Genomic DNA, 45,535 nt, shown 5'->3' with positions numbered 1-45,535 from the left:
TTTCAATTTATTTAATCAAGAATCATAAAATCCTAATTTAGACTTTAGCAATTTTGACAGTATTTTAAACTCTTTTGAAGATGATATATTATAAATAAAATTTTATTTGATGCTAAAAAAACAACTTTAAAAACTCAAGATGCAATTAATGCTTATGCACAAAAATTAAGTACTTTAAAAAATAAAGTTCATAAAGTTTTAAATTTATATAATGAAAAAAATGACGCTTTAATTAATGAAGCTAATAAAAATGATTTAAAAGCTTTATTATCTACTTTATTTACTTCTGATAATAAACTTGATTTTTCTTTAAATAATGAACCTGATACACTTATTTCAAAATTAGATCAAATTAAAAATAATCTTTCAGCATTTAGTCCAAGACATAGTGAAAGAGATCCAGAATTAACTAAAAAAATAGATGCTTTAAGTTCTTTAATTGATTCATTAGATAGTTTATTTAAGAAATTTAGGAGCCTTAAAACAAACTGTTTTAGCAATATAAACTCTTTAGCTTTAGCTGATCAAGCTACTTTAGATATTAATAATTAAAACTAAATTACAAGCTATAACTGAAAAAATTAAAAGCCTACAAGCTAAAAATTAGATTCAGTAAAACAACAAAAATTAGATGAGATTTTAATAACTTTTATGATTTAAATAAAATTCTATATTCTAATCAAACTTTAAGTTTATTTAATGATGTATTAACTCAAAAACAAAATGCTTTAAATCAATTTGAGCAAACTTATATAATAGCTCCACATGAAAGAGATTAGCAGCATTTAGCACTAGAGTAAATCAAGAACTAACTTTAAAATTAAATGATAATTTAGAAAGATATGGCTTAACAAATAAATTAACTCCTTTGTCATTTACAGATAATAATTTTGATTTATATACTTCTTTAATAAAACCTAGAGGAACAGAAGTTACAAGAACTTCATATTCAGTAGATATTCATGAACCTCAAAAATTAAAAGTTTCATATACTGTTAGAGCTTTAGATAATCCAAGTTTTAGTACAACAGTTAAAAAGAATTAACATTTACAAAAGATGTTAATGCTTTATTAAATGCGCTTGACTCAGTTTCAATTGAAAATCTATTTACAGTTGATTATGATTATTTAAATACTTTATCTTATGATCAAGCAAATGACTATTCTTTATTTAATGATTATGTATCAAAAAATAATGATTATATAAATGGATATTTTAAATATCAAATTCATAAAGATGGATTTTTAGTAAAAGATGGAACTGCAACAAAATTAAAAGTTGATTATTTATTTAATAACGGCATTTTAAAAACAGTTGATGTTCCTATGCCTAAATTACATTTTATTGCAAATAGTGATGTGGCTGTAAGATTAGATTTTAAAGATGATTTTAAAACAACAGAGTATTACACTAATCCTACTAAGTTTGGATTTCGTTTAGATAATTATTTTGCACAACAAATGACTCTATATGCAACTGGCATTAGCAAGTTTGTAGTTAATCCTACAGCTAGACGTCTATCGAGTGAAAGCCAATATCAGTTAAATGAACAAGAAAGAATAGCAGGATTTAAAAGTATAATTTCCAATATAACAAAAAATATTACTGAAGAACAACTAATCCCATATTCAGATGATTTATTAATAGATGTTGATACTAACGAAAACATTATTAAATTTAAAATTAATAAGGATGGTACTACTAAAAACGCATATTTACAAGTTAAAAATTTAGGAGATGCCGCTACTGCTACAAATAGAGAAGATGAAAAAAGAATTTTAAGATTATTAGGATATACTGAATTTAAAACTGTTGACGAAGCAAATAAAAAATATAGCGATCATGTTTTAGAAAAAGTAGAAGTAAAAAATAAACTTGAAACTCATTCTCAATTAGTAGCATGAGACGCTGCTAGAGTAAAGAGCGATCTTGAAAGATTGTATACATTTCCTTCTTTTGGTCAATATCAAGTTTACATAAAATCTGTTAAAAATGTAGATACAAAAAATGGGGCAGTAGATTTAGTTCTTTGATATAAACATAATGGACAAGAAGTAGAAATACCAAGAGGTTTAACAGAAGATTCTATGAGAAAAGTTCATTTAAAATACTTTAAGCCTTTAATGTTCGAAGATATTAACCCAAGAAATAATAGCGTATTTAGTTCTCAAGATTTTACTGGAAATGGATATCAAAATATAGATTCTAGCGATATTACGAAAATTCAAAATATTAACTCAACGAACTTTACATATAGAAGAACAAAAGCATACATTAATTCTAAAATCAAAAACTAGGCTATGCTTTAGTAGATCCTGAAGATATTGTTCAACAAAAAGCCTATACTAAATTAAATTATTTAATTGGTTTTAAAGGACAAGTCGCTAGAAGTGAAGATGAAATAAAGATGCAGAAAATGCAAGTAAATTTGATAATTTACCAGATTCAAAAGAGGCGACGCCAAAAAATACAGTTGTTCAAAATTCTACAATTACAATTTCAACTGATGAAATCAAGCATAATGGAGATTTAACAAATCAAACTAATTTAAATGAATTATCAAATAAGTATTTTATTTACTTTATTGATGTTAGAGCTTCAAAAGGTAAGAATAACAAAAACGCTAAAACAATGACATTTAAATTAGGTTTTATTGATAAAAATGATGTCAATAAAAGATACTTATTGAATAAAGATATAACCTTAGATAATCTACAAAATGACTATAAAAATAATTTATATCCAGAAGTTATTTTAAATAATATAACTTTTGAAAACTTAAATTTAGTTAGCCTTAGCCAAATAACTGCTGAAAATTTAAAAAGTCAAATAGGACAAAGTTTGTTACAATCTGCAAATATTAAATATAAAGAAACTGGCAAGTCAAATCCTCAAGAAATTGAATATAATAACTTTACTTTAAACTTAAACACTATAAAAATAGCTGATGTTAAATAAAAGACGCAAGACAAGGCAAAGCATACATTAGATTGAAATATCAGCCAGCAAATAATGGACCTGCAATTCTAGGTAATAGATGATATTTAATTGAGGGTTTAAAAGCTTCAAGTTCTACTGAAACAGCAAGCGAAAATAATTTAACATGAAAAAACAATGCATTGCATGAAATATATTCAAGCAGCTCAGTAAAAAGACAAAGAGAAATTGAAGCTTATTATAAAGATTTATATTGAAGCTATGATGAAACAACAAATCTGCTTCATGAACTTTAAAACGTAAATATATTGAAAAAACACTATTAGATTCAACAATACATCAGCTGAGTTAGATATGAGTTTATTTGGTAATGTATTATTCCAAGATGAAAGACGTTTCTTACGTTTTGGGGATCCTTTTAAATTCACTTTTAATGTAAAAGAATTGCAAAATCACGCTATTACTAAAGAATTTTCAACTAATGCTTTAGATTATGTTAATGGTTTGACAAGAAAAAATGCTCCAGGAATTAAATTAATTTTAAAAGCAGAATTAAATGGCGAAGGAATTGTCTTTAGTTTAAAACCAGAAAAAGTTGAATATAAAATTTTATTTCACACCCTGAAGATGAAGTTATTAGATCCTTAGATTTAACTGGTCCAAGAGGCGGAGAATTTAAATCTGATAAAGCATTTTTATTAAGAAAAGCAGCTGCTAAAATAACTATTAGATACGAAAACAATAAACAAAAAGAAGATTTTGGTTTTGAAACTAATAAATTTGATTATAAAAAACTAAGCTATACTCAAGAAATATGCCAATTTTATTCAGTAATGATTATTCAAAATTATGAACTGAATATTCACCAAATCAAAATGTTTCATATAAATTCCACGAAGGTTATTTATTAAGTAATGAATATTTAAACTTTGATCAAAATAATACTCCATTATTTAAAAACTTAAGAGAAAGAACAATGGCTTATAATTATGGTTCAGCTACTGTAATTGGAAAAGCTTCAAATTCTGAAGATAATACAAAATTCTTTTTATTAACTAATAACCACGTTGAAAAATATGAAAATATTCAAGCATTAAAAGAAAACAGTCATCAAGTTGCTTGAAGATATTAACTCGTTATGGTAAATACTTTAGCAACAATATAAATGCGGGTCATAGTTATTGAGGTGGTTTATATACTGTTGGTGTATATCCAAAAGTTGTTTGAACTGGAAAAGATCAATTAAATAATCAAGGTTTAAATCCTGTTAGAACAGATTTAACTATTATTGAAGTTGACATTAAAGACATAATTAAACAAGCTAAAAGCGATGGACGATATGAAACCGCTTTATGATTTGAAAATTGAAAAAATATTACAGATTTCAATTTAAATTATGTTGGTGATAAAGTAAATGATATTGATAATATACCTTATGCATATCATGGCGGAAATAACGGTTTTCCTTTGCAAAACAAGCAGGATATATTATAATAGAGCTAAAATTTCTTCAGCTGGAATTAGATTAGATTATCAAAATGGATATGTTCCTGCATTCTTTAATCAAGGTAACTCAGGAAGTGGTGTTTTTGGTGAAGAAGGATTGAATACTGTAGTTAACTCAGGAACTCCTTTAAAAGTTTTAAACTCTTGAAATTATGCTTCAAAAGTCACAACTTTATGGGAATAAATAATCAAAATGAAGACCCACTTTCATTAAAAAAACACAATTCATTTGCTTCAATTTTATATAATCTAAATATAAAAGATCCACATAATTATGACATTCCATGATTTTTAAAGAAATAGGTTTATAACCTATTTTTTTATACTTTTAAAAAAACTTTTAGTTTATTTATAAACTTTATAAAAGTTTTTAACTTTTTTAGTGTAAAATAGTATATGCATTGGAACAGCAAAATAATATTTTTAAATTGTTTTTTATTTTGTTATAAATTTGATAGTAGGTAAGCTGTATTCTGAAATCATTAGAATAAAAAACTTTAAAAAGAATTATTTTCCTTTGCTTTTTAGAAAGGAAATATTATGTCAAGATTTACAGGCTCAATGTTTAAAAGATCAAGAAGATATGGAACTTCTTTATTAGAAAATAACAAAGAATTTTCTAAAGGTAAAAAACGTACAACAGCACCTGGACAACACGGTGCTAAAAGAGCTAAACCATCAGATTACCAATTACACATGTACGAAAAACAAAAAGTTAGATACATGTACGGTTTAAATGAACGTCAATTCAAAACCCTATTCTTAGCAGCATCTAAAAAACACGGTGTTACTGGGGTTAACTTATTACAAATGGTTGAATCAAGATTAGACAACTTAGTATTCAGAGCTGGTTGAGCAAGAACAAGAGCTCAAGCAAGACAATTCGTAAACCACGGTCACTTCACAGTTGACGGTCACAAAGTAAACATTCCTTCAATGTTAATTAAACCTGGATCAGTTATTGAAATGAAAGCTTCACTTCAAAATAATGCTGAAATGAAAGCTGCAATGGAAGTTATGACTGTTTCTCCATGATTAACAAAAGAAAACTTTAAATTAACATTTACAAGAGTTCCTGAAAGAAATGAATTTGCACACGAAATAAACGAAGCTTTAATCGTTGAATACTACAACCGTTTAGTTTAATTAAAACAAGTTACATCGCAAGATGTGGCTTTTTATTTTGAAAAAAAAAAAAAATACACACTTTTTTGCAAATTTGAGAATTAACTAGGTTAAATAATAAAAATAATTATTTTATTTAAAGTAAATTAAAAAATATGTTTTAATTTTATAGTAATAAAAAAGAAGATGAATATGAGTAAAAAAAGACTTATTAATTGAAGATATAAATTATTTAAAAAATATATTAGAAAAAATAAATTATGTTTAATTTCGATCGAAATGGATCGTATTTTCTATCCTCATATTCACTACTATTTTTGAACTCCATATGTTTTAGAAGACAGCAAATTCATTTTTAGAAAACTAACTAAAGAAAAGCAAATGCAAAAATATATAAACTATAATCTTGATTTAACAGCTGAACAAAAACAAGATTTAATAGACATAATGAATATGGAAAAAGAAGAAGCTCTTTTGAAGAAAAAAATAGCGATAATAACGAAAATAAAAATAATAATGTAAGTATAAGCCCAACTCAAACAATTACAAGTGAAATAAAAGTCAAAAAAGAAAAAGCAAAAATAGAAGATAAAAAACCAGTTGAAGATTTAAATTCTATTTTATTTTCAGAACCTGAAATTCCAAATAAAGAATAAAAAAAGTAAAGAGATTAAACTCTTTACTTTTAATTTAAAACGGTTTTTTGTTCAATTTTTTCAAGTGCTGATTCAACCATTACAGCCATTTTAGAACTTAGATATTCAGCTATAGGATTTTGTCTATCTAAAAAGATTTGATTAGCTTTAGGTAAAAGCTTGCTGTAGTTTTCATATGCTTCAACTATAATTAAATCTTTTGGGGCCATTTCAATATCTTTAGTCATCTCAGTGATTTCTTTATCAACAAAACTTGGATTTGCAAAAATATAATATGGTTGAACAAATAACTGAAAGCCTTTTGGTGCATTTTCCATTTCAGCTATCAAAATAAAAACAATGTCTTCGGATTTGCGATTTAAAAATAAAACTAAATTATTTAAAGCTTCTTTTAAAACATTGCTATTTACAAAATTATTATCTGGATTTCTATCATCTCAAATATTTATAGTTTCTAAAGAAAAAGTTAAGGTATTTGGAATTATAAATATTTCTTTTAGATCACCATATAAATTTTTAAAAGTTTCTAAATCATATTGACTTGGATTTGTAATTTGATTTAATATTAACTGTGAATTTAAAATAGGTTTTTCTGAAAGTTTTATATAAACAGTAAACTCAATTGTTTTAAATAATATATAACCTTTAAAATCATCTTGATTTAAAGGAATTAAAGATTTTGAATAATACATTTTTTCTCCTATTTTAATTATATATAAAAGCAACTAAATTTACTAGTTATTAAGATAATAAAAAAAAGACCACAGAACACAATACTTCTCGACGTGGCTGCTATATTTCTATCCTGACCAGATTACAAGGTTATCATTCCCGTGGCATAATTATTATACAACAAAAATAAAAACAATTATAATATTAATATGGTAAAAGAAGAAAACAAAATATTATTGTTTAGTTATGGAACAATACAAGATGAATTATTTTATAAAAATTTATTTAATGAAAATACAAAAAAATTTAAAGCTTCTTTAAATGGATATGCTAAATGTGTAGACGATACATTATATTTTTTATTAAAAAAAGATAAAGCATCTCAAGTTAAAGGAACAGTTTTTGAAATAACAAAAGAAGAGCTATTTTTAGTAGATAGATGAGAGTTATTCCCTGAATATCAACGTTTTTTTGTTAATGTTTTAAATGAAGAAACAAATGAAATTGTTGAGAATGTTTATGTATATACTAAATTAGAAGTTGGTCGTGTTTTTTTAGCACCAGAAGATATGCCTTTTTCTAAAAATCCTTCAGCAACTGAAGAAAATTTAAAAGCTTTTATTGAAATTGAAAAAGCAACAAGTCATTTTCCTATTTCAGATTTTTTATTTTTATATAAAATTACAAAAGAAGAACATGACAGCATGCAAAATATAACTCATCCATATTTTTCAATGATAATAGAAGATCATAAATCAAAACAAATTATTCATGAACCTTGCGCAATGTTTAGCTTAGCTGAAAAAAATGAATATTATGCAGTAGTATGTCAATTTGGAAGAAAAAACAATTTAAATAGTTTGTTTTATTATAGAACGTTTCATAACTTAATTAAAGATTTTAATCCATCAATTAATTTTAAAAGTCATTATGACAATTTTGATATTCCATTTATAAAAACAAAAAAACCTGATTATTGTTTACAAATGACTCAAAAACCTGAGCTAAAAGAAGATTTAGTAGGTTGAGCTGAAGATCGTGCTTTTCAATATGCTGTACGTGATTTTAATATAGATCCTTTTAAACGTTATAATATTTTATTACAAGGCTTTTTTGAAGGTAAACCTAAAAATGATAAATAAAGAAGCAAAACAAAATAATAAACTTGCTATTAAATTAGCTAAAAAAGAATTAGATGACAAAAAATTAGTTCAAAAACAATCAGAATTAAAAGAAAAAATTCAAGAAATTAAACAAAGATATATAGCAGTTTCAAAATCTACAGAATTAGAATATAAAGAAGCTGTTTATCAAGCTTTAGGTCCTGTTTTAGAAAAATTAGGAATTAAAATTAAAAGCTTTGATAATAATATTTCTGGAAGTATCGCTTTATTACCTGAAGAACTACAAAAAGAAGTTGAAATATTATCAAAAGATGTTTTAACAGTAGAAGAAGCTAAAGTTAAAGATGTTCTAGAAGTAGCAAAAAGAGTTGACATTACTAAAAACTTAGCAAAACGTCCAACTCAATTATCAGGTGGTCAACAACAACGTGTTGCTATTGCACGTGCTATTGTTAAAAAACCTAAAATTCTATTATTAGATGAACCTTTATCTAACTTAGATGCTAAATTACGTATTTCAACAAGAAAATGAATACGTTCAATTCAACAAGAATTAGGTATCACAACAGTTTTCGTTACTCACGATCAAGAAGAAGCTATGTCAATTAGTGACAAGATTGTATGTATGTCAACTGCTCAAGTTCAACAAATTGGTTCACCAATGGAATTATATTTAAAACCTAAAAATGAATTTGTTGCCAGATTCTTAGGTATGCCTGAAATGACAATCGTTGAAACAGATGTCAAATCTGGAAACGTTTTATACGAAGGCAAAAAAGTTGCTAAAGCTCCTGCTAACTATGCAAAATCAAGAATTGATTTAGGATTTAGAGGAGAAAACTTAATAGAAGATCAAAATGGTGTAATTGAAGGCAAAATTAAAGTTGTTGAATATCTTGGAAAAGAAATTCAAGCTCAAATTTATATTGAAAAATTAGACAAAATTGCTAACGTATTTTTAGGTGCTAAAGACCGTTATGAAGTTGGCGAACTTGTTAAATTAAATATTAAACATGAGTCATTGTTCCACTTATTTGATGTAAATACTAAGGAACATGTATAAAAAATGCGTACTTATTTTTGAAAAAAATACAGGGTTAAAAATCCTGGTTTAGCATTAAGCGTTTTAAACACAAAGGTACCTTTCTGAAAACCTTTTATGCTTATGTTGCCTTCTTTAATTACAATGGGTTTATTTACAATTTTCCCATTTATAATAGTAATTATTACAGCACTTAAAACACAAGTTGGTTTTACGACTGCTGACACAGCAATTGGATTAGGAAACTTTAAGTTTATTTTTTCAACAAACAAAGCTGTATTTGATGTAGCTGTTAGAACATCATTACTATACTCAATATTATCATTGCCTATTAGTTTAATGATTTCTCTTTTAATATCAGCTGCTATTTCTCAAGTTATTAAAACCTGAGCTAGAAGCTTTTGACAAACTGTGTTTTTCTTACCATATGTAACATCAGGTATTGCTGTTTCTCTAGCATTTGCCTACATCTTTAAATCAGATGGTGGTTTGATTAACATAATATTACAAAAACTAAATTTAATTCAAAAGCCTATCCAATTTTTAGACAGTTCTAATAATCAATTTGCACCTTTCATGGTTATTTTAGTTAGAGGTATTTGAGGAAGTTTAGCTTTCCAAATTCTTATCTTAACAACAGCCATGTTATCAGTAAACCCAGACTTATACAAATCAGCCTCAATTGATGGTGCTTCAAGTACAAAACAATTTTTCAAAATTACATTACCATCAATTAATAAAACAATCTCATTCTTATTCACAATGGGTATTATCGGTGGAATTAAAACTTTCCCATTAGCATTGTTTGATAACAGTTCTCAAAATGCAATTACATTTAACGGGGCTTCATTAATGCTTTATGTTTACCACTGAACAGTTTCAGCACAATATGGTCGTGCAGCAGCGGCATCTATTGTTCTATTCTTAATCGGACTAATCATTTCATTTGGTTTAAGAAGATTAGTATTCTTAACATTTAAACTATCAAATAATTTAGGAGAAAGACGTGTCTTTAGAAAAATTGAAAGCGCGACATTGAAAGGAACAACAGTTTTTAAAAGCTAAGCAAGAAGTAATGAGCAAGCCATACTCTTCAACAAGTGCGGCTGCAAAATTAGCTGGTTGAGCATTTAAAATATTTGTTTTAGTATTTTTCGCATTAATAATTATTTTTCCATTCTATTTCATGATTAGTCAATCATTAACAAACCGTGAGCTAACTATTTTAGCTTCAAACACTCCTGCTGTATTATTCCCAAGAGCTACTGCAACTGATCCTACAGTATTTCACTTTGATAACTATAGAGCTGCCTTAGTTAGTGGATATCTACAATCTGTAGTATTTACAATTGGTGTAACCTCATTATCAATTCTAGTCAGATTATTTTTCTCTTTAACATTAGGTTACGCTTTATCATTAAATAATTGAAAAGGAAAAGCTGGATTCTTTGCTTTCTTCTTATCATTAATGATCCTTCCAGAAATTGCTTTATTGGTAGGTCAATATATCGTTGTTGTTCGTATGGGATGACAACAAAAAGAATGGTTATGATTTGCTTTAATAGCACCATTCACCGCTTCAATTTTCTTTGCATATATGTATAAAAATGCATTTGAAGCAATTCCAAATTCAGTTAAAGAATCATCAATGTTAGATGGAGCAAATGGATTTAAATATTTTGTTAAAATTGCTTTACCAATGGTAAGTTCAACAACATGAACAGTTGCAATTCTAACTGCTTTTGCTTCATGAAACTCATATACATGACCAGCATTATTGATGTCTGGTTCTGCTAAAGAAGTATGAAAACCAATGAACTTGTGAGTATTTGACACAGGCAAAGATTTAAATGAAGAAGTACCTAGAGTTTACGGTTCTATACGTATGGCTGGTACAATTCTAGCAATTCTACCTATGTTCATTATTTACTTTGTATTAAGAAAAAGAATTATGAATGCTATTTCAAGAAATGGAAATGCAACAAAAGGATAGAATATGGATCACAATTTATCAATTTCAGTTATAAAACTACGTAAACAACAAAAAAAGAAAATGATTCTTAGATCTATAGGCTTAATATTCATTTTCTTAGCAATTATCATTGGTATAGTATTCGTAGCATTGTGTTTATTCGGGCTAATAAATGTGCCTATTCAAATCCACAGAATCGGTGGACTATAAAACATTTAATATATTCTGTGTTAGTGAAAATTTCTTGCCTTTAGGCAGGAAATTTTTTGATATAATTTTAACATATGGTAGAACATAAATTTAAACTTAAAAAAGCAGCTTTGGCAGCATTGTTTATGTTTGGTTTTATTCCTTTTGTATTTACATCATGTGAAATTTTCAATAAAAAAGTATTGCTTAAATTTCAAATACCATATGCAGTAAACTCTTCTACATTTAAAAGAGTTTCGACGGTTATTGATAAATTTAACCGTGAAAACAAAAAAACTAAAATTGAACTTATTCCTGCACAAAGTCGTAGAGAATTATATAATCATATTACATTGGGCATTGAAGCTAAAAATAAAGATTTACCTAACTTAGTAATTCATTATCCTAGCCTAGCATATTACGCAGCTTCACAAAATAAAGCTTTAGATTTTTCTTCAGCTTTAACATTATCTTCATTATCATCTGATTTTTTAAAACAATATAATCGTTTTAATTCAGATAAAATAACCAATTTACCATTAGCCATAAGTTCTGAAGCGTTAGTTATAAATAAACCTTTATTAGGCTACTTTCTTTTAGAGCTTGAAAAATATGCAACTAAAAATGGTATCAGTTTAAACTTGGAACGTGTTCCAATTTTTAAACTTGCAAAAGATTACTTTACAAATCTAAAAACATTGACAAAAGTTGAAGATCTTGAACTTTGAAAACTTAAATTTAATTTTAATAAAACTTTAATTTTAGATAATAAAAATCTTTTTGAAGATCTTGACTTAAATAGCTATGAAAACTTGTTCCGTTTTACTTCGGTAATTCACGCTTCAACTGAAAAAGGAAATGTAGATTATCTATATTCACAGTCAGTTGTTAACACAACTTATTCAATTATGTTTAATGATGCAAATCAAGATTATAATCATTATTTTTTAAAATATAATTCTTCACAAACATTAGATATAAGAAATATTTTAGAAAATCCAGATAGACAAAACGAACTGAAAAAAATTTACTTTTTATATAAAACGATGTTTGAAGATAAAGAATTAAATATAGCCTTTGGAAATGAAAACACAAGTGAAATAAACTCTAAGTTTTTTTCACTTGTGTCTAATAGAATATATGACACAATTAAAAGAAGGCTGCCTAATTTAGACGATTTTCTTTTCTTAAATGCACCTATTAAAAATGCAAATAGCAAAGAAAATGGATCTTATTTTTTACAAGGTCTTAACTTAATTGGAATAAAAAAATCAACAAAAGAAAACCAAGCTTTATTAGATTTTGTTAAATGAATGTATAATAAAGATAACTTTTCTAAATATACAATTAATAATAAACAATATTTTTTAACACCTGTAGAATATTTAAATCTATCTTTAGGTTATTATTACCCTTCTGATAATTTTGATTCTATAATAGAAAATTCACAAGAAAATGTAACTTTAAAAAATATTAAAAACTTATTTGATTCACAAAATGTGAAATTCTTAGAACCAGTAGATTTTGAAAGTGAAAGATTTAGAAGAGGTTTATTGTTATCTATTCAAACTTTAAAAAGAGGTATTGATTTAGGAAACCCAATAGATTTTGAAACATTTATTAACACAATAAAAAGAGGTATATAATGCTTGATTTTGAAGATTATAAAAGATATTATCATTTAGATGCTAAAAAACTAAGTTATTTAAAAAATCTAGAAAGCTTAGAAATAAAAAAATTTATGCAATCTTTTAATTACATAAATAATAAATTTTTAGCCCCTATTGCTTTTGATAATCACTCATTTAATGAACTTAGTGTCCTTTTTTTAAGCCAGGCAATTGCTAAAGAAGCATTTTTAAAAAATTATAAAACTATTCTAATAGCAACAGATAAAAGCCATCCATTTTTATTAAAAGCAATAAAAATAATTGAAAACGTTTTAGCAGCTAATGATATAAAAGTTATTAATTATTCAGAATATGAAGCAGTTAATGAATCTTTTTTAATTTACACTGTTAAAAAAATTAAAAACTTTGATTTAGCTATTTATTTAAATCAATATTCATTTGAAGGCATTTTTGCTTTAAATATTTTTAATTCAAAAGGAAAAAATATAGAAAACGAATTTATAAAAAATGTTTTAAATAATTTAGAAAATTTAAACTATGGGGATATAAAAGAATTTCAAAATGATAATGACAAAATAGATTTTGAAAAATTAATAAATGAATATACTGATGATTGTTTAGAAAATACTTTTTTAAAAAAGGCAAATAAACAACTTTCAATAGGCTTTGTATCTTCACAATACAACATGAGTTTTATTAAAAAAATCATTGGAAGAAGTGATATTGAATATCAAATTTTCAATAAAAAAATAAAAGAAGATAAGCCTGAAAAAATCACTTTTTCATTGATTTTTACTAAAAAATTAGCAAAAATCAATTATTTTGTTAAATTTTCATTTGATTCTAAGAGATTTTTTATTTACTATAAACTTAAAAAAAATCGCTTTAATATTACATATAAATTAATAGATATAAATGACTTGATTTTATTATACATTTTATTTTCAAATCATATTTCTTCAATTAATTATGAAAATAAAAAATTAAATAGTGTTATAGGAACACTAGCAACTAAAAAAGAGGCTATATATAATATTTCAACAAAATTCAATTTATTATATAAAAATGAATTTTATGAAAATTTAGATTTAAGTAATTTAAACAATTATTTATATTATGATGAAAACTTTAATATAAGTTTTTATGAAGAAAAGTTTGCTGACTTTGATTTATTTTCAAACTTAATAAAAATAATTGATATGTTTAATTACTATCAAACTCAATCAATGGACTTTAATAGATTGTATGAACAAAACATTTCAGTTTATACAAAAAACTTAATTAATTATGCTTCTTTTGATTGCACATTAGATAATTTAAGTAACTTTTTAACTAAATTATCAGCTCAAAAAGATATTGCCGCTTTACCTTTTAGTGCGCTTGAAAATCTTGAAAATTATCAAAGTGAAAAAGAACAATATATAGCTAAATATTACTTTCAAGAAAATGAAAATTTAGTAATAAAATATAGCTATGATCTTCAAAAAGTAATAATAATATGTCAAGAAAGTTTTGAAACACAAGGTAATTTATTTAGAACATTTAAACACTATTTTAAATATTTTTTAAAAAACTTTTCAAGAGATTTTACTCTTAATGAAAAAATAAATCAATTTGAAAAATAACTATTGAAAAATAGTATTAAATCTTTAAGATTTAATATACAATAGTTATTTTTTTTAATATAATTTTTAAAAATATAAGGAGTCTATATGAAAAAGTCTAAAAAATTATTATTAAAATCATCTACATTATTTTTAATGACAGCTACTGGTTTTTTAACTCTAGCTTGCAATAAAAACCAACCAAAACCCGAACTTAAAAAAGTAAATTTAGGTTCTTCTTTTTCAGCTATTGAAGAATTTAAAGCAGAAGATACTTATCCTGAAATAACTGCTTTATTTTCAAATTCATTAGTTGATAATTACTTAAATTCTTCTACTTCAAATGCTGATGCTGAAAAGAAAATAATTAATATTAAAACAACCTATTTATTAGCTAAAAAAATAAAAGAAAGTCATAATTCTTTACTTTCAATTAGTTCAGATAGTGAAATAGCTTCATCTCCACTTAAAAAGAATATTGATTCAATCATTGCTGATTATAATGCAAAATTTGCTGATAATAAATTAAATATTGATGCAATAGTAAACAATCAACATATTTCAGATCAATCAGCTTTTGATTTTATTTTTGATTCTTTAAGTAAATTAAACAAAGCAATAGATGATTTAAAAATAGAACTTGCAAAAGCTTCAAAAAATACTGAAGATGCTTTTAATAGTTTAAAAAGTCAAATTTTTGATCAAATCTCTTTACCAATAAATCAAAAAATAAATGAAGCATTTAAGAACAATTTAAAAGGCTTATTTGTTAGAACCTTAAATTCTTATGCTGATCCTAATGCTGAAAATGTTTTAACTTCACTTCAAGCTTTAGCTAACAAATATAATGATTATTTATTAATAGTTAAAGAATTTTTAACTTTTAAAGAACTATATATGATGCTTTTTCAAGGTAAAGATTTTAATAGCTTTAGTTTAGCTATTAAAAACAAATACAATGATTTAAAAGCAAGATTTTTAGATGATGAAAAAATTAAAGATTGAAATTTAGATAATATAGATGAAATAAGAACTAAATTAGATGAATATAAATCTATTTTCAATTTATTTAATCAAGAATCATTAAATCCTAATTTAGACTTTAGCAATTTTGACAGTATTTTAAACTCTTTTGAAGATGATATATTTATAAATAAAATTTTATTTGATGCTAAAAAAACAACTTTAAAAACTCAAGATGCAATTAATGCTTATGCACAAAAATTAAGTACTTTAAAAAATAAAGTTCATAAAGTTTTAAATTTATATAATGAAAAAAATGACGCTTTAATTAATGAAGCTAATAAAAATGATTTAAAAGCTTTATTATCTACTTTATTTACTTCTGATAATAAACTTGATTTTTCTTTAAATAATGAACCTGATACACTTATTTCAAAATTAGATCAAATTAAAAATAATCTTTCAGCATTTAGTCCAAGACATAGTGAAAGAGATCCAGAATTAACTAAAAAAATAGATGCTTTAAGTTCTTTAATTGATTCATTAGATAGTTATTTAAGAAATTTAGGAGCCTTAAAACAAACTGTTTTAGCAAATATAAACTCTTTAGCTTTAGCTGATCAAGCTACTTTAGATATTAATAATTTAAAAACTAAATTACAAGCTATAACTGAAAAAATTAAAAGCCTACAAGCTAAAAAATTAGATTCAGATAAACAACAAAAATTAGATGAGATTTTAAATAACTTTTATGATTTAAATAAAATTCTATATTCTAATCAAACTTTAAGTTTATTTAATGATGTATTAACTCAAAAACAAAATGCTTTAAATCAATTTGAGCAAACTTATATAATAGCTCCACATGAAAGAGATTTAGCAGCATTTAGCACTAGAGTAAATCAAGAACTAACTTTAAAATTAAATGATAATTTAGAAAGATATGGCTTAACAAATAAATTAACTCCTTTGTCATTTACAGATAATAATTTTGATTTATATACTTCTTTAATAAAACCTAGAGGAACAGAAGTTACAAGAACTTCATATTCAGTAGATATTCATGAACCTCAAAAATTAAAAGTTTCATATACTGTTAGAGCTTTAGATAATCCAAGTTTTAGTACAACAGTTAAAAAAGAATTAACATTTACAAAAGATGTTAATGCTTTATTAAATGCGCTTGACTCAGTTTCAATTGAAAATCTATTTACAGTTGATTATGATTATTTAAATACTTTATCTTATGATCAAGCAAATGACTATTCTTTATTTAATGATTATGTATCAAAAAATAATGATTATATAAATGGATATTTTAAATATCAAATTCATAAAGATGGATTTTTAGTAAAAGATGGAACTGCAACAAAATTAAAAGTTGATTATTTATTTAATAACGGCATTTTAAAAACAGTTGATGTTCCTATGCCTAAATTACATTTTATTGCAAATAGTGATGTGGCTGTAAGATTAGATTTTAAAGATGATTTTAAAACAACAGAGTATTACACTAATCCTACTAAGTTTGGATTTCGTTTAGATAATTATTTTGCACAACAAATGACTCTATATGCAACTGGCATTAGCAAGTTTGTAGTTAATCCTACAGCTAGACGTCTATCGAGTGAAAGCCAATATCAGTTAAATGAACAAGAAAGAATAGCAGGATTTAAAAGTATAATTTCCAATATAACAAAAAATATTACTGAAGAACAACTAATCCCATATTCAGATGATTTATTAATAGATGTTGATACTAACGAAAACATTATTAAATTTAAAATTAATAAGGATGGTACTACTAAAAACGCATATTTACAAGTTAAAAATTTAGGAGATGCCGCTACTGCTACAAATAGAGAAGATGAAAAAAGAATTTTAAGATTATTAGGATATACTGAATTTAAAACTGTTGACGAAGCAAATAAAAAATATAGCGATCATGTTTTAGAAAAAGAAGAAGTAAAAAATAAACTTGAAACTCATTCTCAATTAGTAGCATGAGACGCTGCTAGAGTAAAGAGCGATCTTGAAAGATTGTATACATTTCCTTCTTTTGGTCAATATCAAGTTTACATAAAATCTGTTAAAAATGTAGATACAAAAAATGGGGCAGTAGATTTAGTTCTTTGATATAAACATAATGGACAAGAAGTAGAAATACCAAGAGGTTTAACAGAAGATTCTATGAGAAAAGTTCATTTAAAATACTTTAAGCCTTTAATGTTCGAAGATATTAACCCAAGAAATAATAGCGTATTTAGTTCTCAAGATTTTACTGGAAATGGATATCAAAATATAGATTCTAGCGATATTACGAAAATTCAAAATATTAACTCAACGAACTTTACATATAGAAGAACAAAAGCATACATTAATTCTAAAAATCAAAAACTAGGCTATGCTTTAGTAGATCCTGAAGATATTGTTCAACAAAAAGCCTATACTAAATTAAATTATTTAATTGGTTTTAAAGGACAAGTCGCTAGAAGTGAAGATGAAAATAAAGATGCAGAAAATGCAAGTAAATTTGATAATTTACCAGATTCAAAAGAGGCGACGCCAAAAAATACAGTTGTTCAAAATTCTACAATTACAATTTCAACTGATGAAATCAAGTATAATGGAGATTTAACAAATCAAACTAATTTAAATGAATTATCAAATAAGTATTTTATTTACTTTATTGATGTTAGAGCTTCAAAAGGTAAGAATAACAAAAACGCTAAAACAATGACATTTAAATTAGGTTTTATTGATAAAAATGATGTCAATAAAAGATACTTATTGAATAAAGATATAACCTTAGATAATCTACAAAATGACTATAAAAATAATTTATATCCAGAAGTTATTTTAAATAATATAACTTTTGAAAACTTAAATTTAGTTAGCCTTAGCCAAATAACTGCTGAAAATTTAAAAAGTCAAATAGGACAAAGTTTGTTACAATCTGCAAATATTAAATATAAAGAAACTGGCAAGTCAAATCCTCAAGAAATTGAATATAATAACTTTACTTTAAACTTAAACACTATAAAAATAGCTGATGTTAAAATAAAAGACGCAAGACAAGGCAAAGCATACATTAGATTGAAATATCAGCCAGCAAATAATGGACCTGCAATTCTAGGTAATAGATGATATTTAATTGAGGGTTTAAAAGCTTCAAGTTCTACTGAAACAGCAAGCGAAAATAATTTAACATGAAAAAACAATGCATTGCATGAAATATATTCAAGCAGCTCAGTAAAAAGACAAAGAGAAATTGAAGCTTATTATAAAGATTTATATTGAAGCTATGATGAAACAACAAATACTGCTTCATGAACTTTAAAACGTAAATATATTGAAAAAACACTATTAGATTCAACAAATACATCAGCTGAGTTAGATATGAGTTTATTTGGTAATGTATTATTCCAAGATGAAAGACGTTTCTTACGTTTTGGGGATCCTTTTAAATTCACTTTTAATGTAAAAGAATTGCAAAATCACGCTATTACTAAAGAATTTTCAACTAATGCTTTAGATTATGTTAATGGTTTGACAAGAAAAAATGCTCCAGCAATTAAATTAATTTTAAAAGCAGAATTAAATGGCGAAGGAATTGTCTTTAGTTTAAAACCAGAAAAAGTTGAATATAAAATTTTTATTTCACACCCTGAAGATGAAGTTATTAGATCCTTAGATTTAACTGGTCCAAGAGGCGGAGAATTTAAATCTGATAAAGCATTTTTATTAAGAAAAGCAGCTGCTAAAATAACTATTAGATACGAAAACAATAAACAAAAAGAAGATTTTGGTTTTGAAACTAATAAATTTGATTATAAAAAACTAAGCTATACTCAAGAAAATATGCCAATTTTATTCAGTAATGATTATTCAAAATTATGAACTGAATATTCACCAAATCAAAATGTTTCATATAAATTCCACGAAGGTTATTTATTAAGTAATGAATATTTAAACTTTGATCAAAATAATACTCCATTATTTAAAAACTTAAGAGAAAGAACAATGGCTTATAATTATGGTTCAGCTACTGTAATTGGAAAAGCTTCAAATTCTGAAGATAATACAAAATTCTTTTTATTAACTAATAACCACGTTGAAAAATATGAAAATATTAAAGCATTAAAAGAAAACAGTCATCAAGTTGCTTGAAGATATTTAACTCGTTATGGTAAATACTTTAGCAACAATATAAATGCGGGTCATAGTTATTGAGGTGGTTTATATACTGTTGGTGTATATCCAAAAGTTGTTTGAACTGGAAAAGATCAATTAAATAATCAAGGTTTAAATCCTGTTAGAACAGATTTAACTATTATTGAAGTTGACATTAAAGACATAATTAAACAAGCTAAAAGCGATGGACGATATGAAACCGCTTTATGATTTGAAAATTGAAAAAATATTACAGATTTCAATTTAAATTATGTTGGTGATAAAGTAAATGATATTGATAATATACCTTATGCATATCATGGCGGAAATAACGGTTTTCCTTTTGCAAAACAAGCAGGATATATTATAAATAGAGCTAAAATTTCTTCAGCTGGAATTAGATTAGATTATCAAAATGGATATGTTCCTGCATTCTTTAATCAAGGTAACTCAGGAAGTGGTGTTTTTGGTGAAGAAGGATTGAATACTGTAGTTAACTCAGGAACTCCTTTAAAAGTTTTAAACTCTTGAAATTATGCTTCAAAAGGTCACAACTTTATGGGAATAAATAATCAAAATGAAGACCCACTTTCATTAAAAAACACAAATTCATTTGCTTCAATTTTATATAATCTAAATATAAAAGATCCACATAATTATGACATTCCATGATTTTTAAAGAAATAGGTTTATAACCTATTTTTTTATACTTTTAAAAAAACTTTTAGTTTATTTATAAACTTTATAAAAGTTTTTAACTTTTTTAGTGTAAAATAGTATATGCATTGGAACAGCAAAATAATATTTTTAAATTGTTTTTTATTTTGTTATAAATTTGATAGTAGGTAAGCTGTATTCTGAAATCATTAGAATAAAAAACTTTAAAAAGAATTATTTTCCTTTGCTTTTTAGAAAGGAAATATTATGTCAAGATTTACAGGCTCAATGTTTAAAAGATCAAGAAGATATGGAACTTCTTTATTAGAAAATAACAAAGAATTTTCTAAAGGTAAAAAACGTACAACAGCACCTGGACAACACGGTGCTAAAAGAGCTAAACCATCAGATTACCAATTACACATGTACGAAAAACAAAAAGTTAGATACATGTACGGTTTAAATGAACGTCAATTCAAAACCCTATTCTTAGCAGCATCTAAAAAACACGGTGTTACTGGGGTTAACTTATTACAAATGGTTGAATCAAGATTAGACAACTTAGTATTCAGAGCTGGTTGAGCAAGAACAAGAGCTCAAGCAAGACAATTCGTAAACCACGGTCACTTCACAGTTGACGGTCACAAAGCAAACATTCCTTCAATGTTAATTAAACCTGGATCAGTTATTGAAATGAAAGCTTCACTTCAAAATAATGCTGAAATGAAAGCTGCAATGGAAGTTATGACTGTTTCTCCATGATTAACAAAAGAAAACTTTAAATTAACATTTACAAGAGTTCCTGAAAGAAATGAATTTGCACACGAAATAAACGAAGCTTTAATCGTTGAATACTACAACCGTTTAGTTTAATTAAAACAAGTTACATCGCAAGATGTGGCTTTTTATTTTGAAAAAAAAAAAAAATACACACTTTTTTGCAAATTTGAGAATTAACTAGGTTAAATAATAAAAATAATTATTTTTATTTAAAGTAAATTAAAAAATATGTTTTAATTTTATAGTAATAAAAAAGAAGATGAATATGAGTAAAAAAAGACTTATTAATTGAAGATATAAATTATTTAAAAAATATATTAGAAAAAATAAATTATGTTTAATTTCGATCGAAATGGATCGTATTTTCTATCCTCATATTCACTACTATTTTTGAACTCCATATGTTTTAGAAGACAGCAAATTCATTTTTAGAAAACTAACTAAAGAAAAGCAAATGCAAAAATATATAAACTATAATCTTGATTTAACAGCTGAACAAAAACAAGATTTAATAGACATAATGAATATGGAAAAAGAAGAAGCTCTTTTTGAAGAAAAAAATAGCGATAATAACGAAAATAAAAATAATAATGTAAGTATAAGCCCAACTCAAACAATTACAAGTGAAATAAAAGTCAAAAAAGAAAAAGCAAAAATAGAAGATAAAAAACCAGTTGAAGATTTAAATTCTATTTTATTTTCAGAACCTGAAATTCCAAATAAAGAATAAAAAAAGTAAAGAGATTAAACTCTTTACTTTTAATTTAAAACGGTTTTTTGTTCAATTTTTTCAAGTGCTGATTCAACCATTACAGCCATTTTAGAACTTAGATATTCAGCTATAGGATTTTGTCTATCTAAAAAGATTTGATTAGCTTTAGGTAAAAGCTTGCTGTAGTTTTCATATGCTTCAACTATAATTAAATCTTTTGGGGCCATTTCAATATCTTTAGTCATCTCAGTGATTTCTTTATCAACAAAACTTGGATTTGCAAAAATATAATATGGTTGAACAAATAACTGAAAGCCTTTTGGTGCATTTTCCATTTCAGCTATCAAAATAAAAACAATGTCTTCGGATTTGCGATTTAAAAATAAAACTAAATTATTTAAAGCTTCTTTTAAAACATTGCTATTTACAAAATTATTATCTGGATTTCTATCATCTCAAATATTTATAGTTTCTAAAGAAAAAGTTAAGGTATTTGGAATTATAAATATTTCTTTTAGATCACCATATAAATTTTTAAAAGTTTCTAAATCATATTGACTTGGATTTGTAATTTGATTTAATATTAACTGTGAATTTAAAATAGGTTTTTCTGAAAGTTTTATATAAACAGTAAACTCAATTGTTTTAAATAATATATAACCTTTAAAATCATCTTGATTTAAAGGAATTAAAGATTTTGAATAATACATTTTTTCTCCTATTTTAATTATATATAAAAGCAACTAAATTTACTAGTTATTAAGATAATAAAAAAAAGACCACAGAACACAATACTTCTCGACGTGGCTGCTATATTTCTATCCTGACCAGATTACAAGGTTATCATTCCCGTGGCATAATTATTATACAACAAAAATAAAAACAATTATAATATTAATATGGTAAAAGAAGAAAACAAAATATTATTGTTTAGTTATGGAACAATACAAGATGAATTATTTTATAAAAATTTATTTAATGAAAATACAAAAAAATTTAAAGCTTCTTTAAATGGATATGCTAAATGTGTAGACGATACATTATATTTTTTATTAAAAAAAGATAAAGCATCTCAAGTTAAAGGAACAGTTTTTGAAATAACAAAAGAAGAGCTATTTTTAGTAGATAGATGAGAGTTATTCCCTGAATATCAACGTTTTTTTGTTAATGTTTTAAATGAAGAAACAAATGAAATTGTTGAGAATGTTTATGTATATACTAAATTAGAAGTTGGTCGTGTTTTTTTAGCACCAGAAGATATGCCTTTTTCTAAAATCCTTCAGCAACTGAAGAAAATTTAAAAGCTTTTATTGAAATTGAAAAAGCAACAAGTCATTTTCCTATTTCAGATTTTTTATTTTTATATAAAATTACAAAAGAAGAACATGACAGCATGCAAAATATAACTCATCCATATTTTTCAATGATAATAGAAGATCATAAATCAAAACAAATTATTCATGAACCTTGCGCAATGTTTAGCTTAGCTGAAAAAAATGAATATTATGCAGTAGTATGTCAATTTGGAAGAAAAAACAATTTAAATAGTTTGTTTTATTATAGAACGTTTCATAACTTAATTAAAGATTTTAATCCATCAATTAATTTTAAAAGTCATTATGACAATTTTGATATTCCATTTATAAAAACAAAAAAACCTGATTATTGTTTACAAATGACTCAAAAACCTGAACTAAAAGAAGATTTAGTAGGTTGAGCTGAAGATCGTGCTTTTCAATATGCTGTACGTGATTTTAATATAGATCCTTTTAAACGTTATAATATTTTATTACAAGGCTTTTTTGAAGGTAAACCTAAAAATGATAAATAAAGAAGCAATAAAAAACGTTTCAGATAAACCTGGCGTTTATTTATGAAAAGATAAAAATAATCAAATTATATATATTGGTAAAGCTAAATCATTAGCTAAAAGAATGGCTCAATATTTTGATAAAAATATGCTGAACTCTTATAAAACACCTAAGATGCTAGAAAAAATAGCATCTTTTGATACTATCGTTTTAGATAGTGATAGAGAAGCTTTTATTTTAGAAAGACAGCTTATTGCTAAATATCGTCCTTTTTATAATGTTTTGTTTCCTTCTCAAAATACTTTTCCATATATAAGAGTTAAATTAGTTAATAATGAATTAAAAATTGAAATTAAAAATAATTATAAAAAACAAAAAAATGCAATCTATTATGGTCCTTTACCTAATAATAAAAACTTTAAACCTTTATTAACTTATTTACATCATTTGCTTTTAGCAAAAGATGGTTTAATTATTCAAAAGCAAACAAAAGAGTTTGCTTTTGAAGCATTTAATAAAGCTAAAGAAATAATGAAATTCGGTCTTAGTTTTAAAAAAGAATTAGAAAAGAAAATTGAAGAAGCTAATAATGATTTAAGATTTGAATATTCAAAGTTTTATAATGATATTTTAGAGTTATTAAATTACAACCAACAAGATCAAAATATTTTTATTAAATTAACTAAATCAATTGATGTTTTTTCTTTTTTAGAAAAAGATAATTTAATGGTTATATGTATTATGTCATATCGCTTTGGCGCTTTAGTTTCACAAAGCGATTATGTTTTTGAAATAAAATTATCAAAACAAGATTTTATAAACGAGTTTTTAAATGAATTTTATTTAAATAATGATTTAGTTGATGAAATTATTTTAAATAAAGAATTTAAAGATTATGATTTAGATTTAAAAAGCAATATAGTATTTAATGAATCAAGTTTATATATTGATTTATTAAATAAAGCAAATAATAATGTTTTAAATAATTTAGAAAATAAAATAGCTAAATTTAATTTAGATAAATCAAGAAATTATGAAGCACAAAATAAATTAAGTTTGTATTTAAAAACAAATACAAACTTAATAGTTATGTTTGATAATTCATTTTTAAAAGGAACTAATCAAATCATAGGTGGAGCAATTGCTTATAAAGAAGGTCAAGCATTTAAAAAAATGTATCGTTATTATAATTTAGATAATGATTTTAATAAAAATGGCGATATAAATTATATTTATCAAAGTGCTTTAAATTATTTAAGAGAATTTAAAGACATTGATGTGATTTTTGCTGATGGTAATATTTTGCAAATAAACGAAATTAAAAAAGCACAAAAAATACTTAATTTAGATATTCCGGTTTTTGGACTTATTAAAAATGAAAAACATGAAACAAGATCATTAATAAATGAAAAAAACATTGAAATTAAAATAGATGAACGTGATGTTTTTGATTTTTTAGCTAGATTACAAACTGAAGTTGATAAGTTTGTAAAATCAAGATATCACAGCAAACATTTAAAGACAATGCTAAATAATCCTTTATTAAAACTTAAAGGAATAGGTAAAAAAAGTATTGAAAAATTATTAGATCATTTTAAAAGTTATGAAGCAATAAATAATGCTGATTATTCTGAATTAATTAAGGTAATTCCTAAAAATGTAGCCAAAATAATAATCGAAAATAAAAATTAATTATTTTGTTAAATTATTTTTTATTGTGCTAAAATAATTATGTGTGGTCGTGTAGCTCAGGGGATAGAGTACGTGCCTTCTAAGCATGTGGTCGCAGGTTCGAATCCTGCCACGATCGCCATTTTTTTTTATTCTTTTTTTTATAGTATTTTATTTTGTATTAAAAAAGTCAGGTTTTAAACCTGGCTTTAATTTATTTTTAATAAAGAGTCTAAAAGTTTAACTAAAATATAATAATTTATTGCTGTAAATTCAGTATCATTAAGTTTATTTGTTTTTAAACCTTTTGTTATATATTTTGTATAAATTGGTTCAAGCTTTACAGTTTTAGAAGCATCATGAGTTCTAATTTGTTCTTCATAATTGCTTAATAAACCTTTTGTTGCGTCTAATAAAGGTTTGTAAGCTTCTAGATTTGTGTTTGCTAAATAATTTTTATTTTTTATTGCTTCAAGCATTGAAGTTTCTTTTGATAAATTAGGATTTTTTAGTTGATCAAAAGAGGTTGAGTTTGGAAATTTTTGTTTTAAATCTGCTGAAATTAAATTATAACTTTGATCAGCAAAATATTTAAATTCATTTAAGTTTTGTGAATCTCTTGCAACATATGCTTTTACACCTTTTGAATAAATGTTTACTTTTTCAATAAGCGCTATCATTGCATCATTATAAGCATTTTTATTTTCATATGATGTTGAAAATAAATCATCAAGGTTAACTTCTTTGGCTAATTTTGTTACATTTGCATTTAATATATCATGTAAAGATTTTAATTCGGGTGATTTTACTAAAATCATTTTTAAAAAGTCTTTATAAGCTTTTTTGTATTTGTCTTTTAAATCTGAAAGTGTTTGATTTGATCCTTGTTTTTCTAAAAATGTTTTAAGAGTAGGACTAGCAGTTTTTAAATAGCCAATAAATGTATTAAAATTTGTTTCCATTTCGCCATCAGTTAAATTAAAGAAATGTTTATTAAGAACCAAATCATAAGCGTTCATCATTGAGTCTAAAATTTCAGTTTCTATTTTAGGAGCTTTGACTTCATTTTTTAAAGAATCGTCTTTAGGGTCTAAATAATAATAAGCTCCTCTATTTGCTTTAATTGCAGCAGCTCTGGCTAAAACTACTTTGCTTAATTCAGCTTCAGTTAATTTATATTTATCTTTAATTTTTTTCAATTCTTCAGCATATCTTTCTCTTACTCTTGTTACTTCACTTTGATAAGCATTTTCTGATTCAGAACCAGCATCTATTTTATTTAAAAGTAAAGATGTTCCATCATATAAAAATGGTTTAGGTTGACTTTGTGGTTGTGTTGGCACTGGATGATTTTGAGGTTGAGCTGGGGTTAAATGAGGTTGTGGTTGAGATTGGGTTGAATGACTAGGTGCCGGGCTTGGTATATTTGTATGTTCGGCTGGTCTATTTACTGGTTTTGAAGTTGCTGTACCATGTTCTGGCGTTGCATTTGTATGCTCAGTACTATTTTGTGAACCTGAATTAGCTTGTTGTTTATTAGTTTCCTCATTAGCGGGTGCTTTAGATTCTGAAGAATTATTAGATTCTGGGTTTGCTTGATTTGATGAACTTGTAGAACCTGAATTTTGATCTGAACTAGTTGAAGGTGCGCTTTCATTTGAAGTATTTTCATTTCCTGTACTATTTGCAGAACCTGAATTAATTTTTTCTACACTAGTAGAATCGCCATTTGAATTATCTGATGAATTAGCTAAATCATTAATTGTTTTTAATACATCTTTTGTTTCACAACTAGCAGCTACAATTGGTAAAGCTAATGTAGCAGAAGTTAATGTTAATAAAAAAAATTTTTTTGTTAGTTTCATAATTTACTCCTTTTAATGCTTATATTATTAGCACAATATTTAAAAAAAATTTAATTTTAGTGTTTTATTTTGCAAAAAACAACTTTTATTAACTTTTTATAAAAGATTTAATGTATTTTTTAAAAATCTAATAAAAATTGTAAAAATTAATTAATTTAAAAATTTTATTGTATAATAATTACATAACTGCGAGTGTAGTTTAATGGTAGAACATCAGCCTTCCAAGCTGAATACGTGGGTTCGATTCCCATCACTTGCACCATTTGCGGATGTAGTTCAATGGTAGAACATCAGGTTGCCAATCTGAATACGAGGGTCCGATTCCCTTCATCCGCACCATTGTTATACTAAGGTAAAAAACCTTAAATTAGCGCCAACCCGTACGGGTTTTTTATTTACTTTTTTTTGCTTTTAAATAACTTTTTAGTAAAATAAAAATAGAAAAGAAAAGGAAGCTTATGCAAGAAAGAAAAATGCTAGAATTAAAAAATATTTTTGTTTCTGAAATCTTTAAAGAACATTTAAGAGTTTTATATTATAAAAGAAACTATTGTTGATCTAAAGAAACTTTAAATACATTTTTAAATGATATTTATGATGCTTTTGTTAGCCAAAAAGATAGTTATTGATTAGGTAATATTACTCTTTTAAAATTAATAAATAAAAAGAATTTAGAAGCTTCAAATGTAGGTTTTGAAATTATTGATGGATTTCAAAGAATAATTACAGTTTGCTTTATTTTAAGAATATTAGAAAATAGATTAAGTTCTGAAAAGTTAAAAAACTTTCCTATTTTAAAAACTATTTTTCAGCAAAAAAGAAAAATACTTGAATTTGAAGAAGAAGTTTTAAAATATTTTGCTGTTGAAACTTTTGTTAATTTAACAAAAGAAGAATTTGATAAAGAATCTTTTTTAAATGAATTTGAAATTAAAAATTTAAATCCATTAGATTCTAAACTTTTAGAACCATTTAAACAAATTTTTGATTTTATAGATCAAAAATTTCCTAAATCTAGTAAAGAGCTTTCTAACTTTAGTGACTATTTTTTAAACAAAGTCTTTTTTAGTTCTAATATTTTTGAAGAAAAAATTAATAAAATACAAATTTATGATAATTTAAATTATAAAAATGAAAATCTATCAGAAGTCGAATTAATTAAAGGCTATTTATTTTTAGCAAGTAAAGATTCCGATTTATATGGCGAAGCTTTAAGCTGAAACAATATAACTTCTAAAGTAAATAATCAAGTTTTAAAATTTATTGAATATTTTTTAAAAACCTCAATTGATTTTAAAAATATAAATGAAAATATCACAAAACAAAATCTTGAAAAAATTTATTTAAACAAATGAGCTTTAAGTAAAGATGAAAAAAACAATTGAAACTTAGAAACAAAAATTAAATTATTTTTAAAAGAATTAGAAAAGAGAAGTAATGATTTTGCCTTTTTTATAAACGAAAATGAAGTTTATAAAAAAGCTAATAAATCAGAATTTAATTATTATTTTTCTTTATCAAAAACTTTTTCATTTCCTGCATTAGATATATTCATTTATTTTTTAATAAGTGAATGACTTAATAAAAAATTAAAAATAGAAGATGCTACAACTATTATTTCTGAAATAATGAGATTTGTTTTAGTTTATAACTTCATTTTGAATAATAATGAAAAAGAAAGCTCAGAATTTTTAAATTTCTTAATTTCTAATGCTATAAAAAAACAAAAAATAGACAAACAATGAATTATTGAAGCTATTAAAAAAGAATGAAGTATAAAAAATATAAAAGCTGAGCAAATAAAAGAAAAAATTGAAAGTTATATAGCATATGAAAATAAACATTTAACATGTATTTTACTAACTTTATGTGAAGAACATTTAAAAGATACAAAAAATACAATGATTTCTTTTGATTTAGCTTTTGAGCGTTTAAAAGCTAAAAAAGTTAATTTAGATCATATATTACCTCAAAACCCAGATAAAGATGATAAAAACTTTAAATACTATAAATATGAAGATAATAAATTAGTTTTAAAAGATGGAAATGATTTTCCTAAATCTTTTAAAACTAATGAAAACTATAATGTATTTAAAAAACAAATTCTAGATAAAATTGGAAATTTGTCAGTTGAATATGTTGACATTAATACTCAAAAAGGAAATAAAAATATAGACAAAAATTTTACTAATTATTCAAGTATTAAAAAAGAGCAGAAACCATTAGTAATTTTTTAGTTAATTATGTTTTTAAAAAACCGAAATAGTGATTTAGCCATTTGACTTTAAATGGCTATTTTTTTTGCTCTTATAGACAAATTTGAGAGCAATTTTTGATAGAAAAATATCAAAAATTGCTGTGAAATTTAAGGCTAATAAAATTATTAATTTTATCTAATTTTGCTTTAAAAAAATATTATAATAAAACTGTAAGCTATCGATTTTCAATAATATTTTATTTTAAAAAAACAAAGAAAAAACATAAATATAATAAAAAACTTACATATTTATGTCTTAAAAATGCTATAATATTGTTATAAAGGATAAGTATGAATTATAACTATAAAAGGTTAATTAAAACGTTAAGAAACAAGTTAGTTTTAACTCAAGAAGAACTTGCTAGTTTATTAAATGTTTCATTTGCTTCTATAAATAGATGAGAAGCTGGAAGACATGAACCAACAACCAAAATTAAAAAGAAAATTATTGAATTGTGTAAACAAAATGGAATTGAATTAATTATGGAGGAAATAGAATATGAATAAACAACAATTGGCTTCAAAAATATGATCATCAGCAAATAGCATGCGTTCTAAAATAGAGGCTGACGAATATAAAGACTATATTTTAGGGTTTATTTTTTACAAATTTTTATGTGAAAAACAAGAAGAGTATCTTTTAAAAAATCACTGAAGTAGAGAAGAATTTAAAGATTTAAAAATAATTGAATATAACCCGGAACTAATTTCAGAAGAAACTGTCGAAAATTTTAGCAATGAAGAAAAAGAACTTTATAATATTGCAAAATACCTACAAAGAGATTTAGGTTATTATATTCCTTATAAACATTTACTATCTACATGACTAAATTCAGGTAGAGATTTTGATATATCTTTTGTTAGAGATGCCCTTTCTTCTTTTACTAGATTAATAGGTAAGATTCACAAAAATGTGTTTGACAAGATTTTTGATACTCTTCAACAAGGCTTATCTAAATTAGGAGATAATTCAAATAGTCAAACTAAAGCTGTTTTAGATTTATTAGAACTTATTAAAGATATTCCGATGGATGGGAAACAAGATTATGATGTTCTTGGTTTTATTTATGAGTATTTAATTTCTATGTTTGCTGCTAATGCAGGAAAAAAAGCTGGTGAATTCTATACACCTCATGAAGTTTCAGTTTTAATGTCTGAAATTATTGCCCATCATTTACAAAATAGACAAGAAATTACAATTTATGACCCTACTTCTGGTTCTGGTTCTTTATTAATTAATATTGGGCAGTCAATTTCAAAATATATTGAAGACAAAAATAAAATAAAATATTATGCTCAAGAATTAAAAGATAATACCTATAACTTAACACGTATGAATTTAGTTATGAGAGGAATTCTTGGTAATAATATAGAAGTAAGAAACGCTGACACTCTAGAAGAAGACTGACCTGAATTTGATAAAAATGGCAATAGATTATATTTAGATGCTGTTGTTTCTAATCCTCCTTATTCACAACCTTGAGATCCAACAAATAAAGAAAATGATCCAAGATATGAAAGATTTGGTTTAGCGCCAAAATCAAAAGCTGATTATGCTTTCTTATTACACGATTTATATCATATTAAGCCTGATGGAATAATGGCTATTGTTTTACCACACGGAGTTTTATTTAGAGGTAATGAAGAAGAAAAAATAAGAAAAAACTTAATAGAACAAAACCATATTGATACTATAATTGGCTTACCTTCAAATATCTTTTTTGGAACTGGAATTCCAACGATTATAATGATTTTAAAACAAAAAAGAGAAAACAATGACGTTTTAATAATTGATGCCTCAAAAGGATTTATTAAAGCTGGGAAAAATAATAAATTACAAGCTTCAGATATTAAAAGAATTGTTGATACAGTTATTTCTAGAAAAAATGTATCTAAATATGCAAAAGTTGTTTCAAAAGAAGAAATTAGAGAAAATGGATATAACTTGAATATTTCAAGATATGTTGATTCAAGCGAAAAAGAAATTGGGTATGACATATATGCTTCAATGTTTGGCGGAGTTCCAAACTATGAAATAAATGAATTAAATAATTTTTGAGATTCTCTTCCTTCTTTAAAAAATGATTTATTTAATGTAAAAAATTCAAATTATTCAGCTTTCAAAACAAATGATATTGAAAATATAGTTAGAAAAAACGATAGTGTTAATTTATTTATAAAAGATTACATTGCCAAATTTGGTGATTTTGATAATTATTTAAAAAATGAATTAATTAATAATTTAATGAATTTAAATGTTTCAAAACTAAAAGATCAAATTTCAAAAGAATTATTTAAAGTTTTTAAAAATATAAATTTAATAGATCAATATAAAGCTTATCAATTGTTAGATGATGCTTGGACTTCTATTTCTAATGATTTAGAAGTTATACAAACAGAAGGCTTTGAATCTATTAAAAAAGTAGATCCTAATTTAGTATTAAAGAAAAAGAATGGAAAAGAAACAGAAGTTCAAGAAGGTTGATTAGGTCACATATTGCCATTTGATTTAATTAAAACTACTATTTTAAAAGCTAAAAACAATGCTGTTGAAAATATGAAGTCCCGTTTAGAAGAAATTGGGCCTGCATTAGAAGAAATAATCCAAGAATTGGATTCTGAAGAATTAGAAGCTAATTCATCTTTATTTAACGAAAATAATGATGAGTTTGTAAAAGATGAACTTGCTAAATTTATAAAAGGGTTAAAATTTTCAGAAATTGACAATGAAAGTTTTGAAGCAAAAATGTTAAAAGCTTCAAAATTAATAGAAGAAGAAAAAAATCTTAAAAGAGAATTAAAACAAGAAATTGATAATCTAGAATTATTAGCTAAAAAAACAATAGAAAACCTTTCAGATGAACAAACAAGAGAACTTCTATTTGAAAAATGAATTAAGCCTTTAATTAGTGGTATTCATGAATTACCAAATATTTTGATGGATGATTTAATTTTAAAACTTGAAATTTTAAATAAAAAATATGAAAATACTCTTGGTGATTTAGAAAAAGAAATTAGTAGTACTGAAAACGCTATTTGTTCTTTATTAGATGAATTAGAAGGTGATGAATTTGATCTAAAAGGTCTTGAAGAATTAAAAAAAATCTTAAAAGAAGGTAAAAATGACTAAAAAATCATTAAAACCAGCCTTAAGATTTAAAAATTTTACTGAAGCTTGGGAACAGTGTGAGCTGGGGGATATTAGCAAAATTTATAGGGGATTAACTTTTTCTCCAAATAATTTATCAAATAAAGGAATTAGAATTTTAAGATCCTCTAATATAGATGAAGGAAGATTTATTGTTTTTGAAAATGACATTCGTATTAAAAAAGAATTTGTAAATGTTGTTTTTGCAAATAATAAAGATATATTAGTTACAGCGGCTAATGGTTCTCCTAATTTAGTTGGAAAACATGCAATAATAACTAATATTAAGAATAATTCTGCAGTAGCAGGAGGATTTATGCTTTTAATAAGATCCAATTCAAGCTTATTTATTAATCATGCTTTATCTACTTTTGCTTTCTCTGATTTTTTAAAAACAAACGTCTTAGGTGGCAATGGCGCTATAGGTAATTTAAGTAAAAGTATTTTAGAAAAATTTAACATATTTGCACCAATAAATAATGAACAGCAAAAAATTGCTTCATTCTTAGACAACATTGACAACCTTATCACCCTTCATCAGCGTAAGCAAAAAATCACTAAATTAAACCTGATAATGATCTCATAATCACATCAACGTCTTGATTTTCTAATTCTTGTATTATATGTAAATAAACTTTTTGAGTTGTTGTCATATTAGAATGTCCCAATCTTTTTGCAACACTTGCAATTGATACGCCAGCAAAAAGTAAAATTGAAGCGTGTGTGTGTCTTAGTCCATGAATTGTAATAACTGGTAAATTAGCTTGTTTACATCTTCTTTTAAGAGTGTCATTTACTGTAGAATTATAAATATTTTTATCAAAAAAAATAGGTTTGTTAGCGGGCCTATTTTTTATTAATGTAGAAAATTGAGATACAATTGATCAGTCTATTTGTATTTTTCTATTTGAAGATTTATTTTTAGTTGGTTGAAAACTTTTTGAATCTTTATAGTCTCAAGTTTTATTAATATTTAATGTTTGATGTGCAAAGTCAAAATCTTCAGGTGTTAAGGCAATAGTTTCAGAAAATCTTAATCCTGTTTTAGCTATTAATAAAATAAGTCAATCGACATTTATTTCATCTTCTAGTTTTAATGTTTTTAGTAAAGTATGTAATTGGAACTGATTTAAGTATTTATTTTTCTTATTTTTAGGCATTTTTCCTTTTATAATTACTTTTCTTGTGGGGTCTTTTAATATATATCCTTCATCAACTGCGTCTAACAATGATCCTTTTATTTGATGATGAAAATCCATAGTAGTTTGCCTCTCGTGTAATTCTGCAAAATCATTTAATAATTTTTGATAAACATTCCTATTAATTTCATTTACCTTTAATTTTGGTGCTAATTTTTGTATTCATTTTAAAGACAACTCGTATTTTTGTAAAGTTACTTTTCTAACTGCATTTTCTTTATATGTTTTTATTCAATCTTGGTAGTATTTGTAAAATAATTTTTTTGTTTTCATAACCTTTTTTCTCTTTCCTTTGCTTACGCTGATGAAGGGTGATAAGAGAGTCGATGTTATTTAGAAGTAAATAAATGTTTCTTTGTTCATCAATACTTGGTGTTTTTATTAAAGTCTTTTGAAAATCAGAATTTTTAATAACAAATCTTTGAACTCCTTGAGCCATCAGGATGAATTGTTTTCTTACGTCTGAGGTCTCTAATAAATAATTTAGAAATCCTGTATAAAAACTTTTTTCAAATGGTCTATATCTAACCAAATGATAAGAATATATTGTATTTTCAAGATTTTCATCAATAGTTGATACCCTTGCAATATCTTCTGCAGTTTCTGAAGAAGGTGTAATTAAGACATCTCCTCTTTTTAAATCATATTTGTCTAATTCTTGTTTAGAAGCTGTAACTATTATTAAATTTTTAATATTATTATGAATTTCTATTCTTTTATAAACGTCCATATAATTTACTAAATTTACTCTTATTTCATTTTCTAAAACTTTTTTGTCTGCACCGTTTCCTTCAAAAAAACCTTTTTCCCCCAACTCACACTGTTCCCAAGCAAAATGCAAAATTAGTAATTTATTACCTTAGATTCTTATTTTTTATTAAATGTCAAGAATATTTAATAAAATACTATAATTAAAACATAAGGAGAATATTATGGCAAAAGTTTTAGTATTATATACTTCACCCATAGTAGCTGATAAATCAATATCAACTACTTTATTAAATGAATTTATTAATTTATATGCTCAAAAAAATCCACAAGATGAAATAACAAAAATAGATTTAAATAAACAAGATGATATAAAACAAATAATTTCATCTGAAAACATAGCTACATATTTTAGTGATGGGGTTTCTGATAAATATATTGAACTATTAAAAACACATGACAAAGTAATTTTAAATGCTCCAATGTTAAATTTTAATGTTCCCGCAGTTTTAAAAGCTTTTTTTGATAGAGTTTGTGTAGCTAATAAAACATTTAGTTATAAATATGCTAAAAAAGGAAGTTCAATTGGTTTATTAAACCATTTAGATATTCAAATAATAGCAACTCAAGGAGCTCCACTTGGCTGATATCCGTTTTCAAGTCATGTTAATTATTTAGAAGGTGTTTGAAACTTTCTAGGTGCTAAAAAAATTAACACAATGTTAGTAGATGGAGTTAAAGTTGAACCTTTAAGTTTAAAAACAGCCGATGAAATATTAGCTGAATATGAAGAAGAATTATTAAATCAAGTTAATAAATTTTAAAAAATTTAATGATTTAATTTCAAAACCAAAAGTTAGTCTTTTGGTTTTTTAATTATCTTTATATTTTTAAATATTTTTATGTTATAATTGCTATGCAATAATAATTGCCTCTTTGCAAGTGGGAGAATTTGAAATAAAATTCATTTGCACCACAATTATCGAAAGGATATTAAAATGGCTAAAAAAATTATTAAACAAGCTAAATTACAGTTTGCAGCTGGCCAAGCTAAACCAGGTCCTGCATTAGCTGGTGTTGGTATTAACATGCCTGAATTTACAAAAGCATTTAATGACCAAACAAGAGATCGTGGCTCAGAACCTGTGCCTGTTCTTATTACAGTTTATGAAGACAAATCATTTGATTTCAAATTATTTACTTCACCAACTGCATACAAATTAATCGATGCTGCTAAAGTTAAAAAAGGAAGCAGTAAACCTAACAAAGAAAAAATTGGTTCAGTTACTTTAGAACAAGTTAAAGAAATCGCTGAATACAAATTACCAGACTTAAACACAAACAAAATCGATTCAGCAATTAAACAAGTTGCTGGAACAGCTAGAAACATGGGAATTACCATTGAAGGTTATGATGAATGATTGAAAGGTGGTAATAACTAATGGCTAAGAAATTATCAAAAAACGTTAAAAACGTTAAAAATCTAGTTAATAAAAAAGATGTTTATTCATTATTAGAAGCAATCGAATTAGCTAAAAAAGCTTCATTTGCTAAATTTGATGAATCAATGGACATCGCTATTAAATTAAACCTAGACACAAGAAAAGCTGATCAACAATTACGTGGTGCTGTTGTGTTACCTCATGGAACTGGTAAAAACGTTAGAGTTTTAGTTGCAACTGATGAAGTTGCTGCACAAAAAGCTTCATTAGAAGCTGGAGCTGACTTTGTTTACTCATCTTCAGAATTGCCTGAAATCTTAAACCAAGATAAATATGAATTTGATGTAATAGTAGCAGATCCTAAAATGATGTTAGTTTTAGGTAAATATGGTAAAAAATTAGGACCTAAAGGTTTAATGCCTAACCCTAAAACAGGAACAGTTACAACTAACCCAGCAAAAGCTGTTGAAGAACTTAAAAAAGGTAAAGCAAATTACCGTGCTGACAAAGGTGGAATTATCCACGCTGCATTTGGTAAAAAATCAATGGCTTCAAATGTTTTAGCTGAAAACGCTGATACAATTATCCAAACAGTTAAAAGATTAAAACCTCAAACAGTTAAAGGAACATATGTTTTAAACATTACTGTTTCAAGCTCAATGGGAGCATCTGTTAAAGTTAAAATCGATTAATAGAAAAAAACAAGAGAGTTTTCTTCTCTTGTAAACTAGGATAAAAATTTATAGACACATTCCATTTAAAAGAAAGGAATGTGTTTTTTTATGTCAAGAAAACAGTTTACAGCAGAACAAAAACTAAAATATATAAAAATTTTAATTGAAAAAGATTTAGAAATGGCGATGATTACTTTTGTTGAAGATTTCTGAGAAAAAAGATATAAAGAAAATTATTTAAAATACAAGAATAAAAGAAACCCATTTAAATATGCCAAAATGCTAATTACAGATTGATACAACTTGTATAATTTAGATATGGAATTACTCAAATCTAAAACGGGAATTGCTCCAAAAAAAGGTAAATCAGGTCGAAAAAGAAAAATAAGCATAAATGACTTAAATGAATATGAAAGACAATTTTATCAAGATGTCTTAGAAGAAATATTAGAAGAGCATGGGATAAAAAATTCAGATATAATTGAGAAAGTTAAGAAAAGAAAAGACGAAAAAAATATTAAAAACTGCAGAATGAAAATTCTAGCAGAAATCTTTGATATAAACAGAACTTCTATTTACTCTAACTATCTTAAAAAACAAAAAAAAGATTCTAAAGAAAAATATATTAAACAAGAAATTATTGATTGGATTTTAGCAGAAGCTGAAAAATCAGGATTAGTTATAGGTAGGGACAAACTCTATTATAAATATATAAGATCAACAAAAAAATATGTTTCTTCATATGTTTTTAGAATAAATTATGAAAAAAGTCAATATAAATCTTTGTCATATGTGCGTTCAAACAAATCAAGACCACCGAAAGAAGCTAAATACGATAAAATATGAACTGATGACTTTTTAAAAGGAGATTTTTCATCATCTTTTTTCGCTCAAACAATTCATGCGGATATTAAATATGTAAGAGTCAAAGAACAATGATACTACTTACATGTTTTAACTGAAACATTTTCAAATTCAATTTTAAACTGAACATTGTCAAAAGAAAGAACCGCTGATTCAACTATTAAATTATTAGATGAAACCATTAAGAAATTTAAAATAAAACCTCAAATTTTTCATAGCGACCATGGTATAGAGTATGCAAATAATAAATTTAGGGACTTTTTAAAAACCAACAACATTAAACAATCTATGTCACCAAAAGGGAATTCATTAGCTAATAGACCTTCGGAATATTTGTTTTCAATTTTTCAAAGAGAATTATTCGATTTTTACGATACCAGTAAAATGAATTTATTAAATGTGTATAATATAGTTAACAAATTTGTGGTTTGATATAACTTAGATAGACCACAATCGAATATGGAATATAAAACGCCATATGCTGTTAATCAACATATAGCGTTTTGTGTCTAAATTTTTTATCCTAATATAGTTTTCTTCTCTTGTTTTTAATTTATTAAAAATGAATATAAAAAAAGAAGTCAAAGTAAATTAACTATTTAATTAGAAAATTTATTTAACTTCTTATTTTTTTATTTTAAATTAATAAAACTTTTACGACCTTCGTATTTAGCTTTGTCACCTAATTCAATTTCAATTCTTAATAATCTATTGTATTTTGCAACTCTATCAGTTCTTGAAAGTGAACCAGTTTTAATTTCACCTGTGTTAAATGCAACTGCTAAATCAGAAATAAATGTATCTTCAGTTTCACCTGAACGGTGTGATATAACTGGTACAAAGCCTGCTTCTTGTGACATTTTAATTGCTTTAATAGTTTCAGATAATGAACCGATTTGGTTAATTTTAATTAATGTAGCATTAATAGCTTTTTTATCAATTGCCATTTCAATGTATTTAGGATTTGTTACAACTAAGTCATCACCAACTAATTGAACATGTGATCCATATTTTTGATTCATTTTAACAAAGCCTTCTCAGTCATTTTCATCATGAGAATCTTCAATAGAAATAATTGGATATTTAGCAATTAATGAACCATAGTATTCAACAAATTCATCTGATGTAAATGAGTATTTATGATCTGCATATTTTTCAAAACCAGGACGTTTTTCGTCAAGTGCTTTTTTGAATTTTTTGAAAATATATTTGCCTTCTTCTGCATTGTATAATTCTGATGAAGCTGCATCTAAACAAATAGCAACAGCATTTTCACCTGAAGTAGCTGGTGTATATCCTGCTTCTTTAATAGCATTTACTAAAAAGTCTAAAGCTTCTTCATGAGTGTGTAGGTTTGGAGCAAATCCACCTTCATCACCTACTTGTGTTCCGTGTCCTGCTTTTTTTAATAATTTTGCTAAAGTATGGAATACAAAGTTAGCTACTTGCATTGCTTCTTTAAATGTTTTAGCACCTAAAGGCATAATCATAAATTCTTGGAAATCGATTGTGTTTGAAGCATGTTCTCCACCGTTAATAACGTTTAACATTGGAACTGGTAATTTATAAGCATCACGATTATCTAAAGATGCTAAATAATCATATAATTGAACACCTTTTTCTTTAGCAGCAGCTTTTGCAATAGCTAATGAAACAGCTAAAACTGCATTTGCTCCTAATTTAGATTTTGTAGCTGTGCCATCTAAATCTAACATTATTTGGTCTAGTTCAAATTGATTTGAAACTTCTTTATTAACTAACGCATTTGCAATTAGTGTATTAACATTATCAACTGCTAATTGAACACCTTTTCCACCAAATCAATTACCTTCGTATTTGCTTCCTTTATCTCTTAATTCTAAAGCTTCTTTTGAACCTGTTGAAGCTCCAGAAGGAACTAATGCTTCAGCATAAGCTTTTTCTGTAGTTAATTCAACTTTAACAGTAGGATTTCCTCTACTATCTAAAACTTCATAAGCAAAAATTTTAACGATTTTTGACATCTTGTCTCCTTATAAAATATAAAAAAAGTACTAAATATTTTTTAATACATATTTATTATAAAACAACAATGAATAATTAAAACATTATTTATTTTTAAATTTAAAAAATTAGTAAAATTAGAATATGAATGCAGAAAAAGAATTAGAAAATTTGTTTATAAAAATACAAGAAATTAGAAATGAAGATCCACTTAAAGCTATATATTTAATTGATGAATCTAAAAAACAATTCATAGCACAAGCTGAAATAAATGAGCTTGATGCTTTAAGAAGAAATATTGAATATCAAATAAAAAAACAAAACTTAATTGTTAAAACATCTTTAGATACTATTTCATTAATTAACAGTTTAAAAAATAAAAAAATGGATTATGTTTTTATGTTAATTTATAATGAACTAAAAAATAGAGATTTAAAAGAATATGCATCTGAATTTCAATATTTTTTTAATGGAAATGATTTTGATAATAAAGGCTTTCAAACTCTAATTTATGATTTATTACAAAAAAAAGAAATTGATTATGATTATAAAATTTCTGAATATATTATAAATCCTAAAAAATTAGGGGCAATTGATGAAAATAAAGAAATAAAAAGAATTCAAAACGAAATTTTAAGTCATTTTGAAAAAGACATTGCAAAATCAAAAACAGCATCACAAGTTTTTGCAGCTTATGTATTTCAAAATTGACTTGAAATAATCAATCAAAAAACTCAAAATGATTATCAAATAATTATTGATGTAATTGATACTTTATTAGGTCAAAAAGATGCTAATGAGTTACAAAATGAGGCTAAAAAATTATATGAGTTTTTTAAAAAATAAATGCTAAAGTATAAGTTGATAATTTTTAAATTTTTAGCAGTTTTTTTTATATAATTAAAACAATTAATATTATTTTATATTTATAAGGAGACAAGAAATGTCAAGATCTATTAATAAAGAAAAAGCAGAATTAAAGATTTCTTACACAGTTCAAGGCGAAGAATGAAAAAATGCTATTGAAAAAGCTAAAGTTGAATTAAGAAAAAATGTTGTTATTAAAGGATACCGTAAAGGTCATGTTCCTGCAAATATGGCTGACAAACTTTTAAATCCATTTGATATTTATGATAAAGCTGTAAACTCAGTTATTAACAAAGTTTACGAAGAACACATTGTTAAAGAAATTACAGCAGATGATGAAATTATTGGAAGACCAGTATTAAACATTGCTGATTTAACAGATGAAAAAGCTACAATTGAAGTTACATACGCTTTATTCCCAGAAGTTAAATTAGGAGACTATAAAAAACTATCTGTTAAATTAGATTCTTTAGAACTTAAAAAAGAAGATTTAGAAGCTACACAACATGAAATGATTAAAAGTTATGTTGCTTTAGTTGAAAGTTCAGAAGGCATTAAAGAAGGCGACACAGTAAACTTTGATTTTAAAGGTTTTATTAACAATGAACCATTTGAAGGTGGAGAAGCAGAAGGATATGACTTAGTTATTGGTTCAGGTCAATTTATTCCAGGATTTGAAGATCAAATGAAAGGTTTAAAAGTTGGCGAAGAAAAAGAACTAAAATTATCATTCCCAGAAAACTATCATGCTAAAAATCTAGCAGGTCAAAAAACTGTTTTCCAAGTAAAAATTAATTCAGTAAAAACTCCTTCATACCCAAATGTAGATGAACAATTTATCAAACAATTAAACATTCCTAACATTTCAACATTAGAAGACTTTAACAAATATTTAGAAATTCAAACATATAAAAACAAAGTTTCATTAGTTCAAAATAAATTTATAGAATCAGCAACAGAAAAATTAGTAAAAGCTTCAAAAACTCAAGTTTCTGAAACTTTAGTTAAAGAAGAAGCTAACAAATACTACCAAAACTTCTTACAAAACTTAAAACAACAACAAATCTCAGAAAAAGAATATTTAGAATTTAGCAAAAACACAAAAGAAGAAGTTATGAAAAACTTTGAAGATCAAGCTTTACCTAACTTAGAAAAAATGTTTGTTTTAGGTGCTATTGCTAAAGCTGAAGGATTCAAAATTACAAATGAAGATTACGAAGCTGAATGTGCTAAATTAGCAGAAGCTTATGGTTTAAGTTTAGAACAAGTTAAAAGCATTTTAAAATTTGAAAATGTTGAAATGAACTTAATGAACGAAAAAATTTACAACACTTTAATGGAAAGCAATGACAAAGCTGGCTTTAAAAAATTAGAAGAAATTAAAGCAAAAATCAAAGCTTTCGATGACGAACAAACTCAAAAAATAGTAGAAGCTGCTAAGAAAAAACGTGAACAAGCAGAAAAAAAAGAAGACACTAAATAATATTAATTAAGCAAGTTTTAATACTTGCTTTTTATTTTATAAAAATTGGTATAATATATTAATATGAAATTATTTAAATTCAAATCAACCGAAATGAAAATTGCAGAGGCTACATTAGCAGAAATAAATCGTTTAGAGCCTACTATTTCAGTTTTAACAGACAAAGAATTACAAGCCAAAACTAATGAATTCCGTGAAAGGTTAAAATTAGGAGAAACACCAGAAGATATAAGAGCTGAGGTTTTTGCTGTTTCAAGAGAAGCAACAAAAAGAATTTTAGGTAAAAGACCTTATGATGTTCAAATGATTGGTGGTTTAATTTTAGATCAAGGTTCTGTTGCTGAAATGAAAACTGGGGAAGGTAAAACTATAACTTCTATAGCTCCAGTATATCTAAACTCTTTAAACGGACAAAGTGTAATAGTTTCTACAGTTAATGAATATCTAGCTGAACGGGATGCTGAGGAAATGGGTCAAGTATTCCATTTTTTAGGTTTAACTGTTGGGATAAATAAAGCTCAAATGCCAGCTGAACAAAAAAGAGAAGCATACGCATGTGACGTTTGTTATTCTGTTCACTCTGAATTAGGTTTTGACTACCTACGCGACAATATGGTTATGTCAAAAGAAGAAAAAGTTCAAAGAGGATTAGATTATATTTTATTAGATGAGGTTGATTCTATATTAATTGATGAAGCTAAAACACCTTTAATTATTTCAGGTGGAGATAATGATGAAAGTAATTTATATTCAATAGCTGATTTATTTGTTAGAACTTTAAACCAAGATGACTTTTTTATAGATGAAGAAACAAAATCAGTTTACTTAACAGATAAAGGTATTGAAAAGGCAAATAAATACTTTAATTTTGATAACCTTTATGGTTTAGAAAATTCTGAATTAGTTCATAGAATTCAAAACTCTTTAAGAGCTCATAAAGTTATGAAACTTGATGTCGAATATATTGTAAGAAATGACAAAATTGAATTAGTTGACTCATTTACAGGTCGTATAATGGGAGGCCGTGCATACTCTGAAGGATTACAACAAGCTATTCAAGCTAAAGAAAGAGTTGAAATTGAACCTGAAACAAAAACTTTAGCAACTATTACATATCAAAACTTATTTAGATTATTTAAAAAAATTAGCGGTATGACTGGTACTGCAAAAACAGAAGAAAAAGAATTTATTGAAATTTATAACATGCGTGTTAATGTAGTTCCAACTAATAAACCTGTAGTTAGAATTGATGATCAAGATGAAATTTATGTAGACATGCATTCAAAATGAAAAGCAGTTGTTAAAGAAATTAAAAGAGTTCATGCTAAAAAACAACCTATTTTGATTGGTACAGCACAAGTTGAAGATTCCGAAGTTTTACATGAATATTTATTAAACGAAGGAATTCCTCACACTGTTTTAAATGCAAAACAAGATGCTTCTGAAGCTGATATTATTTCTCATGCAGGAGAATTAGGCGCTGTTACAATAGCAACTAACATGGCTGGTAGAGGAACAGATATTAAACCTTCAAAAGAAGCTCTGAAACTTGGTGGATTATATGTTTTAGGAACTGAAAAAGCTGAATCAAGAAGAATTGATAACCAACTTAAAGGACGTTCAGGACGTCAAGGAGATGTTGGCTATAGTAAATTCTTTTTATCAATTGATGACCAATTAATTTTACGTTTTTCAGTTCAAGATCACTGAAAAGAAATCTTTAAAGCTTATGGTGAAGATCCTATTCCAGGAAAAGCAATTCAAAGTGCCTTTTTAAAAGCTCAAAAGAAAATAGAAGGTTTTAACTTTGATAACCGTAAATCAGTTTTAAACTTTGATGATGTTATAAGACAACAAAGAGATTTAATTTATGAACAAAGAGATTTAATTTTAGAACGTGATGATTTAGGTTCTATTATTAAAAAAATGATTTCAGTAGCAGCACAACAATTTGCTTATATTCCTGCTTTTACTAAAAAAGATAAATCAGTTGATTTAGATTTATTAGTTAAATATGCAAATATAAATTACATGAAAATTTCAAAATACAGATTTACTGTTGAAGAATTTAAAGGTTTATATGCAGAAGAAATTAAGGATCATTTAATTGAAGTTTTAAATAGAGAATATGACAAACTAAGAGAAAATATTGTAGATAAATATGGTATTTCTGCTTTAGTAAAATCAGAAAGAAATCAAATTTTAACAGTATTTGACTCAGCTTGACAAAACCATATTAACACAATGGACAAATTAAGAAGAAGTACTCACTTAGTTCAATATTCACAAAAAAATCCATACCAAGTTTATACACAATTAGGTTCTAAGAAATTTAAAGAATTAACAGACTGAATTGCTTTAAATGCGACAGTAAGTTTATTTATGAATGTAGATGCATATCCTTCATCAAATAGCCAAATTCAGTTAGATTGAATGTCTAATCCAGATGAAGAAAATAATTCAGGCTACTCACTTTCTGATAAAGCTGCTGAATTTATTTCTTATTTATTAAATAGTGAAAGACAACATTTAATTTCTAAGGGTCTTCCTGAAGAAGAAATAGATAAAATTTTAGTTGAAAAGCAAACAGAATTAGTTAAAGAAATAAATTTAGAATTACAAAAGCATTTTGCTACTCAAACAGAAAATAATGAAGAAGTAGTAGAACAAAAATAAATACAATTGTTTAATTGAAAACAAAAAAACTATTAGTTTTAAGCTAATAGTTTTTAATTATTTCGTGGTCTACTTTTGTAACTTGAAGGTTTAAAATATCAATTTGGTTTTTGATCTTCATATATGTTTGTTCCTGTAAATGCATTATCATTTGTATCCCTTCCAAATATATCTCGATTACTTGCAAAACGACCTGAGTTAGGTTGTCTTGTTGGGTTAAAAATAACACCTCAAGAATTTAGATTATATGAAAAACTTTGTGCGTCTCTAAACATATTTTGAATATCAGTCAATGAATTTGGCACTCATGATGATAAATCTTGATTAAAAACTATAGCATTTTGGAACATTGATTGTGCATTTTCAAGTTTTCTTACATCCCAGTTATTTAAAGGTTGATTATATGAAGTTGCACTGTTAAACATATTACCCATAACTTTTATATTAGAAGTATTTCAATTGTTTATATCTTGATTAAACTTTCTTGCATTATGAAACACGCCACTTGCGTGTATACAACTACTTAAATCTCAACCTGATAAACTCGAATTAAATTCAAAACATCCTGAAAACATATGTGATATAGTTGTAGCAGATCTCATGTCTCAATTATTTAGTGGTTGATTAAAAGAAGTAGCAGCTCCAAACATTTCATAAAATGTTGTTCCTTTTACTACATTTCAATCATTTAATGGTTTATTAAATGCACTAGCTTCATTGAAAACTCTTTCAAAATTTGTAACGTTGTCAACACCTCAACTATTAATATCTTGATTAAAATTATTAGCCTTAGCAAACATATAACTAATATCCTCAGCATTAGGAAGTCTTCAATTATTTAATGGTTTATTAAATGCACTTGCAGCATAAAACATTGATTTAAAATTTGTTCCATTAGACACATTTCAACTATTTATATCTTGATTAAATGCAGAAGCCTCAGCAAATGTTCCTTCAAAATTTGTTCCTTTTGAAACGTTTCAATCACTTAAAGGTTGGTTAAATGCAGAAGCTTTATTAAATGTATTAGAAAAATCGGTTACTTTTGAAACATCCCATTTATTAATATTTTTATTAAATGTATAAGCTTTTTTAAAAGTATCACGTAAACTTGTTACATTAGATGTATTTCAATTTTCAATA

General features: G+C 25.3%; 43 protein-coding genes, 3 tRNA genes and 2 other RNA genes (1 of these 48 only partly in view). 38 read left to right on the top strand and 10 right to left on the bottom strand.

Annotated elements, in window-relative coordinates:
- Nucleotides 1-152 precede the first annotated feature (152 nt).
- Nucleotides 153-500, bottom strand: a complete 348-nt coding sequence (locus EGN60_RS03405; RefSeq protein ID WP_124724646.1) for a hypothetical protein — start codon at nucleotides 498-500, stop codon at nucleotides 153-155.
- A 368-nt stretch (nucleotides 501-868) separates the two neighbouring features.
- Between EGN60_RS03405 and EGN60_RS03430 the strand changes: the two genes are divergently transcribed.
- The 11 genes from EGN60_RS03430 to EGN60_RS03360 all read left to right on the top strand — a co-directional run bounded on the left by EGN60_RS03430 (nucleotide 869) and on the right by EGN60_RS03360 (nucleotide 6,091).
- Nucleotides 869-1,045: a hypothetical protein gene (locus EGN60_RS03430; protein WP_157977619.1), complete on the top strand. Its 177-nt coding sequence runs from the start codon at nucleotides 869-871 to the stop codon at nucleotides 1,043-1,045.
- A gap of 281 nt (nucleotides 1,046-1,326) precedes the next feature.
- Nucleotides 1,327-2,298 (top strand): hypothetical protein, encoded by a 972-nt coding sequence (locus tag EGN60_RS03400; RefSeq protein WP_124724645.1) that lies wholly within the window; start codon nucleotides 1,327-1,329, stop codon nucleotides 2,296-2,298.
- A 334-nt stretch (nucleotides 2,299-2,632) separates the two neighbouring features.
- Nucleotides 2,633-2,959, top strand: a complete 327-nt coding sequence (locus EGN60_RS03395) for a hypothetical protein (protein ID WP_124724644.1) — start codon at nucleotides 2,633-2,635, stop codon at nucleotides 2,957-2,959.
- A gap of 32 nt (nucleotides 2,960-2,991) precedes the next feature.
- Nucleotides 2,992-3,234: a hypothetical protein gene (locus tag EGN60_RS03390; RefSeq protein ID WP_124724643.1), complete on the top strand. Its 243-nt coding sequence runs from the start codon at nucleotides 2,992-2,994 to the stop codon at nucleotides 3,232-3,234.
- Between the two features lie 58 nt (nucleotides 3,235-3,292).
- The gene (locus EGN60_RS03385; RefSeq protein WP_124724642.1) at nucleotides 3,293-3,586 is read left to right on the top strand and encodes a hypothetical protein; all 294 of its coding nucleotides are present in this window, start codon (nucleotides 3,293-3,295) and stop codon (nucleotides 3,584-3,586) included.
- A gap of 166 nt (nucleotides 3,587-3,752) precedes the next feature.
- Nucleotides 3,753-4,070, top strand: a complete 318-nt coding sequence (locus tag EGN60_RS03380; protein ID WP_124724641.1) for a hypothetical protein — start codon at nucleotides 3,753-3,755, stop codon at nucleotides 4,068-4,070.
- The gene (locus EGN60_RS03375) at nucleotides 4,058-4,432 is read left to right on the top strand and encodes a hypothetical protein (protein WP_124724640.1); all 375 of its coding nucleotides are present in this window, start codon (nucleotides 4,058-4,060) and stop codon (nucleotides 4,430-4,432) included. The genes EGN60_RS03380 and EGN60_RS03375 overlap by 13 nt, the downstream gene beginning before the upstream one ends.
- Nucleotides 4,383-4,628 (top strand): hypothetical protein, encoded by a 246-nt coding sequence (locus tag EGN60_RS03370; protein WP_124724639.1) that lies wholly within the window; start codon nucleotides 4,383-4,385, stop codon nucleotides 4,626-4,628. The genes EGN60_RS03375 and EGN60_RS03370 overlap by 50 nt, the downstream gene beginning before the upstream one ends.
- On the top strand, nucleotides 4,619-4,747 hold the full coding sequence (locus tag EGN60_RS03630; protein WP_281272060.1) for a hypothetical protein: 129 nt from the start codon (nucleotides 4,619-4,621) through the stop codon (nucleotides 4,745-4,747). Before EGN60_RS03370 ends, EGN60_RS03630 begins: the two co-directional genes overlap by 10 nt.
- Nucleotides 4,748-4,984: 237 nt before the next feature.
- A complete protein-coding gene (gene rpsD / locus EGN60_RS03365; protein ID WP_124724085.1) occupies nucleotides 4,985-5,590 on the top strand; it encodes a 30S ribosomal protein S4 in 606 nt (201 codons plus the stop codon).
- A gap of 165 nt (nucleotides 5,591-5,755) precedes the next feature.
- The gene (locus EGN60_RS03360) at nucleotides 5,756-6,091 is read left to right on the top strand and encodes a hypothetical protein (protein WP_124724638.1); all 336 of its coding nucleotides are present in this window, start codon (nucleotides 5,756-5,758) and stop codon (nucleotides 6,089-6,091) included.
- Between the two features lie 163 nt (nucleotides 6,092-6,254).
- Here the strand turns inward: EGN60_RS03360 and EGN60_RS03355 are convergent, their stop codons facing one another.
- Complete coding sequence (locus EGN60_RS03355) at nucleotides 6,255-6,917, bottom strand: hypothetical protein (protein WP_124724083.1); 663 nt, start codon at nucleotides 6,915-6,917, stop codon at nucleotides 6,255-6,257.
- Between the two features lie 56 nt (nucleotides 6,918-6,973).
- Nucleotides 6,974-7,070, bottom strand: an RNA gene (gene ffs / locus EGN60_RS03350) — signal recognition particle sRNA small type.
- 36 nt (nucleotides 7,071-7,106) lie between these two features.
- On the opposite strand from ffs (EGN60_RS03350), the gene EGN60_RS03345 reads away from it, so the two are divergent.
- The 10 genes from EGN60_RS03345 to EGN60_RS03300 all read left to right on the top strand — a co-directional run bounded on the left by EGN60_RS03345 (nucleotide 7,107) and on the right by EGN60_RS03300 (nucleotide 21,762).
- The gene (locus EGN60_RS03345) at nucleotides 7,107-8,039 is read left to right on the top strand and encodes a gamma-glutamylcyclotransferase family protein (protein WP_124724082.1); all 933 of its coding nucleotides are present in this window, start codon (nucleotides 7,107-7,109) and stop codon (nucleotides 8,037-8,039) included.
- The gene (locus tag EGN60_RS03340) at nucleotides 8,029-9,084 is read left to right on the top strand and encodes an ABC transporter ATP-binding protein (RefSeq protein WP_124724081.1); all 1,056 of its coding nucleotides are present in this window, start codon (nucleotides 8,029-8,031) and stop codon (nucleotides 9,082-9,084) included. Before EGN60_RS03345 ends, EGN60_RS03340 begins: the two co-directional genes overlap by 11 nt.
- 3 nt (nucleotides 9,085-9,087) lie before the next feature.
- The gene (locus tag EGN60_RS03335) at nucleotides 9,088-10,128 is read left to right on the top strand and encodes a carbohydrate ABC transporter permease (protein ID WP_124724080.1); all 1,041 of its coding nucleotides are present in this window, start codon (nucleotides 9,088-9,090) and stop codon (nucleotides 10,126-10,128) included.
- Nucleotides 10,070-11,056 carry a carbohydrate ABC transporter permease gene (locus tag EGN60_RS03330; protein ID WP_124724079.1) on the top strand — a complete coding sequence of 329 codons (987 nt, stop codon included), beginning with the start codon at nucleotides 10,070-10,072 and terminating at the stop codon, nucleotides 11,054-11,056. The genes EGN60_RS03335 and EGN60_RS03330 overlap by 59 nt, the downstream gene beginning before the upstream one ends.
- Before the next feature lie 3 nt (nucleotides 11,057-11,059).
- Nucleotides 11,060-11,245, top strand: coding sequence for a hypothetical protein (locus tag EGN60_RS03325; protein WP_124724078.1), 186 nt, complete (start codon nucleotides 11,060-11,062; stop codon nucleotides 11,243-11,245).
- A 74-nt stretch (nucleotides 11,246-11,319) separates the two neighbouring features.
- Nucleotides 11,320-12,870 carry an extracellular solute-binding protein gene (locus EGN60_RS03320; protein WP_124724637.1) on the top strand — a complete coding sequence of 517 codons (1,551 nt, stop codon included), beginning with the start codon at nucleotides 11,320-11,322 and terminating at the stop codon, nucleotides 12,868-12,870.
- A complete protein-coding gene (locus tag EGN60_RS03315; RefSeq protein WP_124724087.1) occupies nucleotides 12,870-14,480 on the top strand; it encodes a hypothetical protein in 1,611 nt (536 codons plus the stop codon). Before EGN60_RS03320 ends, EGN60_RS03315 begins: the two co-directional genes overlap by 1 nt.
- A gap of 87 nt (nucleotides 14,481-14,567) precedes the next feature.
- Entirely contained in the window at nucleotides 14,568-20,282 is a 5,715-nt protein-coding gene (locus EGN60_RS03310) for an MGA_1079 family surface serine endopeptidase (RefSeq protein ID WP_124724636.1), read from the top strand.
- A gap of 237 nt (nucleotides 20,283-20,519) precedes the next feature.
- Complete coding sequence (gene rpsD, locus EGN60_RS03305) at nucleotides 20,520-21,125, top strand: 30S ribosomal protein S4 (RefSeq protein ID WP_124724089.1); 606 nt, start codon at nucleotides 20,520-20,522, stop codon at nucleotides 21,123-21,125.
- 166 nt (nucleotides 21,126-21,291) lie between these two features.
- The gene (locus tag EGN60_RS03300; protein ID WP_124724084.1) at nucleotides 21,292-21,762 is read left to right on the top strand and encodes a hypothetical protein; all 471 of its coding nucleotides are present in this window, start codon (nucleotides 21,292-21,294) and stop codon (nucleotides 21,760-21,762) included.
- A 29-nt stretch (nucleotides 21,763-21,791) separates the two neighbouring features.
- Here EGN60_RS03300 and EGN60_RS03295 read toward each other — a convergent pair whose 3' ends face one another.
- Together EGN60_RS03295 and ffs (EGN60_RS03290) are read right to left on the bottom strand one after the other, a co-directional pair.
- On the bottom strand, nucleotides 21,792-22,454 hold the full coding sequence (locus EGN60_RS03295) for a hypothetical protein (RefSeq protein ID WP_124724083.1): 663 nt from the start codon (nucleotides 22,452-22,454) through the stop codon (nucleotides 21,792-21,794).
- A gap of 56 nt (nucleotides 22,455-22,510) precedes the next feature.
- Nucleotides 22,511-22,607: signal recognition particle sRNA small type (gene ffs / locus EGN60_RS03290), an RNA gene on the bottom strand.
- Between the two features lie 36 nt (nucleotides 22,608-22,643).
- Between ffs (EGN60_RS03290) and EGN60_RS03560 the strand changes: the two genes are divergently transcribed.
- The 4 genes from EGN60_RS03560 (at nucleotide 22,644) to EGN60_RS03275 (ending at nucleotide 25,368) form a co-directional block, all read left to right on the top strand.
- Nucleotides 22,644-23,045 (top strand): gamma-glutamylcyclotransferase family protein, encoded by a 402-nt coding sequence (locus tag EGN60_RS03560; protein ID WP_245979660.1) that lies wholly within the window; start codon nucleotides 22,644-22,646, stop codon nucleotides 23,043-23,045.
- Nucleotides 23,046-23,137: 92 nt separating this feature from the next.
- Complete coding sequence (locus tag EGN60_RS03555; protein ID WP_245979659.1) at nucleotides 23,138-23,575, top strand: hypothetical protein; 438 nt, start codon at nucleotides 23,138-23,140, stop codon at nucleotides 23,573-23,575.
- Nucleotides 23,565-25,247, top strand: a complete 1,683-nt coding sequence (locus tag EGN60_RS03280; RefSeq protein ID WP_124724635.1) for a GIY-YIG nuclease family protein — start codon at nucleotides 23,565-23,567, stop codon at nucleotides 25,245-25,247. The genes EGN60_RS03555 and EGN60_RS03280 overlap by 11 nt, the downstream gene beginning before the upstream one ends.
- Before the next feature lie 45 nt (nucleotides 25,248-25,292).
- Nucleotides 25,293-25,368: transfer RNA gene (locus EGN60_RS03275), tRNA-Arg, on the top strand.
- Nucleotides 25,369-25,435: 67 nt separating this feature from the next.
- On the opposite strand, the gene EGN60_RS03270 is transcribed toward EGN60_RS03275, so the two are convergent.
- Nucleotides 25,436-27,091, bottom strand: a complete 1,656-nt coding sequence (locus EGN60_RS03270) for a variable surface lipoprotein (protein WP_124724634.1) — start codon at nucleotides 27,089-27,091, stop codon at nucleotides 25,436-25,438.
- A 188-nt stretch (nucleotides 27,092-27,279) separates the two neighbouring features.
- Between EGN60_RS03270 and EGN60_RS03265 the strand changes: the two genes are divergently transcribed.
- The 6 genes from EGN60_RS03265 (at nucleotide 27,280) to EGN60_RS03240 (ending at nucleotide 33,082) form a co-directional block, all read left to right on the top strand.
- Nucleotides 27,280-27,353: transfer RNA gene (locus EGN60_RS03265), tRNA-Gly, on the top strand.
- A gap of 3 nt (nucleotides 27,354-27,356) precedes the next feature.
- Nucleotides 27,357-27,430 (top strand) — tRNA-Gly (locus tag EGN60_RS03260).
- A gap of 119 nt (nucleotides 27,431-27,549) precedes the next feature.
- Nucleotides 27,550-29,328: a DUF262 domain-containing protein gene (locus tag EGN60_RS03255; RefSeq protein WP_124724633.1), complete on the top strand. Its 1,779-nt coding sequence runs from the start codon at nucleotides 27,550-27,552 to the stop codon at nucleotides 29,326-29,328.
- A gap of 311 nt (nucleotides 29,329-29,639) precedes the next feature.
- Nucleotides 29,640-29,855, top strand: coding sequence for a helix-turn-helix domain-containing protein (locus tag EGN60_RS03445; RefSeq protein WP_211324454.1), 216 nt, complete (start codon nucleotides 29,640-29,642; stop codon nucleotides 29,853-29,855).
- Nucleotides 29,848-32,478, top strand: coding sequence for a type I restriction-modification system subunit M (locus EGN60_RS03245; RefSeq protein ID WP_124724632.1), 2,631 nt, complete (start codon nucleotides 29,848-29,850; stop codon nucleotides 32,476-32,478). Before EGN60_RS03445 ends, EGN60_RS03245 begins: the two co-directional genes overlap by 8 nt.
- A complete protein-coding gene (locus EGN60_RS03240; RefSeq protein WP_124724631.1) occupies nucleotides 32,471-33,082 on the top strand; it encodes a restriction endonuclease subunit S in 612 nt (203 codons plus the stop codon). The genes EGN60_RS03245 and EGN60_RS03240 overlap by 8 nt, the downstream gene beginning before the upstream one ends.
- Here EGN60_RS03240 and EGN60_RS03235 read toward each other — a convergent pair.
- Together EGN60_RS03235 and EGN60_RS03230 are read right to left on the bottom strand one after the other, a co-directional pair.
- Complete coding sequence (locus tag EGN60_RS03235) at nucleotides 33,054-33,968, bottom strand: site-specific integrase (protein WP_124724630.1); 915 nt, start codon at nucleotides 33,966-33,968, stop codon at nucleotides 33,054-33,056. The genes EGN60_RS03240 and EGN60_RS03235 overlap by 29 nt on opposite strands.
- On the bottom strand, nucleotides 33,913-34,509 hold the full coding sequence (locus tag EGN60_RS03230) for a restriction endonuclease subunit S (protein ID WP_124724629.1): 597 nt from the start codon (nucleotides 34,507-34,509) through the stop codon (nucleotides 33,913-33,915). Before EGN60_RS03230 ends, EGN60_RS03235 begins: the two co-directional genes overlap by 56 nt.
- 118 nt (nucleotides 34,510-34,627) lie before the next feature.
- Here EGN60_RS03230 and EGN60_RS03225 point away from each other — a divergent pair, with 118 nt between their 5' ends.
- The 4 genes from EGN60_RS03225 (at nucleotide 34,628) to EGN60_RS03210 (ending at nucleotide 37,896) form a co-directional block, all read left to right on the top strand.
- The gene (locus EGN60_RS03225; RefSeq protein WP_124724628.1) at nucleotides 34,628-35,227 is read left to right on the top strand and encodes an FMN-dependent NADH-azoreductase; all 600 of its coding nucleotides are present in this window, start codon (nucleotides 34,628-34,630) and stop codon (nucleotides 35,225-35,227) included.
- A 174-nt stretch (nucleotides 35,228-35,401) separates the two neighbouring features.
- A complete protein-coding gene (rplK, locus tag EGN60_RS03220; protein ID WP_124724627.1) occupies nucleotides 35,402-35,845 on the top strand; it encodes a 50S ribosomal protein L11 in 444 nt (147 codons plus the stop codon).
- Nucleotides 35,845-36,537 (top strand): 50S ribosomal protein L1, encoded by a 693-nt coding sequence (gene rplA, locus EGN60_RS03215; protein WP_124724626.1) that lies wholly within the window; start codon nucleotides 35,845-35,847, stop codon nucleotides 36,535-36,537. The genes rplK and rplA overlap by 1 nt, the downstream gene beginning before the upstream one ends.
- A gap of 90 nt (nucleotides 36,538-36,627) precedes the next feature.
- Complete coding sequence (locus EGN60_RS03210) at nucleotides 36,628-37,896, top strand: DDE-type integrase/transposase/recombinase (RefSeq protein ID WP_157977618.1); 1,269 nt, start codon at nucleotides 36,628-36,630, stop codon at nucleotides 37,894-37,896.
- 119 nt (nucleotides 37,897-38,015) lie between these two features.
- On the opposite strand, the gene eno is transcribed toward EGN60_RS03210, so the two are convergent.
- A complete protein-coding gene (gene eno / locus EGN60_RS03205) occupies nucleotides 38,016-39,386 on the bottom strand; it encodes a phosphopyruvate hydratase (RefSeq protein WP_124724624.1) in 1,371 nt (456 codons plus the stop codon).
- A 124-nt stretch (nucleotides 39,387-39,510) separates the two neighbouring features.
- Between eno and EGN60_RS03200 the strand changes: the two genes are divergently transcribed.
- The 3 genes from EGN60_RS03200 (at nucleotide 39,511) to secA (ending at nucleotide 44,392) form a co-directional block, all read left to right on the top strand.
- Entirely contained in the window at nucleotides 39,511-40,212 is a 702-nt protein-coding gene (locus EGN60_RS03200; RefSeq protein ID WP_124724623.1) for a hypothetical protein, read from the top strand.
- A gap of 97 nt (nucleotides 40,213-40,309) precedes the next feature.
- Nucleotides 40,310-41,716 carry a trigger factor gene (tig, locus tag EGN60_RS03195; RefSeq protein ID WP_124724622.1) on the top strand — a complete coding sequence of 469 codons (1,407 nt, stop codon included), beginning with the start codon at nucleotides 40,310-40,312 and terminating at the stop codon, nucleotides 41,714-41,716.
- 63 nt (nucleotides 41,717-41,779) lie between these two features.
- Complete coding sequence (gene secA / locus EGN60_RS03190; protein ID WP_124724621.1) at nucleotides 41,780-44,392, top strand: preprotein translocase subunit SecA; 2,613 nt, start codon at nucleotides 41,780-41,782, stop codon at nucleotides 44,390-44,392.
- Nucleotides 44,393-44,445: 53 nt separating this feature from the next.
- Here secA and EGN60_RS03185 read toward each other — a convergent pair whose 3' ends face one another.
- On the bottom strand, nucleotides 44,446-45,535 hold the 3' portion of the coding sequence (locus tag EGN60_RS03185; RefSeq protein WP_124724620.1) for a BspA family leucine-rich repeat surface protein. It continues 431 nt past the right edge of the window; 1,090 of the gene's 1,521 nt are visible here — the last part of the coding sequence; its start codon lies beyond the right edge, outside the window — the gene reads right to left on this strand; it ends in the stop codon at nucleotides 44,446-44,448.

Source organism: Mycoplasma struthionis (assembly GCF_003855455.1).
Taxonomy (GTDB): Bacteria; Bacillota_I; Bacilli_A; order Mycoplasmatales; family Metamycoplasmataceae; genus Metamycoplasma; species Metamycoplasma struthionis.
Note: the sequence above shows the minus strand (reverse complement) of the source record. Positions and strands in the feature narration are given on the sequence as shown.